Consider the following 43,825-nt stretch of genomic DNA (forward strand, 5'->3'; position numbering starts at 1 on the left):
GGCAGCCGGCCGCCGCGCCTGCTGCTGGGCAGCGGGCGCGGCGGCCGGCTGCCCGGTGGCGGGGGCGGGTGCCGGGGCGGACGCCGCGGGCTCGGTGGCCCGAGCGGCCGCTGCCCCCCGGTCGTCGCCCGCGGACACCGGGCTGCCCGGCCGGTAGTCGGCGAAGAACTCATGCCACGCCTGGTCCACGCTGGAGGGATCGGCGAGGTACTGCTGGTACATCTCCTCGACCAGCCACTCGTTGGTGCCGAATCCCGCCACCGCTGAGGAGTTGGGGGTGGAGGACGGCCGGGATGAGTTCACGCTTGACACGGGGTCGAGTGCCTTCTTCGTCGTCGGTGCGTCTCTGGACCGGGAACGGAGTCTACGCCCGCACCTGCAGGTGGGCCGGGTGCGAAACGGCCCCGTCCAAGGCACCGCCCCGAGCCGGCGAGGGGGTGGGGAGGACGAGGTCCTTGCTCACTCCGTGGCGCCGCGCGCGACGAGCAGGTCGGCCAGGGCGTCGTGCGCGGTCGCCTGACCTGCGTCGTCCCGGCGGCTGCGGGCCGCGGCGACCCGGCTGATGTCGAGGGCGCTGGCACCGTCGGCGGTGGTGGCGTTGACGTCGGCGCCGGCGTCCAGCAGCTCGCGGATCACCTCGGGCGCGTCGCGGTCCCCGCCGGCGGACACGGCGGCGTGCAGCGGGGATCGACCGGTGTCGGGGTCCCGCCGGTTGACGTCGGCGCCGGCGGCCAGCAGCAGGCGGACCAGCTCCAGCCGGGTGCTGCCCGCGGCGGCGTGCAGGGCGCCGCCGTCCGCGTCGGCGCCCCGGTCCAGCAGCGTGCGGGCGCTGCCGGCGGCACCACCGGCCGCGGCGAGGGCCAGCAGGTCCACCCCCGTCACCGGGTCGGTCAGCGCGGCGCCGCCGTCCAGCTCGGTGCGCAGCGCCTCGACGTCGTCGAGGTAGGCGGCGCTGGCGGCGTCCACCGGCGCGCCCAGCGCGCGCAGCAGCGGGACCAGCTCGGGCGCGGACTCCAGCGCGGTGTGCAGCGGGTCCCGGCCGTGCTCGGTCCGTGCGGAGAGGTCCGCGCCGGCCGCCACCAGCAGCCGGACGACGTCGACGCGGCCCTCGGCGACGGCCACGTGCAGCGGCGTCCAGCCACCCTGGCCGTCGCGCTCCACCGTGGCGGTCAGCAGCCGGGGCGTCTCCTGGGCGGCGGCGCGGACGGCCTCGACGTCGCCGTCGGCGATCAGCCGGGCCAGCCGCGGGGCGGTCATGCGAGTGGTCATGGGTGATCCCCGTTCCGGTCGGGAGGCGTCGTCGGGGTCTGTCGTGTCGACTCTTGCGGCGGCCCCGTCCCGGGTCCCGCCCTGAGCCTGCGAAGGGTGGGCAGGACGGGGCCCTTCCTCAGACGACGTCGCGGCGGACGGCGAGCAGGGTGCCCAGCAGTGCCGCCACCAGACCGTAGCCGAGCAGCAGCAGACCGCCCTGCCACGGTTCGAGGAGGTCCGGCCCCTGGAACGTCGCCGTCAGCGCTTCCAGTGCGCCGCCGGGCAGCCACTTGTAGGCGCCGGCGATCGCGCTGATCTGCCGGACGATCGACTCGACCACGAACAGGTACACGAGCCCGCCGACGATCGCGCCCACCTGGTTGCGCACCAGAGCGCCGAGGCCGACGCCGATGACGGTGTGGACGACCAGGGCCAGACCACTGCTGGCGAGGACCCTCAGGTTGTCGCCGGTCAGTGCCGGCACCGCACCGCGCGCGCCGGCGGCCACGACCGCCACGCCGTAGTTCACCGCCACCACGACCAGCGCGAAGGGCACCGCGACCAGTGCGTAGGCGGTCAGCTTGGCGACGACGACCCGGCCGCGCCGGGGCGTGGTGAGGAACGTCGGCGTGGCCGTGCTGTTCCTGATCCTGGGTCATCCCGATGATGCCCAGGATCAGGAACAGCACGGTGACGTTGGCGCCGATGGCCAGCACGAGTTGCTCGAACTGCTGCGTGCCGACGGGCGGGAGCCCGCCAGGGGGGCCGCCCTGGGTGCTGCCCGGTGTGCTGCCGGCGAACGAGGTGAAGAGCACCACGAAGCCGGCCACCAGCACACAGGCGCCCAGCAGCAGGCCGATCCAGACCCGGGTGGTGAACAGCTTGGTCTACTCGGCGCGGACGAGCGCGGTCATCGGACGGCTCCCTGGGACGCGGCGTACTGCTCCTGGCCGGCGGTGAGCCGGAAGTACAGCTCCTCCAGGCCACTGGTCTCCGCGCGCAGCTCGTGCAGCTCCAGGCCGGCCCGGAAGGCCTGCGCGCCCACGGCGGGCGGCGTCGTCCCGGTCACCGTCACCCGGCCGTCCTCGCCGGGCGCGACCGTGAACCCGGCGGCCCCGAGGACCTCGGTCAGCCGCCCGGCCTCCGGGCTGCGCACCAGCACCGCCCCGCTGCCCTGCGCGCCGGAGCGCAGCTCGGTCAGCGAGCCCTCGCGGACCAGCCGCCCGGCGCCGACGATCACCACGCGGTCGGCGGTCTGCTCCATCTCGGCGAGCAGGTGGCTGGAGACCAGCACGGTGCGCCCCTCGTCGTGCGCCAGGTGGCGCAGGAAGCCGCGCAGCCAGTGGATGCCCTCGGGGTCCAGCCCGTTGGCCGGCTCGTCGAGCACCAGCACCGCCGGGTCGCCGAGCAGTGCGGTCGCCAGCGCCAGCCGCTGGCGCATGCCCAGCGAGTAGCCGCCCGCGCGGCGCCGGCCGGCGTCGGCCAGGCCGACCTGGGCGAGCACCTCGTCGGCGCGCGTGACCGGCAGGCGCGCGGCCCGGCAGTACACCCGCAGGTGGTTGCGCCCGGACCGCGCCGGGTGGAACGCCGTCTCCAGCACCGCGCCGACCGTGCGCACGGGCGAGGGGAGGTCGGCGTAGGCGACGCCGTCGAAGGTCGCCGTCCCCGCGTCGGGGCGCTCCAGGCCCAGGACCATGCGCAGCGTGGTCGTCTTGCCGGCCCCGTTGGGGCCGAGGAAGCCGGTGACGGCGCCCGGCTCGACGGTGAAGCCGAGGCCGGAGACGGCGCGGACGGCGCCGAAGCTCTTGCTGAGGCCGCGGACCTCGACCCGCACGGGGTCGCGGCGGCGGCTGCTGCCGGGGTGGATGGCGCTCTCCTCGTGTCGGCCGGGCGACGGGTCCATCCAAGCGCACCGGGCGGCCGAAACGGCACCCTCCGGTCCGCTTCGCGCGTGTCACGACGTGACCCCGGGCACACCCCTGACCGGCCCGTTCGGTAGGTTGGCCGGTCGGGCGGGCGAGCCGGCTCCCCGGCACGCCAGAGATGCGCCGCCCGAGGCGGCCCCGGAACGCCAGCGAGGAGGGTCCGTGAGCACCTACCGCACGGTGGTCGTCGGGACCGACGGGTCGGAGTCCTCCCTGCGGGCGGTGCGCCGCGCCGGGGCCCTCGCCGGGGCGTGCGGCGCCTGGCTGGTGATCGTGTGCGCCTACCTGCCGCCGCGGGCCGACGAGCGCGAGGTGCGGCGCGCCCAGGACGTGCTGGGCGAGGACGCCTACCAGGTCGTCGGGTCCGCGCCCGCGGAGGACACCGTGCGGCACGCCGCGGAGGAGGCCCTGGCGGCCGGCGCCGGGGAGGTCGAGCAGATGGCCGTCGTGGGCTCGCCGGTCGAGACCCTGCTCGACGTCGTCGCCCGCGCCCGGGCCGACCTGCTGGTCGTCGGCAACCGTGGGCTCAACAGCCTCAAGGGCCGGCTGATGGGGTCGGTCCCGGCGGACGTGACCCGCCGCTCGGCGGTCGACGTCCTGGTCGTCCACACCACGGGCTGACGGCCCTGCCGTCCATCGGACCCGACGACCCCCCGGACGCACAGGACGCCCGGGAGGTCCTGGAGCGCCTGCTGCTCGGTGGCCCGCGGCGCTACACGCGGCTGCAGGTCGGCAGCATGGCCGGCATGCCGTCGGAGCGCACCCGGCGGCTGTGGCGGGCGCTCGGCTTCCCCGACGCCGCCGACGACGACCTGGTCTTCACCGACGCCGACGTCCAAGCGCTGGCCCTGCTCTCGGCGCTGATCGACACCGGCTTCGTCGACGAGGACTCCGAGGCCTCGATCGTCCGGGCGATGGCGCAGTCGCTGTCCCGCCTGGCCGACTGGCAGACCGACATGCTCGCCGACGTGCTCAGCCGGGGTGAGGAGACGGGGGCCGCACCGATCGACCCGGAGCGGGCGGTGGAGGGCACCCGCCGGCTGTTGCCGCTGCTGCGGGCGCTGCAGGACTACGTGTGGCGGCGCCACCTGGCCGCCAACGCCGGTCGACTGTCGGACAGCGTCGGCGGCGGGGACCGCCGGGAGCTCGCCGTGGGCTTCGCCGACCTGGTCGGCTACACCAGCCGCAGCCGGGGCATGGGTGGACGGGAGCTCGGCGAGATGGTCGAGGACTTCGAGAGCACCGCCAGCGAGGTCATCGCCCGCCACCACGGCCGGGTGGTCAAGACGGTGGGGGACGGCGTGCTCTACACCGCCGTCTCGGCGATCGACGCCGTGGAGATCGGGCTGGAGCTGCCCGAGGCCTGGCAGGCCGAGGACCGCCCGCCGCTGCGGGTGGGCGCCGCCTACGGCACCGTGCTGACCCACCTCGGCGACGTCTACTCCCCGGTGGTGAACCTGGCCAGCCGGCTCACCTCGCTCGCCCGGCCCGGCACCCTGCTGGTCGACCGGGACCTCGCCCGGCAGTTGCGCGGGCTGCCCCGCTATCGGGTGCGGCCGCTGCGCCGCGTGTCGGTGCGCGGCTACGACAACCTGCAGCCCTGGCTCGTGCAGCGCCGTCCGCCGGGGGAGGCCGACCTGGCGCTGGAGTCCATGCTCGACGAGATGGCCGACGACGTCCTGGAGGCGGACGACGAGTAGGAGGACCCCTGCCCCCCGCGCTCGGCCCCGTCCAGGGCACCGCCCTGAGCCGGCGAACGGCGGTGAGGACGGGGTCCTTCCACGAGCGGTGGGGAGGAGGGGGTCCTTCCACTGCAGGGGGCCGCCCGTCCTCCCCACACGTCGCACGCTCGGAGACGCCCTGGAGGTGGCCGGGAGGTCGGCGACCTCGCCCCGGTGGTGGGACCGATACCCGGTCGCGCCGTCCCGGCGCGGCTTGGCACCCTGGTGCCCCGTGAGTGCCACGCTCGTCGCCCGCGGCCTGGCCGCCGGCCACGGTGCCCGCGTCCTCTTCTCCGACCTCGACCTCGTCGTCGCCCCCGGCGACGTCGTGGGGCTGGTCGGGGTCAACGGCGCGGGCAAGTCCACCCTGCTGCGCACGCTGGCCGGTGAGCTGCCCGCCGAGTCGGGCAGCGTGACCGTCAGCCCGCCGACCGCGACGCTCGGGTACCTGCCGCAGGAGCACGAGCGCCGGCCGGGGGAGACGGTCCGGCAGGCGCTGGCCCGCCGGACCGGGGTCGCCGCCGCGCAGGCCGCGCTGGACGCCGCCACCGACGCGCTCACGACGGGGGCGGACGGCGCCGACGACGCCTACGCCGAGGCCCTGGAGCGCTGGCTGGCCCTCGGCGGGGCCGACCTCGACGAGCGCGCGGCGCAGGTCGTCGGCGAGGTGGCCTCCGGGGTGTCCCTCGACGCGACGACGACCGGGCTGTCCGGAGGGCAGGCCGCGCGGGTCGGGCTGGCCGGCCTGCTGCTCTCGCGCTACGACGTCCTGCTGCTCGACGAGCCGACCAACGACCTCGACCTGGCCGGGCTGGAGCAGCTGGAGCGCTTCGTCACCGGGGCGCGCAGCGGCATCGTCGTGGTCAGCCACGACCGGGAGTTCCTCGCCCGCACGGTGACCCGCGTGGTGGAGCTGGATCTGGCCCAGCAGCTGGTGCGGGTGCACGACGGCGGCTACGAGGCCTACCTGGTCGAGCGGGAGGTGGCCCGGCGGCACGCCCGCGAGGAGTACGAGGAGTACGCCGAGACGAAGGCGGACCTCGAGGCCCGGGCCCGCATGCAGCGCAACTGGCTGGCCAAGGGCGTGCGGGACGCGGTGAAGAAGCAGAAGGACCCGGACAAGTTCATCAAGGCCCACAACCGGGCGACGGCGGAGAAGCAGGGGGCCAAGGCCAAGCAGACCGAGCGGCGGATCGAGCGGCTGGAGGTGGTCGAGGAGCCGCGCAAGGAGTGGGAGTTGCGGATGGAGATCGCCGCCGCGCCGCGTGCCGGGGCGGTCGTCGCCACGCTGTCCGGCGCGGTCGTGCGCCGCGGGGACTTCACCCTCGGGCCGGTCGACCTGCAGGTGGACTGGGGAGACCGGGTGGTCGTCACCGGTCCCAACGGCAGCGGCAAGTCCACGCTGCTGGCCGCCCTGCTCGGCCGGGTGCCGCTGGACGGGGGCCGCGGCGGGCTGGGCCCGTCGGTGCGGATCGGTGAGATCGACCAGGCCCGCGGGGCCTTCCTGGGCGCCGAGCCGCTGCTGGAGGCCTTCGCCGCGGAGGTGCCCGACCGGCCGACCGCCGAAGTGCGCACCCTGCTGGCCAAGTTCGGGCTGACCGCCGAGCACGTACTGCGCCCGGCCGGCACCCTCTCGCCGGGGGAGCGGACCCGGGCCGGGCTGGCGCTGTTGCAGGCCCGCGGGGTCAACGTGCTGGTCCTCGACGAGCCGACCAACCACCTCGACCTGCCCGCCATCGAGCAGCTCGAGCAGGCGCTGGCCGGCTACCGCGGCACGCTGCTGCTGGTCACCCACGACCGGCGGATGCTGGCCGCCGTCGACACCCCCCGCCGGATCACCGTCGAGGACGGCCGGGTCACCGAGCGCTGAGCACCCGTTCCCCGAGGGCGGCGGCGACCGCCGTCGCGAGCTCCTCCGGCGTCGCGCCGGCCGGGGACAGCGCCGGCAGCAGGTGCACCTCGACGACGGCGCCCGGCGCGGCGGCCAGCCAGCGCATCGCCGCCACCGTCGAGCGGCCGGCCGGGGGTGGCGTCGCCGTCCCGCGCCAGCGGAGCGCGATCGGGCACACCGCGGCCCCGGCGTCCAGCGCCGCGGCGAGCAGGGCGGCGTCGGCGCGGCAGGTGCTCACCGGCGTCCCGGCGCGCAGCGCCGCGCCGACCCGTGCCGGGTCGGCCGGCAGGGCCGGCAGCGGGACGCCGGCGAGCCGGTCGGGAGCGCCGGCGAGGGCGGCCCCGGGGACGACGGTGAGCAGCGCCAGCGGGTCGAGTGCGGTGACGTCGTCGGACACCAGCAGCGGGCCGGTGCCGGTGCGCGGCCAGGCGGTCGCCGGGGCGCGGACCTCGACCCGCACGCCGAGGCCGGTCAGCACCCGGGCGGCGCCGCAGACGGTGCGGCTGCGGCGGCGGCCGACCGGCGGGCGGAGCCGGCCGGCGGCGACGGTGGCGCCCACGCGGAACCAGGTGGGGGTGGGTGCGGTCGGTGCGGTCACGGTGCCTCCCGGGACGCACGGCGGACCCGGGGTGGGCCCGCTCGCACCGTGAGCGTCGCGGGCGCAGGTGTCGGGCCGGTGACGTCCGGGAGACCCCGACGGGACGGTCGCGGGACGACCGGTCGCGGGGGGTCTCAGGGGGTGTCGAGCGCCTCGGTGAGGCCGACGGCGTCCATGCCGGCCCAGGTCTCTCCGACGTGGTGGGCCAGCACCATGAGGTCGCGCAGGGCCCCGTTCCGGTCGCGGATGTGGTCCACCAGCAGCGCCTCCCCGGTGAAGCCCAGACCGGCGAACAGCGCCAGGGCCGGCCCCTGGTCGGCGACGACCTCGACGACCAGCTTGGTCAGCCCGGCCTCGAGGGCGTGCACCACGGCGTGCCGGGCCAGCTGCCGGCCCAGCCCGGAGCCGCGGCCGGCGGGGGCGACCACCAGCCGCACCTCGCCGACGTGGTCGGACCAGCCGGGCAGCCGGAGGACGGCGACGTAGCCGAGCACCCGGCCGCCGTCGTCCACCGCCGCCCAGCGGTCCACGCCCGGCGAGCCGGCCGCCCAGCCGCGCACGACGTCGGGGTCGGTGACGTCCTCGCGGATGAAGGTCCGGCCGCCCTCGGGCAGGTCGGCGAAGAAGCGCAGCAGGGCCTCGCAGTGCGCCTCCGTCAGCGGGGTCACGGTGGTCACCGGGCGACCTCGCCGGTCGCCAGCGGCTCGCTGCGCCGCCGGAGGAAGTCCAGGATGGTCGGCACGGTGGTCCGGGCCGCCGTCCGGCCGACGACCAGGCCCATGTGCCCCGCGGGCAGCCGCAGGTCGTGCTTGTCCGGCGAGCCGACCAGGTCGATCAGGGGCGCGCTCGCCTCGGTGGGGACGATGTGGTCGCGATCGGCCCGCACGGCCAGGAAGGGCACCCGGATGTCGGACAGGTGCACCCGGTCACCGCCGACCGTCAGCCGGTCGGTGACCATCCCGTTGTCGCGCACGAGCATCCGCACCGTCTGCTCCGCGGCGGCCCCGGGGAAGGGCACGTGGTCGTCCGACCAGCCGGTCATGGCCTGGTAGCCGGCTACGTACTCGTCGTTCCAGAGGCGCTCCCACAGCGTCACGTAGCGGGTCACCTCGGCCGTCGGGGTCAGCGTCTTGAAGCCCTGCAGGACGACCCGGGGCGGCACGTTGCCGTCGGCGTCCAGCACGTCGGAGACCTCCAGCCCGCCGACCCGGAACAGGTCGGCCAGCGGGCCCATGTGGCGGAAGTCCACCGGGGTGGCCAGCACGGTGAGGCTGCGGATCGGCGCGTCCGGGTGGTGGGCGGCGTAGAGCAGGGCGAGGTCGCCGCCGAAGCAGTAGCCGAACAGGTTGACCTCGTCGGCCCCGGAGACCTCCAGCACCCGCTGGACGCCGGCCGGGATGTAGTCGTCGACGTAGTCCTCGAGGGTGTTGGCCGCGTCCCGCTCGTCCGGCTCGCCCCAGTCGAGCAGGTAGACGTCGAAGCCGGCGCCGAGCAGCTGCTCGACGAAGCTGTTGCCCGGCGCCAGGTCGAGGATGTAGCTGCGGCTGACCAGGCTGAACACGACGAGCAGGGGCGGGGAGTACCACACCCCGCCGTGGGTCTCCGGGTCGTTGCGGTAGTGCCACAGCTGGGTGCGGCCGCGCTGCCAGACGACGTCCTTGGGCGTCTGCCCGAGTCCGGCCGGGCGACGCCGCTGACCAGCCGGAGACCGTTACGGGCGCGCAGGGCGTTGCGTTCGACGTCGCGCCGGACGCGGTCGAGGACCGTCTGCGGGCTGGGCACCGTCGGCATCGGACTCCTCGGGGGTGGGGCGGCGCTCGGTGTGCCGTCGCGCGGCCTCGAGCTGCAGGGTGAGCCGGCGGACCTCGCGGTCGAGGGCGCCGACCTGGGCGCGCAGCCGGCTGACGTCGGTCGCGGCCGGCAGGTTCAGCAGGTGCCACGCGCGGGCGGTCAGGTCGCGGGCGGAGCCGCGCGCCAGGGTGACCGCCCGTCGCGTCAGGCGGCGCCGACGGTGAAGGCCTCGGTGCGGACGAGCTCCTCGGCCCGCGGGGTCACCCGTCGCTCGACGGCGTCGAAGGCCTGCCGCCACAGCGGCGGCTCGCTCATGCGCGCACCTCCGCGGGGACCTCGACGGCGCGGCGGAGGATCCTGCCGGTGGACCTCTCGGGCAGGGGCTCGACCAGCCAGCCGTGCCGCGGGTACTCGTAGGCGGCCCCCCGGTCCTCCACCCGGGCGCGCAGCTCGTCGGGGTCGGCCTGCTGCCCGGGCTCGAGGGCCACGCCGGCGGCGGCCTCGAGGAAGCCGGCGTAGGTCAGGACGGCGTCGTCCATGCGGAGCGCCGGCCGCTCGCCGTGCTCCGCCGCGGTGTCGAGCAGGTGCTGTGCCAGGTTGGCCACGAGGCCTCCCCCACCGGTCCGGGAACGGGTCCGGCCCTACCCGAGCTGTCTGTGGTCTACCCCACACCAGCGCGGATCGGGCATCGCGGGTGGCGGCGCGGCCGTCGGGGCGACAGGCTCAGGGCCCACCGACGACGACGGGAGTGCACGTGACGGACAGGACGGTCCTCGACATGTTCCGGCTGGACGGCCGGGTGGCGATCGTGACGGGGGCCTCCTCCGGCCTCGGTGCGGTGTTCGCCCGCGCCCTGGCCGAGGCCGGCGCCGACGTCGCGCTCGGCGCCCGCCGCGAGGACCGGCTGGGCGACACGCGGGCGGCTGTGGAGGCGGCCGGACGGCGGGCGATCACGGTGCGCACCGACGTGGCCCGGCCCGAGGACTGCCAGGGGCTGGTCGACGCCACCGTGGCCGAGTTCGGCAAGGTCGACGTCCTGGTCAACAACGCCGGCGTCGGCACCGCCGTGCCGGCCACCCGGGAGACCCCGGAGCAGTTCCGCTCGGTCATCGACGTGAACCTCAACGGCTGCTACTGGATGGCGCAGGCCTGCGCGCGGGTCATGCAGCCGGGCAGCTCGATCATCAACATCTCCAGCATCCTCGGGCTGACCACCGCCGGGCTGCCCCAGGCCGCCTACGCGGCCAGCAAGGCCGGCCTCATCGGGCTCACCCGCGACCTGGCGCAGCAGTGGACCGGCCGCAAGGGCATCCGGGTCAACGCGCTGGCCCCCGGCTTCTTCGAGTCGGAGATGACCGACCAGTACCCGGAGGGCTACATCGAGGGCCAGCTGGCCCGCGTGCTGGCCGGCCGCAAGGGCGACCCCATGGAGCTGGCGGCTGCGCTGGTCTTCCTGGTCAGCGACGCCGGCGGCTACGTCACCGGGACCACGCTGCCGGTCGAGGGCGGCCTGCTCACCAGCTGACCGGCATGGTTCCCGGCGGGTGCGTACCGCACTCCCGAGTGCCTGCTCTCCGCTGGGAAGTGACGCTCCATCAGGGCGGTTGTGTGGGGGCGGACCGCGGTCCGCCCCACACGCAGCCCTGGAGGAGCACCCACCATGTCGATCGTCGTCACCGGAGCCACCGGACACCTGGGCCGGCTGGCCGTCGAGGCCCTGCTGGAGCGTGGCGTCCCCGCCGCCGAGGTCGTCGCCACCGGACGCCGGACCGAGAGCCTGACCGACCTCGCCGACCGCGGCGTCGTCGTCCGTCGCGCGGACTACGACGACGAGGCGTCGTTGAAGGAGGCCTTCGCCGGAGCCGACCGGCTGCTGCTGGTCTCCGGCAGCGAGGTGGGGCAGCGGATGCGCCAGCACGGCAACGCGGTCGCCGCGGCGCGCGCCGCCGGCGTCGGGTTCCTCGCCTACACGAGCATCGCGCACGCCGACACCTCCACGCTGCTGCTGGCCGAGGAGCACCGGGCCACCGAGCAGCTGCTCGCCGAGGCCGGGGTGCCGCACGCGCTGCTGCGCAACAGCTGGTACATCGAGAACTACACCGCCCAGCTGCCGGTGTACCTCGAGCACGGGATCGCCGGTGCGGCCGGGGACGGCGCGGTCAGCGCGGCGACCCGCGCGGACTACGCGGCGGCCGCCGCCGCCGTCGTCGCCACCGACGGGCACGCCGGCGCGGTGTACGAGCTGGGCGGCGCGCCGTTCACGATGACGGAGCTGGCCGAGGTGGTCTCCGCCGCCACCGGCCGCACGGTCACCTACACCGACCTGCCGGTCGAGCAGTACCAGCAGGTCCTCGTGGCCGCGGGCCTGCCCGCACCGCTCGCGGCCGTGTTCGCCGACGGCGACCGCGGTGTCGCTGCGGGCGAGCTCCTCGTGGAGGGCGACGACCTGGCCCGGCTGCTCGGCCGGGCGCCGACGTCCCTGGCCGAGGCCGTGGCCGCCGCCGTGCCCGCCCTGCGCGTCTGACGCCGCACCCTGCGGGCAGCGCCGTGCGCCGCTGCCCGCAGGGGAGTGGCCGCCTGTCCGCCGGACCGACGAGGAGGTCGTCATGCCCACGGCGACGCCGCCACCCGACCCGTACACCGTGGACTGCCCCAGCCGGCAGACGCTCGACCGCATCGGCGACCGGTGGACGATCCTCGTCTTCGGTGCCCTCGCCGACGGCCCGCGCCGCTTCACCGAGCTCGCGCGCCGCATCGAGGGCGTCAGCCAGAAGATGCTCACCCAGACGCTGCGCGGGCTCGAGCGCGACGGCCTGGTGACCCGCACCGTGCACGCCTCCGTGCCGCCCCGGGTCGACTACGAACTGACCCCGCTGGGGCGGACGCTCAGCGGTCCGATCGCCGCGCTGGAGCAGTGGGCGCGCGACCACATGGGTGAGGTCCTCGCCGCCCGCGCGGCCTACGACGCCGAGCGCACCGGCAGCTGACGGGTCCCGGACCCACGACGGGCCCACCGCGGACGGCGGGGTCCCGGCCGGGCCGCTACCGTCCGGCCGCATGACCGACCTCTCCCGGACCGCCCGCCTCGACGTCCTCGTCGAGGGCTACGTCCGCCCACCCCACGTGGCCGGCACGGTGAGCCTTATCCGCGACGCGGACCGGGTCGTCGTCGTCGACCCGGGCATGGTCGCCGACCGGGAACTCATCCTCGGGCCGATGCACGAGCTCGGCGTCCGGCCGGAGGACGTCACGGACGTCGTGCTCAGCCACCACCACCTCGACCACAACGTCAACGTGGCGCTCTTCCCCGTGGTCCCGGTCCACGACTTCCAGTCGGTCATCGACGGCGACGTGTTCACCCGCCGGGACGCCGACGGCACCCGGCTCACGCCGGGCATCCGCCTCCTGGCCACTCCCGGGCACACCCCGCAGGACATCACGACCCTCGTGGGTACGGCCGACGACGTCGTCGCCCTCACCCACCTGTGGTGGACCGACGAGGGCCCGGCCGAGGACCCGTACGCCCCCGACCGCGAGCAGCTGCGCCGGCAGCGCGAGCGGGTGCTGGAGCTGGCGACGGTCATCGTGCCGGGTCACGGGGCGCCTTTCCGCCCGGGGACCTCGACCCCTCGCTGAACGGCGCGACGGCCCGCGCCCGGACGCACGAGAGGCCCCGCCGCGGACGGCGGGGCCTCTCGGTGCTGCTGGGTGCCCCCGGCAGGATTCGAACCTGCGCACCCGCCTCCGGAGGGCGGTGCTCTATCCCCTGAGCTACGGGGGCTCTGCGGTGGGGCGTCGTAGAACCTACCAGCCCTCCCACGGCGTCCGGACGGCGGTGCGTCAGGGCGCGGGGAGGGGGGTGCCACCGCGGGCGGCGAGCATCCGCTCCATGGTCGTGACTTCCGCCGTCTGGGTCTCGGCGATCGTGCCGGCCAGGTTCGCGACGGCCGTGACGTCGGCGTGCTCAGCGGCGTACTGCGCCATCTCGAAGCCGCCCTGGTGGTGCCGGATCATCAGCCGCAGGAACGCGACGTCGAACTCCGTGCCCGACAGGGACCGCAGCTCCGCCAGCTCCGACTCCGTGGCCATCCCCGGCATCAGGTCGCCGGGCGCGCCGGCCGTGTCGTGCCCGGCGTGCCCGCCGTCCGAGCCCATCCAGGCCATGGTGTCCCCGCCGGTCGGCGGCAGGCCCCACAGCGCCAGCCAGCCCTGCATCCGCCCGACCTGGTTCTGCTGGGTCTCGGCGATGTCGAACGCCAGCTGGCGGACCTCCGGGTCGGTGCTGCGCTCCGGCACCAGGTTCGCCATCTCCACGCCCTGCAGGTGGTGCCGGGACATGTCGCGGGCGAAGCCGGCCTCGACGGATCCCGAGCCCGGCACCGGCGCGCCGCGGCCGATGCCCAGGGCGACCGCGGCGCCCCCGCCGATCAGGACCAGCCCGACGGCGATGACCGCCAGCAGGAGGACCCGCAGCGGGCTGCGCGCGGCCGTCACGGAGCGCCGGTCTCGGCCCCGGACGTGGTCGGGGCGTCGGTCGTCATGGACGACGCGCCGCGGCTGCTGTCACCCACGGTCAGCGGGTCGCTGATGAACTGCGGGTTCTCGCAGCTGGCCCCGGGCTCGGGGAAGAACTCCTCGTTGTAGGTGAGGAAGTCGGCGAACTGCTCGATCCGCGGGTCGTCGGCCGAGTCGACCTTCAGCTGGTGGTTCCAGGACTGCAGGCTGACGGGGGAGTCCTGCCCGGGGTTGGGGGAGAGCATCCGGCCGGACTCGCCGGCCACGTCGGTGAGGGTCTGCAGCGCGTCGCCGGTGACCACCTCGGGGTCGTAGGTGATCCAGACCGCGCCGTGCTCGAGGGCGTGGACGGCGTTCTCCTGCCGGATCTGCACGTCGTAGACGGTGCCGGTGCAGTCGGCCCACTCGCCGTCGTGCGGCCCGCCCACCGGCGGGGACTGCTCGTAGGTGACCGGGGTGGTCACGTGCTCCTGGCCGGCGGCGTAGTCGAAGGTCTGCGCGCCCTCGATCTCGTCGACGGCGTCGACCCGGCCGGCCTCGGCCTCGTTGACCTGCAGGACGGCGTAGGTGAGGACGGCGGCGGCGAACACCAGGACGGCGACCGCGGCGGCGATCAGCCCCCACGGCCGCTGCGGGGCGACGACGTTGCTCACCGGCGGACGCGTGCGCCCGCCCTTCCCGCCTGCCGCGCCCGCCCGGCTGGCTCCGCCGCGCGTGCGGCCGGGCTCGGGCTTGCGGTCCTTGGCCAAGGCCTCTCCTCGGTGCTCGGTGTGTGACAGTGGTCTCCGGCCGCGGGCCCGCGTGGGCCGGCCGGGCAGCGCGGCGACTCCCGCGCGGCTGTCCAGCGGCCGAGTCTAGGTCCGCGAGGTGAACGGACCCTGGGAGCACGGGGTTCCTGGGGTGAGGAAGCCCGCATGGGACGCAGGAGGCCGGTCAGTACGCTCGTGCGGTGACACCCGAGCAGCTGCAGGCCGCCGTCCGCACCGCCGTGGGCGCGGTCGTCGAGCGAGGCGCGCTGTCCGTCGAGGTGCCCGCCGAGGTCGTCGTCGAGCGGCCGAAGAACCCCGAGCACGGCGACTACGCCACCAACGTGGCGCTGCGCCTGGCCAAGCCGGCCGGGCGGCCACCGCGCGAGGTGGCCGAGGTGCTCGCCGCGGAGCTGCGCGCCCAGCCCGGCATCGCCTCCGTCGACGTCGCGGGCCCCGGCTTCCTCAACATCACCCTGGCGCAGGGGGCGCTCGGCAGGATCGCCGTCGACGCGGTCACCGCCGGCTCCGCCTACGGGCACACCGACAGCCTGGCCGGGCAGAAGCTGAACCTGGAGTTCGTGTCGGCGAACCCGACCGGTCCGGTGCACATCGGCGGCACCCGGTGGGCCGCCGTCGGCGACGCCCTCGGCCGGCTGCTCGAGGCCAGCGGCGCCACGGTGACGCGGGAGTACTACTTCAACGACGCCGGCGCGCAGATCGACCGGTTCGCCCGCAGCCTGATGGCCGCCGCCGCCGGCCGGCCGGTGCCCGAGGACGGCTACGCCGGCGACTACATCGGCGAGATCGCCGCCCAGGTCGTCGACGCCGAGCCCGGCGTGCTGGAGCTGTCCGAGGAGCAGCAGCAGGAGCGCTTCCGCGAGCGCGGGGTCGAGCTGATGTTCGCCGAGATCAAGCGGACGCTGGCCGCGTTCGGCGTCGAGTTCGACGTCTACTTCAGCGAGCGCACGCTGCACGAGACCGGCGCGCTGGAGAAGGCCATTGCGCGGCTGCGCGAGAACGGCCACGTCTACGAGGCCGACGGCGCCACCTGGCTGCGGACGACCGACTTCGGTGACGACAAGGACCGGCCCCTGGTCAAGAGCGACGGCGACCCGACCTACTTCGCCGCCGACTGCGCCTACTACCTGGACAAGCGCGACCGCGGCTTCGACAAGGTCGTGATCATGCTGGGCGCCGACCACGCCGGCTACGTCGGCCGGTACAAGGCGCTGGTGGCCGCGGTCGGCGACGACCCCGAGGTCAACCTGGAGATCCTGCTCGGCCAGCTGGTCAACCTGGTCCGCGACGGCCGGCCGGTGCGGATGAGCAAGCGGGCCGGCACCGTCGTCCTGCTCGAGGACCTCGTCGAGGCCGTCGGCAAGGACGCCGCCCGCTACGCCCTGGCGCGGGCCTCGGTCGACCAGCAGATCGACCTGGACCTCGACCTGTGGAGCCGGCAGACCAACGACAACCCGGTCTTCTACGTCCAGTACGCGCACGCCCGGATCTCCTCCGTGCTGCGCAACGCCGCCGACCTCGGGGTGGTGCTGGGCGAGCCGGGGGACGTCGACGTCGCACAGCTGACCCACGATCGGGAGAACGACCTGCTGCGGGCGCTCGGCGAGTTCCCGCGGGTGCTGACGTCGGCCGCCGAGCTGCGCGCCCCGCACCGGGTGGCCCGCTACCTCGAGGAGCTGGCCGGCACCTACCACCGCTTCTACGACTCCTGCCGCGTGCTGCCGCGCGGCGACGAGGAGGCGACCCCGCTGACCACCGCCCGGCTGTGGCTGTGCGCGGCCACCGCCGTGGTGCTGCGCAACGGCCTCGGCGTGCTCGGCGTCGACGCCCCGGAGCGGATGTGAGGGCGCACCCGGCGGGCCCGCTGCACGGGAGCATCTCCCCGCCGCCGTCGGTCGGCCTCCCGCCGGCCGACCTCGGCCTGCTCGACCCGCAGGTGTGGCCACGCTCGGCGCGACGGGTCGACGGCGAGCTGCACCTGGGCGGCCGGCCGGTCACCGACCTGGCGCGGGCGCACGGCACCCCGCTGTTCGTCCTCGACGAGGCCGACTTCCGCGGCCGGGCCGCGGACTTCGCCACCGCCTTCGCGGACGCCGACGTGCACTACGCGTCCAAGGCGTTCCTCTGCGGACAGGTCGCCCGCTGGATCGCCGACGACGGCCTGCACCTGGACGCCTGCTCGGGCAACGAGCTGGCGCTGGCGCTGGCCGCCGGCTTCCCGGCCGAGCGGATCGCGCTGCACGGCAACAACAAGTCGCTCGTCGAGCTGCGGCTGGCCGTCGACTCCGGCATCGGCCACGTCGTCCTGGACTCCTTCGACGAGATCGACCGGTTGGTCCCGCTGGCCGCCGCCCGGGTCGCCGACGGCGGCACGCCGGTGCCGGTCCTCATCCGGACGACGGTCGGCATCGAGGCGCACACCCACGAGTTCATCGCCACCGCCCACGAGGACCAGAAGTTCGGGTTCTCGCTGGCCACCGGAGACGCGCTGACCGCCGCGGTCCGGGTCATCCGCGAGCCGGCGCTGCGGCTGACCGGCCTGCACAGCCACATCGGCTCGCAGATCTTCGACACCGCCGGGTTCGAGGCGGCCGCGCACCGGGTGGTGGGCCTGCTCGGGCAGGTCCAGCAGGCCACCGGCGAGGTGCTCGGCGAGCTCAACCTCGGTGGCGGCTTCGGCATCGCCTACCTGCCCGAGGACGACCCGGTCGGCCCCGACGACGTCGCCCGGCGGCTGCGCGCCGTCGTGGCCGCCGAGTGCGACGCGCTCGGGCTGCCGGTGCCGCGGCTGGCCGTGGAGCCCGGCCGGGCCATCGCCGGCCCCGGCACGGTGACGCTGTACGAGATCGGCACCATCAAGCCGGTGCGCCTCGGCAGCGGCGGGCACGGCGCCCCGCAGGTGCGCAACTACGTGTCGGTCGACGGTGGGATGAGCGACAACATCCGCACCGCCCTCTACGACGCCTCCTACACCTGCGTGCTGGCCAACCGGACCTCCGATGCCCCGCCGGCGCTGTGCCGGGTCGTCGGCAAGCACTGCGAGAGCGGCGACGTCCTGGTCCGCGACCTGTGGCTGCCCGCCGACGTGCAGCCCGGCGACCTGCTCGCGGTCGCCGCGACCGGCGCCTACTGCTGGTCGATGGCGAGCAACTACAACTACCTGCTCAAGCCGCCGGTGGTGGCCGTGCGGGACGGCGTCGCCACCGAGGTGGTCCGGCGTCAGACACTGTCGGACGTGTTCGCCCTCGACGCCGTCCTCGCCGACGTCCCCCCACCCGCGACCGCGCCGTCCCAGCCGGCACCCGAGCACCCGGCAGGAGCCCGTTCGTGACTGATCCCCTGAAGGTCGCGCTGCTGGGCCGCGGCACCGTGGGCAGCGCGGTGCTGCGGCTGCTGGACGAGCAGGCGGGCGACCTCGCCGCCCGCATCGGCCGGCCGGTCGAGGTCGCCGGCGTCGCGGTCCGCCGTCCCGACCGGCACCCCGACGTCCCGGCGCACCTGCTCACCACCGACGCGCGCGGGCTGGTGACCCGGGACGACGTCGACCTCGTCGTCGAGGTCATCGGCGGCATCGAGCCGGTGCGCTCGCTGCTGCTGGCCGCCTTCGAGGCCGGCAAGTCGGTGGTGAGCGCGAACAAGGCGCTGCTGGCCGACGACGGCGTCGAGCTGCACGCGGCCGCGGCCAAGGCCGGCGTCGACCTCTACTACGAGGCCGCCGTCGCCGGGGCGATCCCGCTGCTGCGCCCGCTGCGCGAGTCGCTGGCCGGCGACCAGCTGCGCCGGGTGGTCGGCATCGTCAACGGCACGACCAACTACATCCTGTCCCGGATGGCCGAGACCGGGCACGGCTTCACCGAGGCCCTGGCCGAGGCGACCGAGCTGGGCTACGCCGAGGCCGACCCGACCGCCGACGTCGACGGCTTCGACGCCGCCGCCAAGGCCGCCATCCTCGCCTCGCTGGCCTTCCACACCTCGGTCTCGGCCGCGGACGTGTACCGCGAGGGCATCTCCGCGGTCACCGCGATCGACGTCGCCCGCGCCGCGGAGATCGGCTGCACCGTCAAGCTGCTGGCCATCTGCGAGCGCGTGGCGGGGGAGGACGGGGACTCCGTCGCCGTCCGCGTGCACCCGGCGATGATCCCGACGACGCACCCGCTGGCCTCGGTCGGCGGGGCGTTCAACGCCGTCTTCGTCGAGGCCGAGGCCGCCGGGCAGCTGATGTTCTACGGCCAGGGCGCCGGTGGGGACGCGACCGCCAGCGCCGTCCTCGGCGACCTGGTCGCCGTCGCGCGCAACCGGGTCACCGGGGTCGCCGGTCCCGGCGTCACCACCTACGCGGGGCTGCCCGCCCGGCCGATCGCCGAGACGCCCACGCGGTACCACGTCAGCCTCGACGTGGCCGACAAGCCGGGTGTGCTCGCGACGGTGGCGCAGGAGTTCGCCCGCCACGGGGTCAGCATCGCCACCGTGCGCCAGGACGGGCACGGGGACGCCGCGACCCTGGTCATCGTGACGCACAGCGCCCCGGACGCCGCCCTGTCGGCGACGGTGACCGCGCTCCGGGAGATGCCCGCCGTCCGCGGCGTCACCAGCATCCTGCGTGTGGAAGGACTGTCATGACGACGCAGCTGCCCGTCCGGGGCACCGTCTCCCCGCTGTGGCCCGGGCTCATCGAGGCCTACCGATCGCGGCTGCCGGTCAGCGACACCACCCCCGTGGTCACCCTCCAGGAGGGCGCGACCCCGCTGGTGCCGGCGCAGGAGCTCTCCCGCCGCACCGGCTGCGACGTCTACCTCAAGGTCGAGGGCGCCAACCCGACCGGGTCGTTCAAGGACCGCGGGATGACCATGGCCATCACCAAGGCCAAGGAGGAGGGCGCGCAGGCGGTCATCTGCGCCTCCACCGGCAACACCAGCGCCAGCGCCGCGGCCTACGCCGCGCGGGCCGGGTTGGTCTGCGCCGTCCTCGTGCCGCAGGGCAAGATCGCCACCGGCAAGCTCGCCCAGGCGCTGGTGCACGGCGCGAAGCTGCTCCAGGTCCAGGGCAACTTCGACGACTGCCTGGCGCTGGCCAGCAAGCTGGCGATCGACTACCCGGTGAGCCTGGTCAACAGCGTCAACCAGTACCGGATCGAGGGGCAGAAGACCGCCTCGTTCGAGATCGTCGACGTCCTCGGCGACGCCCCGGACATCCACTGCCTCCCGGTCGGCAACGCCGGCAACATCACCGCGTACTGGCAGGGCTACCGCGAGTACGCCGCCGACGGCACGGCCAGCCGCACGCCGCGGATGTGGGGCTTCCAGGCCGCCGGCGCCGCCCCGATCGTCACCGGGCACGTCGTCGAGCAGCCGCAGACCATCGCCACGGCCATCCGCATCGGCAACCCGGCGTCCTGGACCAAGGCCCTGGCCGCCCGCGACGAGTCCGGCGGGCGCATCGACGCCGTCACCGACCGGGCCATCCTCGCCGCCTACCGGCTGCTGGCCCGCACCGAGGCCGTCTTCGTCGAGCCGGCGTCGGCCGCCTCCGTCGCCGGGCTGCTGCAGGTTGCCGAGGCCGGCGGGCTCGAGCCCGGCCAGCGGGTCGTCTGCACGGTGACCGGCAACGGGCTCAAGGACCCGGATTGGGCCATCTCCGGCGCCCCCGCGCCGGTGACCGTGCCGGTCGACGCCGCGGCCGCCGCCGCACAGCTGGGGCTGTAGGTGGCGCACCTGGACCCGGACCGGGTGCGTGTCCGGGTCCCCGCCACCAGCGCCAACCTGGGGCCGGCCTTCGACAGCGCCGGGCTGGCGCTGACCTGCCACGACGTCGTCGGGTTCGACGTCGTCGCCTCCGGCCTGGAGGTCGAGGTCTCCGGCGCGGGTGCCGGGGAGCTGCCCACGGACGAGTCGCACCTGGTGGTGCGCGCTTTCCGGGCCGCGTGCGACGAGCTCGGCTGGTCGCCGTCCGGCCTGCGCGTCGTCGCCGAGAACGGCATCCCGCAGGGCCGGGGGATGGGCTCGTCCGCGGCGGCCGTGGTCGCCGGCGTCCTCGGCGCCTGGGCGCTGTGTCCCGAGGTCGACGCCGTCGACCTCGACGCGGTGCTCCGCCTCACCACCGACCTGGAGGGGCACCCGGACAACGTCGCCCCGTGCCTGCTCGGCGGCGCGACGCTGTCGTGGATGACCGACGGGGCCGCCCGCGCCGACACCGTCCCCGTCCACGACGACGTGCGGCCCGTGGTGCTCGTCCCCGACGCGACGTTGTCCACGCACGTCGCCCGCGGCCTGCTGCCCGACGCCGTCCCGCACGCCGACGCGGCCTTCAACGCCGGGCGGGCCGCGCTGCTGGTGCACGCCCTGGTCAGCGAGCCGACCCTGCTGTTCGAGGCGACCGAGGACCGGCTGCACCAGCGGCAGCGCGCGGCCGCGATGCCGGACTCCGCACGGCTGCTGGAGCGGCTGCGCGCTGCCGGGCACGCCGCCGTCGTCTCCGGCGCCGGCCCGAGCCTGCTGGTCCTCACGCGGCGGCACCCCGAGGACCCGGCGGACGACCCGGCCGCCGCCGTACGCGTGCGCGACGTGTCCGATCTCACTCCGGAGGGGTGGTCGGTGCTACCCCTGGGGGTCGATGTCCACGGGGCGCGTGTCCACCGCCCTGTCCAGCAGGTATCGTCTCGATAACGAGGAACACACCGGTACGGCACGGTGTTGTCGTGTCCGTGAGCCGCAACTAGGCTCACGGCGTAGCCGCCCAGTCGGGCGAGCCTCGCGCGGGGCGTTGCAGACGATCTGATGTCCGTCGCCGCAGAACCGCTCCGCACCCACTGGATCCCGCGCTTCTTGCTGTCCGCTCGAACATCGAGCGGGAGGTGCCGGATCACCTCCTGCGCTGGTAGGCGCAGGTCTCCGCAGGGAAGGACCTGTTCGTGAGCGAGACCACCGACCTCGTCACCGCGCCGCAGGGCGCAGGCCCCGACGAGGCACCTGCCGCTTCTGGGACGACGGGCCGCACCCGTCGCCGCGGCAGCGGGCTCTCCGGCATGCTGCTGCCCGAGCTGCAGCGACTGGCCGCCGAGCTCGGCATCTCCGGCACCGGCCGGATGCGCAAGGGCGACCTGGTCGCCGCCATCTCCGCCCGTCAGGTGGGCGAGGGCTCGACCCCGCCCGCCAACGGCACCTCCGCCATCCCGGCGGCCCGCGAGGCCGAGGCCCCGCGTCCGGCCGCCGCCACGGCCCAGCCGGTCGAGGCCCCCGTCAGCGGGGGCGCGAACGGCGGGCCGGTCACCGCGCCGGCCGAGGCCGGCAGCGACGCCGCACCCCGGCGCCGCCGCGGGGCCAGCCGCCCCGCCGGGTCGCCGTCCGCCGAGGGTGCCGCCCCCGCCGGTGAGGCCGCCACCTCGGCGCCCGAGCCGCGGGTCGAGACCCCGACCGTCGACGGCGCCGCCACCGACACCTCCGCCCCGGCCCGCGAGGGCACCGAGGGCGGCACCGACGGCGAGCGCGCCGAGGGCGACCGTCCGCAGCGCAACCGCGACCGCAACCGCAACCGCGGCGAGCGGGACGCCGGTGAGCGTGGCAACCGGGACAACGGCCGCGACGGCGGCGACCGGGCCGAGCGCGGCAACCGCAACGACCGCGACGCCAACCGGCCCGAGCGGGACGGCAACCGTGGTCCCGACCGCACCGAGCGCGGCGGCCGGCCGGAGAACCGCAACGACAACCGGAACGACCGCCCCACCGACCGCGGCAACGACCGCAGCGACGAGGACGACGACGACTTCGAGGGTGGTCGCGGCCGCCGGGGCCGCCGTTACCGGGATCGCAACCGCCGCGGCAACAACCGCGCAGAGCGGTTCGACCAGAACGAGCCGACCGTCAGCGAGGACGACGTCCTGCTGCCGGTCGCCGGGATCCTCGACGTGCTCGACAACTACGCGTTCGTCCGCACCTCCGGGTACCTGACCGGCCCGAACGACGTCTACGTGTCGCTGTCGCAGGTGCGCCGCTACGGCCTGCGTCGCGGCGACGCCATCACCGGCGCCGTCCGCCAGCCCCGCGAGGGCGAGCGCAAGGACAAGTACAACGCGCTGGTCCGGCTGGACACGGTCAACGGCCTGGAGCCCGAGCAGGCCCGGCAGCGCCCGGAGTTCACCAAGCTGACCCCGCTCTACCCGCAGGAGCGCCTGCGGCTGGAGACCGAGCCGCACCAGCTGACCACCCGGGTCATCGACCTGGTCATGCCGATCGGCAAGGGCCAGCGTGCGCTCATCGTGTCGCCGCCCAAGGCCGGCAAGACGATGGTGCTGCAGTCGATCGCCAACGCGATCACGACCAACAACCCCGAGTGCCACCTCATGGTCGTCCTCGTCGACGAGCGACCCGAGGAGGTCACCGACATGCAGCGCTCGGTGAAGGGCGAGGTCATCGCCTCGACCTTCGACCGGCCGCCGTCGGACCACACCACGGTCGCCGAGCTGTCCATCGAGCGGGCCAAGCGGCTGGTCGAGATGGGCCACGACGTCGTCGTCCTGCTGGACTCGATCACCCGCCTGGGCCGCGCCTACAACCTGGCGGCCCCCGCCAGCGGGCGCATCCTCTCCGGTGGTGTCGACTCCACGGCGCTCTACCCGCCCAAGCGCTTCCTCGGCGCCGCCCGCAACATCGAGAACGGCGGCTCGCTCACGATCATCGCCTCGGCGCTGGTCGAGACCGGTTCCACGATGGACACGGTCATCTTCGAGGAGTTCAAGGGCACCGGTAACGCGGAGATCAAGCTGGACCGCCGCCTGGCGGACAAGCGGGTCTTCCCGGCCGTCGACGTCAACGCGTCGGGTACGCGCAAGGAGGAGATCCTCATGTCGCCCGACGAGCTGGCCATCGTCATCAAGCTGCGCCGGGTGCTCGCCGCGCTCGAGCCGCAGCAGGCGCTGGAGCTGCTGCTCGACAAGCTGCGCAAGACGCGCAACAACATCGAGTTCCTCATGCAGATCCAGAAGACGACCCTGGGCCCCGGCAACGACTGAGGACCCTCCTGCCCCCCGACCCTCGCTGGCGCTCGGGCCGGGACCCTGCAGGAGGGCCGTTCCAGCCCCTCACCGTCGGCCGGGCTCGCGCGTCAGGGATACTGAGCGACTGAGCCCCGCTGCGCGACCGGAATGACCGGCCGGCCGCCGGCGTTCGACCACCTGAACGGCACAGACCACCGGAAGAGGCGACATGAAGCCCGGCATCCACCCCGACTACCACACCACCACGGTGACCTGTGGTTGCGGGAACACCTTCACCACCCGCAGCACGGCGCCCGGCGGTCAGCTGACCGTCGAGACCTGCTCCGCCTGCCACCCCTTCTACACGGGCAAGCAGCGGATCCTGGACACCGGCGGCCGCGTGGCCCGCTTCGAGAAGCGGTTCGGCAAGCGCAACGCCAACGCCGGCCAGTAGTCCCCCCGACGGCGCCCGTCCCACCTCGTGTGGGGCGGGCGCCGTCGTCGTGTCCAGCCCCGTCCTCCGGCGGTTTCCGCGGAAATCGCCGCCCCCCTCCCGGAGTGACCCCCCATGAGCAGCGCCGATGCCGCGCCCGACCGGCTGAGCGGGCTGCTGGCCGAGCACGCCGCGCTGGAGACCGAGCTGGCCGACCCCGCCGTCCACGCCGATCCCTCCCGTGCCCGCCGGCTGGGCCGCCGCTACGCGCAGCTGGCCCCGCTGGTGGAGACCAAGCGCGCCCTGGACGCCGTCCGCGACGACCTCGCCGCCGCGCGGGAGCTCGCCGGCGAGGACGCCTCCTTCGCCGCCGAGGCCGTGGCGCTCGAGCAGCGGGTGCCCGAGCTCGAGGAGCGGCTGCGCGAGCTGCTGCTGCCCAAGGACCCCGACGACGACAAGGACGTCATCCTCGAGATCAAGGCGGGGGAGGGCGGCGCGGAGTCGGCGCTGTTCGCCGGCGACCTGCTGCGCATGTACCTGCGCTACGCCGAGCGGCGCGGCTGGGCCACCGAGGTGCTCGACGCCGTCCCGGCCGAGCTCGGGGGCTACAAGGACGTCTCGATCGCGGTGAAGTCCCGCACCGACGAGGGCATCTGGTCGCGGCTGAAGTTCGAGGGCGGTGTGCACCGGGTGCAGCGGGTGCCGGTCACCGAGTCGCAGGGCCGCATCCACACCTCCGCCGTCGGCGTCCTGGTGCTGCCCGAGGCCGAGGAGGTCGACGTCACCGTCGACCCCAATGACCTGCGCATCGACGTCTTCCGCTCGTCGGGCCCCGGCGGGCAGAGCGTGAACACGACCGACTCCGCCGTCCGGATCACCCACCTGCCCACCGGCATCGTCGTCAGCTCGCAGAACGAGAAGAGCCAGCTGCAGAACCGCGAGTCCGCGCTGCGGGTGCTGCGCTCCCGGCTGCTGGCCGCCGCCCGCGAGGAGGCCGCCGCCGCCGCCAGCGACCAGCGCCGCAGCCAGGTCCGCACCGTCGACCGCAGCGAGCGGGTGCGCACCTACAACTTCCCGGAGAGCCGGATCTCCGACCACCGGGTCGGCTTCAAGGCGCACAACCTCGACCAGGTCCTCGACGGCGAGCTCGACCCGGTCATCGACGCCCTCACCCGCGCGCACACCGCCGAGCTGCTGGCGGCCGGGTCCTGAACGCCCGTCTCCTGCTGACCGGCGCGGCACGGCGGCTCGCCGACGCCGGCGTCGAGTCGCCACGGGTGGACGCCGAGCTGCTGCTCGCCCACGTCCTCGGCGTTCCGCGCACCGGCCTGCTCACCCTCGGCGAGGTGCCGGACGACGCCGTCGCCCGCTTCGAGGCCCTCGCCGGGCAGCGCGCCGACCGGGTGCCGCTGCAGCACCTCACCGGCCGTGCTCCGTTCCGTCACCTGGAGCTGGCGGTCGGCCCCGGTGTCTTCGTGCCGCGACCGGAGACCGAGCAGCTCGTCGAGTGGGCGCTGGCGCGGCTGGCCGGGGTCGCCGAGCCGGTCGTCGTCGACCTCGGCAGCGGTTCGGGCGCCATCGCGCTGTCGATCGCCCACGAGCACCCCGGCCCGCGGGTCACCGCCGTCGAGCACGACCCGGTCGCGATCGAGTGGACGAGGGCAAACGCCGCTGCGCGGGCCGCCGCGGGGGACCGGCCGGTCGAGGTCCTGGCCGGCGACATGACCGACCCCGGCCTGCTCCGGGAGCTCGACGGCGCGGTGGACCTCGTCGTCTCCAACCCGCCGTACGTCCCCGACGGCGCGACGGTGCCGCGCGAGGTGGCCGACCACGACCCGCCGCTGGCGCTGTGGGGCGGCCCCGACGGCCTCGACGTCGTCCGCGGGCTGCTGCGCACCGCCGCCCGGCTGCTGCGGCCCGGCGGCGGGCTCGGCATCGAGCACGCCGACCAGCAGGGGAGTGCGTTGCCGGCGCTGGTGCGCGCCTCCGGCGGCTGGACCGGCGTCGAGGACCACCCCGACCTGGCCGGCCGGCCGCGGTACACGACCGCGCACCGAGCCGGGGGATGACAGACTCGCCGCTCGTGGCCGACGTCTACGACTGCTCCGACCCCGACGCCCGCGCCGCCGGGCTGGACGCCGCCGCGGCGGCGATCGGCCGGGGCGAGCTGGTGCTGATGCCCACCGACACCGTCTACGGCGTCGCCGCCGACGCCTTCACCCCGCCGGCGGTCGCCGCGCTCCTGGCGGCGAAGAACCGCGGCCGCACGATGCCGGTCCCGGTGCTCATCGGCGAGGCCTCCACCCTCGTCGGGCTGGTCACCGTCGTCCCGCCGGTGGCGACGACGCTGGCCGAGGCGTTCTGGCCCGGGGGGCTGACCCTCGTCCTCGAGCACGCGGCGTCCCTGGCCTGGGACCTGGGGGACGCCGAGGGCACCGTCGCGGTCCGGCTGCCGGACGACGAGGTCGCCCGCGACCTGCTGCGGCGCACCGGCCCGCTCGCCGTCTCCAGCGCCAACCGCTCGGGCCGACCGGCCGCGACCACCGCCGAGGAGGCCGTCGCCCAGCTCGGCACTCACGCCGCCGTCGTCCTGGACGGCGGACCGCGCGCCGGGAGCGCGGCGAGCACGATCGTCGACTGCACGGTGCCGGCCCCGCGGGTGCTGCGGGTCGGCGCGATCCAGGTCGACCGGCTGCGCGAGGTCGTCCCCGAGATCGTCGACTGAAAGAGGACCCCCTGCCGCTCGCGAGCTCGCGGCGGGACCCTGCAGGGGGCGGCCGCCACCCATGTTGCGCAGGCTCAGGGCGGGACCCTGCAGGGTGGCCGTTCCCGTACGTCACCAGGCGCGCGGCGGGACCCTGCAGGGGGCCGCGGTCTCCCACTCCCCGCAGGCTCAGGACGGGGTCGGGCGCCGCCGATCCCGGTGGGCCGGGGGTCGGAGCGATACCGTGGGACCACAGTCCGTCGTCGATCCCGGGAGATCCGCTGCGATGAGCACCCTCTCCTGGGGCACCGTCACCGGCCCCGCCTGAGCCATGCGCGAGTACGTCGTCGTCCTGCTCACCGCCGGGCTGGTCACCTACCTGTCCACCCCGGTGGTGCGGCTGGCGGCGGTCCGGCTGCGCATGATGGCCGCGCCGCGCGAGCGGGACGTGCACGTCATCCCCACCCCGCGCGGCGGCGGCGTGGCGATGTACCTCGGCGTCGCCGCCGCGGTCCTGGTGGCGACCCGGCTGCCGGCCCTGCAACGCACCTTCGACGACTCGCAGACCGCCGCGGTCCTCATCGCCGGTGGGCTGATCTGCGCGCTCGGCGTGCTCGACGACAAGTTCGGCCTGGACGCGCTCACCAAGCTCACCGGGCAGATCGCCGCCGCCGGCGTGATGGTGCTGCTCGGCGTCCAGCTGCTGTACGTCTTCCTGCCGGTCGCCGACATCGGGACCCTCTCGCTGGGACCCGACATCGGCGTCCCGCTGACGCTGCTGCTGACGGTGCTCACCGTCAACGCGCTCAACTTCATCGACGGCCTCGACGGGCTGGCGGCGGGCGTCTCGGCGATCGCCGCCCTGGCCTTCTTCGCCTACAGCTACAACCTGCGCGTCGAGGGCTACGACGACATCGCCAGCGCCCCCACGCTGATCACCGCGGTCCTGGCCGGCGCGTGCCTGGGCTTCCTGCCACACAACTTCAGCCCGGCCCGCATCTTCATGGGCGACTCCGGCTCGATGCTCGTCGGCCTGATGCTCTCGGCGGCCGCCGTCTCGGCCACCGGGCAGGCCGACCCGCAGACGTTCGACTCCGCCGCCACCCTGCTGCCGCTGGCGCTGCCGCTGCTGGTGCCGATCGCGGTGCTCTCCATCCCGTTCATCGACCTCGTGATGGCGGTCGTCCGCCGCAGCCTGCGCGGTCGCTCGCCGTTCTCCCCGGACAAGATGCACCTGCACCACCGGCTGCTGGCGATCGGGCACTCGCACCGGCGCGCGGTGCTGGTCATGTACTTCTGGGCCGCGCTGCTCTCCTTCGGGGCGGTGGGCCTGTCCATCACCGGCGGCCGGGTGGAGCTGCTCGTCGGCATCGCGGTGCTGCTCGCCCTCGGCGTCGTCGTCGTCCTCGGCCCGCGCGCCCGCCGGGCCGCCCGTGAGGCCCGCGCGGCCGAGCTCGAGGCCCAGCGGCAGCGCAGCCGCGCCGACCACCCCACGGCGCGGGCGCTGCGCACCACCACCCCCTCCGTCCAGGGCCGGCCGGCCGACCCGGCCGGCAAGCCGTCGCCCCAGGGAGTCCGATGACCGTCACCGGGACCGAGCAGCAGCAGGTCCCGTGGGACCTCTCCTTCCTCCGCGTGGGGACGGCGGTGACCGCGGCGCTCACCGCCGTCGCCGCACCGGTCGCCGGTCTGCTCGCCGGGTCGGACGCCGCCGTGGCCGTGCTGCTCGGCGCCGCCGTCGTCACGTTCTTCTTCGCCCTCTCCGGCCTGGTCATCGCCTGGGCCGGGTGGCACGGCGACGCCTTCACCCTGCCCGCGGCGCTCGGGTCGTTCTTCGTGAAGATCCTGGTCCTGGCCGCCGTGCTGCAGTCGCTGCCGGCCGACGGGTGGGTGGACCGGCGCGCGCTGGCGTGGACGGTGGTCGTGGGCGCGCTGGTCTGGAGCGTCGTCCAGCAGCGCTGGGTCTGGACCCGCCGGCTCTACTACGTCCAGCCTCCCGCGCCGCCCCGTGCGGACCGGCCCGACCGGCCCTCGACCGGGGGATCCCCGCTGCCGCCGGGAGGCCCCGCGACACGCGGCTGATAGTGTCCCGGCCGATGGCCGAGGACAGCTCCTCCAACGGGGGTTCTCGACCTCGACCTGCACCGTCCACCGCGCGTCAGCCCAGTGGGGCCGACATCGGGTGGAGCATCACCGGGACCATGCTCTCGGGGATCGTCGTGTGGGGCGGGGTCGGGCTGGCGCTCGACCGCTGGTGGGGCACGCGCTTCGTCGCCCTGATCGGCGTGCTCCTCGGCCTGACAGTGGCTATCTACCTGGTGGTCGTCAAGTACGGCGCCCCGCCCCCGACCGAGGGGACCGGGCGCACCGGCTCCACCCGGGGCGGGCGTCGCAGCCCGACCAGGACGCAGAAGGGACAACGGTGACCTCCAGCGCCCACGCGCTCGCCGACGTGCTCGCCGCCGAAGGCGGCGGAGGGGAAGGCGGCTTCCAGTCTCCGACCATCGCCGAGTTCTACCCGCCGGCGGTCGCCGAGTTCTCGCTCCTGGGCGTCGACTTCGAGATCACCCGGATCACGATCATCATGTGGATCGCGACCGCCGCGATCCTGGCGCTGCTGGTGCTGGCCGCCCGCAAGGCGTCGGTCGTGCCGGGCAAGCTGCAGTACCTCGGCGAGAGCGGCTACTCGCTCGTCCGTGACGGCATGGCCCGCGACGTCATCGGCCCCAAGGGGCTGCCGTTCGCGCCCTTCCTGGCCTCGCTGTTTTTCTTCATCCTCGCGAACAACTTCATGAGCATCTTCCCGTTCGCGCAGATCTCCCCGAACTCCAGGTTCGCCATCCCGCTGCTGCTCGCGGTGATCGTCTGGGTGCTCTACAACTACGTCGGCATCCGCGAGCAGGGCGCGAAGCGCTACTTCAAGGACGCCGCCATCCCGCCGGGCGTGCCGATCGGGGCGCTCATCCTGGTGACGCCGATCGAGCTGCTGCAGGTCTTCGTGATCCGGCCGTTCACCCTCGCCGTCCGGCTCTTCGCCAACATGTTCGCCGGCCACATGCTGCTCGTCGTGTTCTCGCTCGGCGCCGTCTACCTGCTGGGCGCCGGCGGGATCATGCCGGTCTTCGGTGCGGCCTCCTTCCTCATGGCGCTGGTCATGACCTTCTTCGAACTGCTGGTCATCGTCCTGCAGGCTTACGTCTTCGTCGTCCTCACGGCGACCTACCTGAACGGCGCCGTCGAGCCCGCTCACTGACCGCACCACCCCCAGCCAGCCGCCCGGGGAACCCCCCGGGCGACCGACACAGGAGGAACCACCCCGCATGGACGTCATGGCAGAGCTCGTCGGCAGCATCGGATCGGTCGGCTACGGCCTCGCCGCCATCGGCCCGGGCATCGGCGTCGGCATCGTCTGGGCCGCCTACATCCAGGCGACCGCCCGGCAGCCCGAGTCGGCCGGCCTGACCCGTACCTACGCCTTCCTCGGCGCCGCGCTCTCCGAGGCGCTGGCCCTCATCGGCCTGGTCGTCCCCTTCATCTTCGGGCCGGGCAACGCCGGCTGACCTGAGTCCCGTCCAGGCTCCTCTGACGTAGGGACGTGCAGAGCATGAACATCCAGGCTGCGGAGTCGGCCAACCCGCTGCTCCCCCCGGTGGGGGAGATCATCATCGGGACGATCACCTTCGCGATCGCCTTCTTCGTGCTGGCCAAGTTCGTCTGGCCGCGCTTCGAGCAGGTCTTCCGGGCCCGCCGCGAGGCGATCGAGGGTGGCATCGAGCGGGCCGAGTCGATGCAGGCCGAGGCCAAGGCAGCGCTGGAGCAGTACCGCGCCCAGCTGGCCGAGGCCCGTACCGAGGCCGCGCAGATCCGTGACCAGGCCCGCGCCGAGGGCCAGCAGATCCTCGAGGAGCTGCGGGCCCAGGCGCAGGAGGAGTCGACGCGGATCATCGCCCGCGGCGAGGAGCAGCTGGCGGCCTCGCGGCAGCAGGTCGTCAACCAGCTGCGTGGCGAGATCGGCGCGCTCGCGGTCGACCTGGCCGGCCGCGTGGTCGGCGAGTCCCTCGAGGACCAGGCGCGCCGCAGCGGCACCGTCGACCGGTTCCTCGACCAGCTCGACGGCATGGCCGCCGGCGCCTCGCCGGACGGCCGGGGCGGTGCCACCGGCAGCTCGGTGTACGTGCCGCAGGGCGACCGCTGATGGATGCCTCCAGCCGCGCGGCGCTCGCCGTCGTCCGGGAGCGCCTCGAGGAGCTCACCCGGCCGACCTCCGGCCTGCTGGAGCGGGCGCGCGACCGGCTGACCGGCCAGGAGCGGGCCGCGACCGACGAGGAGCTCGTGGCCCTCGCCGACGAGCTGTTCGCCGTCGCACGCCTGCTCGACGGGCAGGTGGCGCTCCGGCGGGCGCTGTCTGACCCCTCGGCCTCCCCGGCCGACCGGGCCGGCGTCGCGCGGCGGCTGCTGTCCGGCCGGGTCTCCGGAGCCACGCTCGACCTGGTCGAGACCGCGGCCCGGCAGCGCTGGTCGCGGCCGCTGGACCTGGTGGAGGCGACCGAGGCCCTGGCCACGGACGCCGCGCTGGACGCCGCGGAGGCCCGCGGTGAGCTCGACGGCGTCGAGGACGAGCTCTTCCGGTTCGGGCGTATCGTCGGCGGGGATGCGGAACTGTCCCGGATCCTCAGCGACCGCACCGCGCCGTCCGCCGGCAAGGCCGCGCTGCTGGACCGGCTGCTCACCGGCCGGGTCAGCCCGATCACCGCGATGCTGCTGCGCAACCACCTCACCGGGCGGGCGATCGGCAACGCCGAGAACGTCGTCGAGCGGCTCTCCGACGCGGCCTCCGTCCGTCGCGGCCGGTCGGTGGCGCGCGTGACGACCGCCGTGCCGCTGACCGACGCGCAGGAGCGCCGGCTCACCGAGCTGCTGACCCGCCTCTACCACCGGCCGGTCGGCCTGCAGGTGACCGTCGACCCGAGCGTGCTCGGTGGCCTGGTCATCCGCGTCGGTGACGAGGTCATCGACGGCAGCATCGCCCACCGTCTCGAGACCGCCGGCCGACGGCTCGTCGGCTGACCCGGCTCCCACTCAGACACCACCCAGCAGGGAAGAGGACACCACGCCATGGCCGAGCTGACGATCTCCGCTGACGAGATCCGCAGTGCCATCCAGAACTACGTCACCGAGTACTCGCCCGACGTGTCGCGGGAAGAGGTCGGGGTCGTCACCGAGGCCGGCGACGGCATCGCCCGGGTCGAGGGCCTGCCCTCGGTCATGACCAACGAGCTGCTCGAGTTCGAGAGCGGCGTCCGCGGCCTGGCGCTGAACCTCGACGTCCGCGAGGTCGGCGTCGTCGTCCTCGGCGACTACGCCGGGATCGAAGAGGGCCAGCAGGTCCGCCGGACCGGCGAGGTCCTCTCCGTGCCGGTCGGCGACGGCTACCTCGGCCGCGTGGTCGACCCGCTGGGCAACCCGATCGACGGCGCCGGCCCGATCGCCACCACCGGCCGCCGCGCGCTGGAGCTGCAGGCGCCGACCGTCGTCCAGCGGCAGTCGGTGCACGAGCCCATGCAGACCGGCATCAAGGCCATCGACGCCATGACGCCGATCGGGCGCGGTCAGCGTCAGCTGGTCATCGGTGACCGGCAGACCGGCAAGACCGCGATCGTCACCGACACGATCATCAACCAGAAGCAGGCCTGGGCCACCGGCGACCCCGCCCAGCAGGTCCGCTGCATCTACGTCGCGGTCGGCCAGAAGGGCTCGACGATCGCGGCCATCCGCGCCTCCCTCGAGGAGGCCGGCGCGATGGAGTACACGACCATCGTCGCCGCCCCCGCCTCCGAGGCCGCGGGCTTCAAGTACATCGCCCCCTACACCGGCTCGGCCATCGGCCAGCACTGGATGTACGAGGGCAAGCACGTCCTGATCGTCTTCGACGACCTGTCCAAGCAGGCCGAGGCCTACCGGGCGGTCTCCCTGCTGCTGCGCCGTCCGCCGGGCCGCGAGGCCTACCCGGGCGACGTCTTCTACTTGCACTCCCGGCTGCTGGAGCGCTGCGCGAAGCTCTCCGACGAGCTGGGCGCCGGCTCGATGACCGGGCTGCCGCTCATCGAGACCAAGGGCAACGACGTGTCGGCCTACATCCCGACCAACGTCATCTCGATCACCGACGGGCAGATCTTCCTCGAGACGGGTCTGTTCAACTCCGGTGTCCGCCCGGCCATCAACGTCGGCATCTCGGTCTCCCGCGTGGGTGGCTCGGCGCAGATCAAGGCGATGAAGTCGGTCGCCGGCCGGCTGCGGCTGGACCTGGCCCAGTACCGCGAGCTGGAGGCCTTCGCCTCGTTCTCCTCCGACCTCGACGCCTCCAGCCGCGCGACGCTGGAGCGCGGTCAGCGCCTGGTCGAGCTGCTCAAGCAGGGCCAGTACCAGCCCTACCCCGTGGAGCGCGAGGTCGCCTCCATCTGGCTGGGCACCACCGGCAAGCTGGACAAGGTGCCGGTGTCGGAGGTCCGCCGCTTCGAGGCCGAGTTCCTCGACCACGTCGCCCGCAACCACGGTGGCGTCTTCGACGGGATCCGGCAGACCAAGGCGCTCGGGGACGACGCCGTCCAGGGGCTGGAGCGGGCCGTCGAGGAGTTCTACGGCCAGTTCCAGACCTCCGACGGCGGCACGCTGCGGGTCCACGAGGACGAGGCCGAGGCGATGGACGCGTCCGAGCGCGGCCAGGAGCGCGTCCAGGTCAAGCGGAGCGCCTGACCGTGGCCGCCAACCTCCGCGCGCTGCGGCGCCGCATCCGCTCCACGCGGTCGACGAAGAAGATCTTCTCGGCGCAGGAGCTGATCGCGGGCGCCCGCATCGTGCGCGCCCAGGCCCGGGTGCAGGCCTCCAAGCCCTATGCCCGGGAGATCACCCGGGTGCTGTCGGCCCTGGCGTCGTCGGCGTCGCTGGACCACCCGCTGCTGACCGAGCGGCAGGACGCGCGCCGGGCCGGGGTGCTCGTCATCACCTCCGACCGTGGCTTCGCCGGCTCGTACAACGTGAACGTGCTGCGCCGCACGGAGGAACTGCTGTCGCTGCTCCGTCAGGAGGGCAAGGAGCCGGTCCTCTACGTGGTGGGCCGCAAGGGGGAGACCTACTACTCCTTCCGCAACCGCGCGGTCGCGGAGACCTTCACGGGCTTCTCCGAGCAGCCGAGCTACCCCGACGCCCAGCGCGTGGGGGAGCAGCTCATCGCCGCCTTCACCGCCGGTGAGGACGACGACGAGGGCGGCGCCGGTGCCGACGGCATCCTCGGCGTGGACGAGCTGCACATCGTCTACACCGAGTTCCGGTCGCTGCTCGCGCAGATCCCGGTCGCCAAGCGGATGGCCCCGCTGGAGGTCGAGGAGGTCGAGGAGTTCGACTACGAGCGGGAGGACCGGGAGACCGGCGCGGGCGCCGGAACCGGGGACTCCGGGGTCCCCACCTCCTACGAGTTCGAGCCCTCGCCCGACGCGCTCCTGGACGCGCTGCTGCCGAAGTACGTCACGACGCGGATCTTCGCGGCGATGCTGGAGTCGGCGGCGTCGGAGTCGGCGTCCCGGCGGCGGGCCATGAAGTCGGCCTCGGACAACGCCGAGGAGCTGGCGAAGAACCTCTCGCGGCAGGCGAACCAGGCCCGCCAGGCCGAGATCACCCAGGAGATCAGTGAGATCGTCGGCGGTGCGGACGCGCTGGTGTCCGCGGGCGCCGACGACTGACCCCACCCCCGGCCGCTCCCGCGGCGGGGACACCGAAGACGCGGATCCACCGAGCCCGAGGGCAGGAGAGCAGTACAGATGACCGTCACCGAGGACCGTCCGACCACCCAGACGACCGGCCGCGTCGTCCGGGTCACCGGGCCGGTCGTCGACGTCGAGTTCCCGCGCGACGCGATGCCCGACCTGTTCAACGCCCTGGAGGTGGAGGTCACCCTCGCCGACCTGGGCAAGACGCTGACTCTCGAGGTCGCTCAGCACCTGGGTGACAACGTGGTCCGCACCATCTCGATGCAGCCGACCGACGGTCTGGTCCGCGGCGCCGACGTCCGGGACACCGGCTCCGCGATCTCCGTGCCCGTCGGCGACGTCACCACCGGTCACGTGTGGAACGCCCTCGGCCAGTGCCTGGACACCCCCGGCTACGGACTGGACGCCCCGCGCTGGACGATCCACCGGCACGCGCCGCGGTTCGACCAGCTCGAGGGCCGTACCGAGATGCTCGAGACCGGCATCAAGGTCATCGACCTGCTGACGCCCTACGTGGCCGGCGGGAAGATCGGCCTGTTCGGGGGCGCCGGTGTGGGCAAGACGGTGCTCATCCAGGAGATGATCCGCCGCGTCGCCCAGGAGTTCGGTGGTGTCTCGGTGTTCGCCGGCGTCGGCGAGCGCACCCGTGAGGGCAACGACCTCATCACCGAGATGACCGAGTCCGGCGTGATCGAGTCCACCGCGCTGGTCTTCGGGCAGATGGACGAGCCGCCGGGCACCCGGCTGCGGGTGGCGCTGTCCGCGCTGACGATGGCGGAGTACTTCCGCGACGAGCAGAACCAGGACGTGCTGCTCTTCATCGACAACATCTTCCGGTTCACCCAGGCCGGGTCCGAGGTCTCCACGCTGCTGGGCCGCATGCCCTCCGCCGTGGGTTACCAGCCGACCCTGGCCGACGAGATGGGCGAGCTGCAGGAGCGGATCACCTCGACCCGGGGTCACTCGATCACCTCGCTGCAGGCGATCTACGTGCCCGCCGACGACATCACCGACCCGGCGCCGCACACCACGTTCGCCCACCTCGACGCGACGACGGTGCTCAGCCGGCCGATCTCGGAGAAGGGCATCTACCCGGCCGTGGACCCGCTGGACTCCACCAGCCGGATCCTCGACCCGCAGTACGTCGGGCAGGAGCACTACGCGATCGCCCAGACGGTGAAGCAGGTGCTGCAGCGCTACCAGGAGCTGCAGGACATCATCGCCATCCTCGGCATCGACGAGCTCTCCGAGGAGGACAAGGTCACCGTCCAGCGGGCGCGGCGCGTGGAGCGCTTCCTCTCGCAGAACATGTTCGTGGCCGAGGCCTTCACCGGTCAGCCCGGCTCGTTCGTGCCGCGTTCGGAGACGCTGCAGGCGTTCAAGGCCATCACCGACGGCGAGTACGACAACGTGCCCGAGCAGGCCTTCTTCATGTGCGGTGGCCTCGAGGACCTCGAGCGCAACGCCGAGAAGCTCAAGCGCGGCTGAAGGAGGACCACCCTTCCCCCCATGCCTCGTCGAAGGACCCCGTCCTCCCCACCCCTCGCAAGCTCAGGGCGGGACCCGGGACGGGGCCAGCGGGGCCCTGGAGGGTGGCCGTTCCAGGACGTCACCTGGCTCAGCGCGGGCCCCTGCAGCGGGGCCGTTTCAGCACCGCCGAGAACGGCCGGGTCCCCAACGGGACCCGGCCGTTCCGTGTTTCCGGCCCGTGCGGCGGGTAGCCCCGCCGCGGTGGCCCGGACGGGTGTTCGTGGTGCGGGTCGCCTCAAGGGCTCCTCGCCCCGTGCCGATCTGGTGCGAGGACGCCCGGACCAGCTGGGCGACGATCGGGAGCGACGACGTGGACGGCAGCACCGGGACCCGGGTGGACGGCGCTGACTGGAGCTGGCCGCCGTCGGCGGCCGTGCCCTACGTCGGGGGCCGGCAGTTCCACACCGAGGACTGGGCGCCGGCCTCGACCGTGCGCCGTCCCTGGGTCCGCGTGGGCCGCTGGACCCTGCTGTACCGCCGCTGCGCCTGAAGAACGATCCCTCCTCCCCACCCTTCGCGAGCTCGGGACGGTGCCCGGCAGGGGGCTGGGCGGGGATCGGGCGGGTGCGCCACTAGAGTGGAGGTGACCCGTCGCCGTGTCCACCCCGGACGTGGCGACCCGTACCGCCGGTCGGTGGACCCCGAGGAGTGTCGTGGCGACCCTGCATGTCGAGTTGGTGGCCGTCGAGCGGATGATCTGGTCCGGCGAGGCCAGCATGGTCGTGGCCCGCACGACCGAGGGTGAGCTCGGCGTCCTGCCCGGCCACGCGCCGCTGCTGGGCCAGCTCGCCGATGGCGGCGTGGTCACCGTCCGCACCGTCGAGGGCGAGGACATGGTCGTGGCGGCCCACGGCGGCTTCCTGTCGGTCACCGACCGCGGCGTCTCGATCCTCGCCGAGACCGCGGAGATCTCCTCCGAGATCGACGTCGAGCGGGCCCGCGAGGCCCTGCGCCGGGCGGAGGACGCCGGGGACGACCCCGACGCCCTCGCCGCCGCCAAGCGCGCCCAGTCGCGGCTGCGCGCCGCGGGTCAGGACGCCTGAGCCGCCGACGTCCCGCCTGGCCGCCCGGTGCCCCCGATGACGACCGAACTGCTCCTCCTGGTCGCCGTGGGGGTCCTCGTCGGGCTGGTCGTGGCCTTCCTGCTGCGCCGCCGTTTCCTGCTCTCCGGGCTCGGCGCGGTCACCATGTGGCTGCGCCCGTCCGGCTCGCCGCGCTGGTCGGTGGGTGTGGCCTGGTACGGCGGCGACTCGCTGCTCTGGTACCGCGCGCTGTCGCTGTCGGTGCGCCCGCAGCAGCGGCTGTGCCGTGCGGAGGTCCAGGTGCAGGGACGGCGCCGCGCGGGGGCGTCGGACGTCGCCCTGCCCGACGACGTCGTCGTCGTCTCCTGTGCCACCGCGGCCGGCCCCCGCGAGCTGGCCATGGACTCCTCCACGGTGACGGGTTTCCTCTCCTGGGTGGAGTCCGCGCCGCCGGTGCGGTGAAAGAGACCCCGTCCTCCTCACCGCTCGCAAGCTCGCGGCGAGCCTCTGGACGGGGCCAGCCCGGGACGCGGGCGCGGTGGGACCCTGTAGCGGCCGCCTCAGTCCTCGCGGGCCGCGCGCTGGGCGTGGGCGCCGCTGTGCGCGCCGGGCTCCCAGAGCACGTCACCGCCGGGGTTGGCCACCCGGGCGAGGATGAACAGCAGGTCCGAGAGCCGGTTGAGGTAGCGCGCGGTCTCGGCGTTGGTGCGCTCGCCGTCGGCCTCCAGCAGCGCCCACACGCTGCGCTCGGCCCGTCTCGTGACGACGCGGGCCTGGTGCAGCAGCGCGGCCAGCGGCGTGCCCCCGGGCAGGATGAAGCTGGTCAGCTTGGGCAGCTCGGCGTTGTACGTGTCGCAGGCCGCCTCGAGCCGCTCGGTGTAGGCGGCGGTGACCCGCAGCGGCGGGTACTGCGGGTCCGGGGTGACCGGCGTGGAGAGGTCGGCGCCGACGTCGAACAGGTCGTTCTGCACGCTGCGCAGCAACTCGGTGAGCTCCGGGCTCGGCGACCCGAGGGCCAGCGCCACACCGAGCACGCTGTTGGCCTCGTCGACGTCGGCGTACGCCGCCAGGCGCGGGTCGGTCTTCGCCACCCGGCTCATGTCCCCGAGGTGCGTCTGGCCGGCGTCGCCGGTCTTGGTGTAGATGCGGGTCAGCCGGACGGTCATGCCCGGAGCCTAGGTGGTCCGGCGGCCGGGGCAGGGCGCCACCGTAGGGTGGACCGGTGGAGTGCTTCGACGTCACCGGCGGTTCGGCCCTGACCGGGCGGGTGCGGGTGACCGGCGCCAAGAACAGCGCCCTCAAGCTCATGGCGGCCGCGCTGCTGGCCGCCGGGCGGACCACCATCGACGAGGTCCCCGACATCCTCGACGTGGCGATCATGAGCGAGGTGCTGCGCCGGCTCGGCTGCGAGGTCACCTACGAGCGGCACCCGCAGGGCGGTGGCGGCCGGCTCGTCGTCGACGTGCCCGACGAGCCCTCCACGGAGACCGACTACGACCTGGTCCGCCGGATGCGCGCCTCGATCAGCGTGCTCGGCCCGCTCGTCGCCCGGTGCGGCTCGGCCAAGGTGGCGCTGCCGGGCGGCGACGCGATCGGCTCGCGCGGCCTGGACATGCACATCTCCGGCCTGGAGCGGCTCGGCGCCACCATCAAGAGCGAGCACGGCTTCCTGGTGGCCACCGCGCCGCGGCTGGAGGGCACCAGCATCTGGCTGGACTTCCCGTCGGTCGGAGCGACCGAGAACCTGGTCATGGCCGCGGTGCTCGCCGAGGGGACGACGGTCATCGACAACGCCGCGCGCGAGCCGGAGATCGCCGACCTCTGCGCGATGCTCACCGCGATGGGCGCGCAGATCGACGGCGCGGGCACCTCGACCATCATCGTCGACGGGGTGCCGGCGCTGCATCCGGTCACCTGCACGACCGTGCCGGACCGGATCGTGGCCGGCACCTGGGCCATCGGCGCGGTGATGACCCGCGGGGACGTCGTCATCGAGCGGGCGGTCGCCGACCACCTCACCGTGGCGCTGGCCAAGCTCAGCGACGCCGGGGCGCACGTCGAGCCGCTGCCCGACGGGCTGCGGGTGGCGATGGACGGCCGCCCGCGCTGCGTGGACGTCGTCACGCTGCCCTACCCCGGCTTCCCGACCGACCTCCAGCCGATGGCGGTCGCGCTGGCCGCGGTCTCCACCGGCACGGCGCTGATCACCGAGAACGTGTTCGAGGGTCGGTTCATGTTCGTCAACGAGCTGGTCCGGCTGGGGGCCTCGGTGCGCACCGACGGCCACCACGCCGTCGTCCGGGGCCGCGAGCGGCTCTCCAGCGCGCCGGTGCTGGCCACCGACATCCGCGCCGGCGCCGGGCTGGTGCTGGCCGGGCTGGTCTCCGACGGCGTCACCCAGGTGCAGGACGTGCACCACGTCGACCGCGGCTACCCCGACTTCGTCGAGCAACTGCGCGGCCTGGGCGCGCAGATCGAGCGGGTGCAGCGACCCGACTGAACGGCCCTCGTGCAGGGGCTCGAGCCGAGCGGTCGAAGGACCCCGTCCTCCTCACCCCTCGCACGCTCGGGGCGAGCCTCGGGACGGGGCCGGCTTCAGCCGGAGGGAAAGGCGGCGGCGACCGCCCGCGCCCGGTCGGCGTCCTCGGGGAAGACGAGCACCTCCGCGCGGTGGGGGCCGGTGGAGCGCACGGTCGAGCGGATCCCCGCGTCGGAGAGCACCGCGCGCAGCGCCAGCGCCGACTCGCGCCGGGACAGCGTGGCGACGCGGGTCAGCAGCCCGTCGTCCGCCGGGGGACGACGGCGGGGGTCGCTCCGGAAGGCCCACCGCAGGAAGAGGGTGAGCCCGGCCACGACGGCGAAGGCGATCACCGGTCCCGCCAGGTAGTGCGTGCCGGCCACCGGCGTCATCCCAGTCCTCCCCTCGGCGCCTGCGAGTGTGCCACCGGGGGGACACCCGGAGGGGACACCCGGAGGGGGCCTCGCTACTGACCGGTAGCGCCCTTAGACTCCGCGTCCATGCCGTTCCCTTCAACGCCGAAGGACCGCGACCGCCCCTGGGTCATGCGCACCTACGCGGGTCACTCGTCGCCGGCCGAGTCCAACGCGCTGTACCGGCGCAACCTCGCCAAGGGGCAGACCGGCCTCTCGGTCGCCTTCGACCTGCCCACGCAGACGGGCTACGACCCCGACGACGAGCTCTCCATCGGTGAGGTCGGCAAGGTCGGTGTGCCGGTCACGCACCTCGGCGACATGCGTGCGCTCTTCGACGGCATCCCGCTCGACGAGATGAACACGTCGATGACGATCAACGCCACCGCGATGTGGCTGCTGGCCCTCTACCAGGCGGTGGCCGAGGAACACGGTCACGACGTGTCGAAGCTCGCCGGGACGACGCAGAACGACATCATCAAGGAGTACCTGTCGCGCGGGACGTACGTCTTCCCGCCCGGGCCCTCGATGCGGCTGATCACCGACATGGTCGCCTACACCGTGTCGGCGATGCCGAAGTGGAACCCGACCAACATCTGCAGCTACCACCTGCAGGAGGCCGGGGCGACGCCGGTGCAGGAGATCGCCTACGCGATGAGCACCGCGATCGCCGTCCTGGACTCGGTGCGTGACTCCGGCCAGGTGCCGCAGGAGCGCTTCGGCGAGGTCGTCGCGCGCATCTCGTTCTTCGTCAACGCGGGCGTCCGCTTCGTCGAGGAGCTGTGCAAGATGCGGGCGTTCACCCAGCTCTGGGACGAGCTGACCCGGGAGCGCTACGGCGTCGAGGACCCCAAGCACCGCCGCTTCCGCTACGGCGTGCAGGTCAACTCGCTGGGACTGACCGAGGCGCAGCCGGAGAACAACGTCCAGCGGATCGTCCTGGAGATGCTCGCGGTCACCCTGTCCAGGGACGCCCGCGCCCGCGCCGTGCAGCTGCCGGCCTGGAACGAGGCGCTGGGGCTGCCCCGGCCCTGGGACCAGCAGTGGTCGCTGCGGCTGCAGCAGGTGCTGGCCTTCGAGACCGACCTGCTCGAGTACGAGGACCTGTTCACCGGCTCGGTCGTCGTCGAGAAGAAGGTCGCCGAGCTCGTCGAGGGCGCCCGCGCGGAGATCGCCCGGGTGCAGGAGATGGGCGGCGCGGTGGCCGCCGTCGAGTCCGGCTACATGAAGGGCCAGCTGGTGGCCTCGCTGGCCGAGCGGCGCCGGCGCATGGAGAGCGGTGAGGACGTCGTCGTCGGCGTCAACAAGTTCGACACCACCGAACCCAACCCGCTGACCGCCGATCTCGACACCGCGATCATGACGGTCGACCCCGCGGTCGAGGCGGCCGCGTGCGAGTCGGTCAAGAAGTGGCGTGCCGCGCGCGACCCGGAGCCGGTCGAGCGGGCGCTCGCGTGGCTGCGCGAGGTCGCCGGCACCGACGAGAACCTGATGGCCGCCACCCTGGAGTGCGCCCGCGCGGGCGTGACGACGGGGGAGTGGGCCGGCGTGCTGCGCGAGGTGTTCGGCGAGTACCGAGCCCCCACCGGCGTCGCCGCGGCCGCCGGTGGCGGGGAGGCCGACGCGAGGCTGGCCGACGTCCGGGAGCGGGTGCGCGCCACGGGCGAGGAGTTCGGCGGGCGGCTGCGGTTCCTGGTCGGCAAGCCCGGCCTCGACGGGCACAGCAACGGCGCCGAGCAGATCGCCGTCCGTGCCCGCGATGCCGGCTTCGAGGTCGTCTACCAGGGCATCCGGCTCACGCCCGCGCAGATCGTGAGCGCCGCGGTCGAGGAGGACGTGCACGTCGTCGGCCTGTCGGTGCTCTCCGGCTCGCACCTGCAGGTGGTGCCGGCCGTGCTCCAGGGGCTGCGGGACGCCGGCCTCGAGGACGTCCCCGTGGTCGTCGGGGGGATCGTCCCCGACAGCGACGCCCGCCGGCTGCGCGAGCTGGGCGTGGCCCGGGTCTTCACGCCGAAGGACTTCGGGCTGACCGACATCATGGGCCGGATCGTCGACGTGGTCCGCGAGGCCAACGGCCTCGACCAGGAGATCCCGGCGAACGCCTGAGACCGGGTCGCATCGACTCGAGCGATGTGCACGCACGGCCCGCTCCCCAGGCCGCGTGCCGTGCGTGCACATCGCCGGTGCTGCGGAGCTCCAGGTCTCGGTGAGCTCTCTCCGACGGTTCAGAGTGGAACGACGACGCCCTCGGTGGCGCTGCGGCGGGCGGCGTCCAGCACCGTGGCGGTGACGACGGCGTCCCGCGGGTCGACCGGCACCGGTCCCTGCCCGCGGACGGCGGCGGCGAAGGCCGGGTAGAAGGTGTCCCAGCGGCCGCGCTCGGTGGGCACCACGACGCCCTCGTCGCCGCGGCGCAGCCGACCCCAGCGCTCCTGCGGCTCGGCGCCCCAGCGCTCGCCCAGCGTCGCCGGGGTCTGCCCGGCCAGCAGCGCGGCCTCCTGCCCGTCCATCGGCCCGCCGACGACGTAGCCGCCCTCGGTGCCGCTCACCCGGAAGCGGTCCCCGGGCGCGCTCTGGCTCCAGCTGCCCCACAGGTGCGAGCGGCCGCCCGCGGCGTGGGTGAGCGCGACGAAGACGTCGTCGTCCAGACCCGACTCCCGCACCCGCCACTCGGCGTAGACGCTCGTCACCGGGCCGAGCAGCACCAGTGCCTGGTCGACCAGGTGGCTGCCGAAGTCCAGCAGCGTGCCGCCGCCCGCGGCCGGCGGGCCCGGGTCGGGCTCGAACCGCTCGAAGCGCGACTCGAAGCGGGTCACCGTGCCCAGCCGGCCGGCGTCCACCAGCGCCCGGACGGTGCGGAAGTCGGAGTCCCAGCGGCGGTTCTGGTACGGCGCCAGCGGCAGCCGGCGGGCCGCGGCCAGCCGCACCGCCCCCTCCGCGGCCGGCGCGTCCAGCGCGAACGGCTTGTCGCAGACCACGGCGAGGTCCAGGCCGAGCGCCTGCTCGGTCAGCGGGGTGTGCGTGTCGGCCGGGGTGGAGACCGCCACCGCCTCGGCACCGGCGTTGGCCAGCTCCTCGAGCGAGCCGAAGGTGCGCAGGCCGGGGTGTTCGGCGGCGACCTGCGCACGCCGCTCGGCCGACGTCGTCACCACGCCCAGGAGGTCGACCTCCGGCGCAGCCGCCAGCAGGGGTGCGTGGAAGTACCGGCCGCCGAAGCCGTAGCCCACCAGTCCGAAGCGCACGGGGTCCATGCCGCGATCATGCACTCCGGTGCCTCAGCGCAGGCGGGGGCCGAAGCGGACGTCCACGCCAGGGGAGAACAGCACGCTGTCGGGAGCCCCCTCGACCGGCGGCAGCCCGGCCGCGGCCACCAGGTCCTCCTCGCAGGCGACCAGCTCGGCGGTGTGCAGCGGCCAGGCCGGGTGCTCGTTCGGCCAGTACGCCGGCCGGCCGGCCGCCGACTGGTGCAGCCCCCACCGGCCGGTGAGGAACCCGGCCAGGGAGCCGGGGTCCGCCAGCCGGGCCCCCACCCGGACGACGATCCGTCCGCCGGCCCCGCGCGGGCCCGGCCAGCGCCGGCGGGAGGTGTAGGTGACCAGGTCGCCGTCGCGCCGCACCCGCATCCGCGCCCAGCAGTAGGGCAGTCCGGCGACCCAGCGGGCGGCGAGCACGGGCAGCAGCCGGTCGGCGTCCAGCGACCGGAACACCACGCCGCGCCGGCCCCGGTCGTCGACGGAGTAGAGCCGGACGTTGGTCTCGGCGAAGGACCCCGCCCACGGCAGGCCCGGTGCGCCGAGCAGGCCGATCCGGCGCATCCGGAAGGGGATCAGCCCGACGTACGTGGCGCCGTCGAGCACGTCGGGCCGGGCGCCCGCGGGGAGCAGCGGGGCGACCAGCGCCGGGTCCACCGCCCAGTGCAGGAAGGTGACATCACGCCAGCCCTGCGTGAACACGGTGCGCCCGGCCGGCCGGGCGCACCGTGTTCACGCAGGGCTGGCGTGATGTCACCTTCCTG

General features: G+C 74.4%; 46 protein-coding genes and 1 tRNA gene. 32 read left to right on the top strand and 15 right to left on the bottom strand.

From position 1 onward, the window contains the following. The 4 genes from CNO22_RS04995 to CNO22_RS05015 form a co-directional block, all read right to left on the bottom strand. A partial coding sequence (locus CNO22_RS04995) for a 2-oxoglutarate dehydrogenase E1 subunit family protein (protein ID WP_232806802.1) occupies window positions 1-303 on the bottom strand: 303 nt, incomplete at its 3' end. A 156-nt stretch (window positions 304-459) separates the two neighbouring features. Next, window positions 460-1,269: an ankyrin repeat domain-containing protein gene (locus CNO22_RS05005; protein ID WP_100498246.1), complete on the bottom strand. Its 810-nt coding sequence runs from the start codon at window positions 1,267-1,269 to the stop codon at window positions 460-462. Between the two features lie 118 nt (window positions 1,270-1,387). Continuing rightward, window positions 1,388-1,807 (bottom strand): hypothetical protein, encoded by a 420-nt coding sequence (locus CNO22_RS28845; RefSeq protein ID WP_232806803.1) that lies wholly within the window; start codon window positions 1,805-1,807, stop codon window positions 1,388-1,390. Window positions 1,808-2,161: 354 nt separating this feature from the next. After that, on the bottom strand, window positions 2,162-3,154 hold the full coding sequence (locus CNO22_RS05015) for an ABC transporter ATP-binding protein (protein ID WP_100498247.1): 993 nt from the start codon (window positions 3,152-3,154) through the stop codon (window positions 2,162-2,164). Window positions 3,155-3,338: 184 nt separating this feature from the next. On the opposite strand from CNO22_RS05015, the gene CNO22_RS05020 reads away from it, so the two are divergent. From CNO22_RS05020 to CNO22_RS05030, 3 genes are all read left to right on the top strand, one after another. Then, complete coding sequence (locus CNO22_RS05020) at window positions 3,339-3,797, top strand: universal stress protein (RefSeq protein WP_100498248.1); 459 nt, start codon at window positions 3,339-3,341, stop codon at window positions 3,795-3,797. 125 nt (window positions 3,798-3,922) lie between these two features. Then, on the top strand, window positions 3,923-4,876 hold the full coding sequence (locus CNO22_RS05025) for an adenylate/guanylate cyclase domain-containing protein (RefSeq protein ID WP_232806804.1): 954 nt from the start codon (window positions 3,923-3,925) through the stop codon (window positions 4,874-4,876). 253 nt (window positions 4,877-5,129) lie between these two features. Next, window positions 5,130-6,767 (top strand): ABC-F family ATP-binding cassette domain-containing protein, encoded by a 1,638-nt coding sequence (locus CNO22_RS05030; RefSeq protein WP_100498249.1) that lies wholly within the window; start codon window positions 5,130-5,132, stop codon window positions 6,765-6,767. Here the strand turns inward: CNO22_RS05030 and CNO22_RS05035 are convergent. The 4 genes from CNO22_RS05035 to CNO22_RS05055 all read right to left on the bottom strand — a co-directional run bounded on the left by CNO22_RS05035 (window position 6,754) and on the right by CNO22_RS05055 (window position 9,782). Then, complete coding sequence (locus CNO22_RS05035; protein WP_100498250.1) at window positions 6,754-7,386, bottom strand: hypothetical protein; 633 nt, start codon at window positions 7,384-7,386, stop codon at window positions 6,754-6,756. The genes CNO22_RS05030 and CNO22_RS05035 overlap by 14 nt on opposite strands. A 134-nt stretch (window positions 7,387-7,520) precedes the next feature. Continuing rightward, window positions 7,521-8,063, bottom strand: a complete 543-nt coding sequence (locus tag CNO22_RS05040) for a GNAT family N-acetyltransferase (protein WP_100498251.1) — start codon at window positions 8,061-8,063, stop codon at window positions 7,521-7,523. Next, on the bottom strand, window positions 8,060-8,974 hold the full coding sequence (locus tag CNO22_RS05045) for an alpha/beta fold hydrolase (RefSeq protein WP_232806805.1): 915 nt from the start codon (window positions 8,972-8,974) through the stop codon (window positions 8,060-8,062). The genes CNO22_RS05040 and CNO22_RS05045 overlap by 4 nt, the downstream gene beginning before the upstream one ends. Before the next feature lie 514 nt (window positions 8,975-9,488). After that, on the bottom strand, window positions 9,489-9,782 hold the full coding sequence (locus tag CNO22_RS05055) for a hypothetical protein (RefSeq protein WP_198588113.1): 294 nt from the start codon (window positions 9,780-9,782) through the stop codon (window positions 9,489-9,491). Between the two features lie 149 nt (window positions 9,783-9,931). Between CNO22_RS05055 and CNO22_RS05060 the strand changes: the two genes are divergently transcribed. The 4 genes from CNO22_RS05060 (at window position 9,932) to CNO22_RS05075 (ending at window position 12,813) form a co-directional block, all read left to right on the top strand. Continuing rightward, on the top strand, window positions 9,932-10,702 hold the full coding sequence (locus CNO22_RS05060) for an SDR family NAD(P)-dependent oxidoreductase (RefSeq protein WP_198588114.1): 771 nt from the start codon (window positions 9,932-9,934) through the stop codon (window positions 10,700-10,702). 135 nt (window positions 10,703-10,837) lie between these two features. Continuing rightward, window positions 10,838-11,701: an NmrA family NAD(P)-binding protein gene (locus CNO22_RS05065; protein WP_100498252.1), complete on the top strand. Its 864-nt coding sequence runs from the start codon at window positions 10,838-10,840 to the stop codon at window positions 11,699-11,701. Window positions 11,702-11,783: 82 nt separating this feature from the next. Continuing rightward, window positions 11,784-12,164: a winged helix-turn-helix transcriptional regulator gene (locus CNO22_RS05070; protein ID WP_100498253.1), complete on the top strand. Its 381-nt coding sequence runs from the start codon at window positions 11,784-11,786 to the stop codon at window positions 12,162-12,164. 70 nt (window positions 12,165-12,234) lie between these two features. Further along, the gene (locus CNO22_RS05075; protein ID WP_100498254.1) at window positions 12,235-12,813 is read left to right on the top strand and encodes an MBL fold metallo-hydrolase; all 579 of its coding nucleotides are present in this window, start codon (window positions 12,235-12,237) and stop codon (window positions 12,811-12,813) included. A 73-nt stretch (window positions 12,814-12,886) separates the two neighbouring features. Here CNO22_RS05075 and CNO22_RS05080 read toward each other — a convergent pair. The 3 genes from CNO22_RS05080 to CNO22_RS05090 form a co-directional block, all read right to left on the bottom strand. Continuing rightward, window positions 12,887-12,958: transfer RNA gene (locus tag CNO22_RS05080), tRNA-Arg, on the bottom strand. 59 nt (window positions 12,959-13,017) lie between these two features. Continuing rightward, window positions 13,018-13,671, bottom strand: a complete 654-nt coding sequence (locus CNO22_RS05085) for a DUF305 domain-containing protein (RefSeq protein ID WP_100498255.1) — start codon at window positions 13,669-13,671, stop codon at window positions 13,018-13,020. After that, entirely contained in the window at window positions 13,668-14,441 is a 774-nt protein-coding gene (locus CNO22_RS05090; RefSeq protein WP_100498256.1) for a DUF3105 domain-containing protein, read from the bottom strand. The genes CNO22_RS05085 and CNO22_RS05090 overlap by 4 nt, the downstream gene beginning before the upstream one ends. 200 nt (window positions 14,442-14,641) lie before the next feature. Between CNO22_RS05090 and argS the strand changes: the two genes are divergently transcribed. The 23 genes from argS (at window position 14,642) to CNO22_RS05205 (ending at window position 37,341) form a co-directional block, all read left to right on the top strand. Continuing rightward, window positions 14,642-16,303 carry an arginine--tRNA ligase gene (gene argS, locus CNO22_RS05095; protein WP_100498257.1) on the top strand — a complete coding sequence of 554 codons (1,662 nt, stop codon included), beginning with the start codon at window positions 14,642-14,644 and terminating at the stop codon, window positions 16,301-16,303. Next, window positions 16,300-17,790, top strand: coding sequence for a diaminopimelate decarboxylase (gene lysA / locus CNO22_RS05100; protein ID WP_100498258.1), 1,491 nt, complete (start codon window positions 16,300-16,302; stop codon window positions 17,788-17,790). The genes argS and lysA overlap by 4 nt, the downstream gene beginning before the upstream one ends. After that, complete coding sequence (locus CNO22_RS05105; RefSeq protein ID WP_100498259.1) at window positions 17,787-19,079, top strand: homoserine dehydrogenase; 1,293 nt, start codon at window positions 17,787-17,789, stop codon at window positions 19,077-19,079. The genes lysA and CNO22_RS05105 overlap by 4 nt, the downstream gene beginning before the upstream one ends. After that, window positions 19,076-20,161: a threonine synthase gene (thrC, locus tag CNO22_RS05110; protein ID WP_100498260.1), complete on the top strand. Its 1,086-nt coding sequence runs from the start codon at window positions 19,076-19,078 to the stop codon at window positions 20,159-20,161. Before CNO22_RS05105 ends, thrC begins: the two co-directional genes overlap by 4 nt. Continuing rightward, window positions 20,162-21,121, top strand: a complete 960-nt coding sequence (gene thrB, locus CNO22_RS05115; protein WP_100498261.1) for a homoserine kinase — start codon at window positions 20,162-20,164, stop codon at window positions 21,119-21,121. It abuts the gene before it with no gap. Between the two features lie 245 nt (window positions 21,122-21,366). Beyond that, window positions 21,367-23,463 (top strand): transcription termination factor Rho, encoded by a 2,097-nt coding sequence (rho, locus tag CNO22_RS05120; RefSeq protein WP_100498262.1) that lies wholly within the window; start codon window positions 21,367-21,369, stop codon window positions 23,461-23,463. A 193-nt stretch (window positions 23,464-23,656) separates the two neighbouring features. Further along, complete coding sequence (gene rpmE, locus CNO22_RS05125) at window positions 23,657-23,881, top strand: 50S ribosomal protein L31 (RefSeq protein ID WP_100498263.1); 225 nt, start codon at window positions 23,657-23,659, stop codon at window positions 23,879-23,881. A 114-nt stretch (window positions 23,882-23,995) separates the two neighbouring features. Then, the gene (prfA, locus tag CNO22_RS05130) at window positions 23,996-25,072 is read left to right on the top strand and encodes a peptide chain release factor 1 (protein WP_100498264.1); all 1,077 of its coding nucleotides are present in this window, start codon (window positions 23,996-23,998) and stop codon (window positions 25,070-25,072) included. Window positions 25,073-25,086: 14 nt separating this feature from the next. After that, complete coding sequence (gene prmC / locus CNO22_RS05135) at window positions 25,087-25,929, top strand: peptide chain release factor N(5)-glutamine methyltransferase (RefSeq protein ID WP_269799570.1); 843 nt, start codon at window positions 25,087-25,089, stop codon at window positions 25,927-25,929. Next, window positions 25,926-26,585, top strand: a complete 660-nt coding sequence (locus CNO22_RS05140) for an L-threonylcarbamoyladenylate synthase (RefSeq protein ID WP_100498266.1) — start codon at window positions 25,926-25,928, stop codon at window positions 26,583-26,585. Before prmC ends, CNO22_RS05140 begins: the two co-directional genes overlap by 4 nt. Before the next feature lie 310 nt (window positions 26,586-26,895). Further along, the gene (locus tag CNO22_RS05145) at window positions 26,896-28,146 is read left to right on the top strand and encodes a glycosyltransferase family 4 protein (protein ID WP_100498267.1); all 1,251 of its coding nucleotides are present in this window, start codon (window positions 26,896-26,898) and stop codon (window positions 28,144-28,146) included. Beyond that, window positions 28,143-28,646 (top strand): hypothetical protein, encoded by a 504-nt coding sequence (locus tag CNO22_RS05150; protein WP_100498268.1) that lies wholly within the window; start codon window positions 28,143-28,145, stop codon window positions 28,644-28,646. Before CNO22_RS05145 ends, CNO22_RS05150 begins: the two co-directional genes overlap by 4 nt. Window positions 28,647-28,765: 119 nt before the next feature. Continuing rightward, window positions 28,766-28,990 (top strand): AtpZ/AtpI family protein, encoded by a 225-nt coding sequence (locus tag CNO22_RS05155; RefSeq protein ID WP_232806807.1) that lies wholly within the window; start codon window positions 28,766-28,768, stop codon window positions 28,988-28,990. Next, on the top strand, window positions 28,987-29,817 hold the full coding sequence (gene atpB / locus CNO22_RS05160; protein ID WP_100498269.1) for a F0F1 ATP synthase subunit A: 831 nt from the start codon (window positions 28,987-28,989) through the stop codon (window positions 29,815-29,817). Before CNO22_RS05155 ends, atpB begins: the two co-directional genes overlap by 4 nt. Window positions 29,818-29,884: 67 nt before the next feature. Then, window positions 29,885-30,124 (top strand): ATP synthase F0 subunit C, encoded by a 240-nt coding sequence (gene atpE, locus CNO22_RS05165; RefSeq protein ID WP_100498270.1) that lies wholly within the window; start codon window positions 29,885-29,887, stop codon window positions 30,122-30,124. Between the two features lie 44 nt (window positions 30,125-30,168). Beyond that, on the top strand, window positions 30,169-30,759 hold the full coding sequence (locus tag CNO22_RS05170; protein WP_100498271.1) for a F0F1 ATP synthase subunit B: 591 nt from the start codon (window positions 30,169-30,171) through the stop codon (window positions 30,757-30,759). Continuing rightward, on the top strand, window positions 30,759-31,631 hold the full coding sequence (locus CNO22_RS05175; RefSeq protein WP_100498272.1) for a F0F1 ATP synthase subunit delta: 873 nt from the start codon (window positions 30,759-30,761) through the stop codon (window positions 31,629-31,631). The genes CNO22_RS05170 and CNO22_RS05175 overlap by 1 nt, the downstream gene beginning before the upstream one ends. A gap of 48 nt (window positions 31,632-31,679) precedes the next feature. Next, window positions 31,680-33,317: a F0F1 ATP synthase subunit alpha gene (gene atpA, locus CNO22_RS05180; protein WP_100498273.1), complete on the top strand. Its 1,638-nt coding sequence runs from the start codon at window positions 31,680-31,682 to the stop codon at window positions 33,315-33,317. A 2-nt stretch (window positions 33,318-33,319) separates the two neighbouring features. Continuing rightward, window positions 33,320-34,300 carry a F0F1 ATP synthase subunit gamma gene (locus tag CNO22_RS05185; protein WP_100498274.1) on the top strand — a complete coding sequence of 327 codons (981 nt, stop codon included), beginning with the start codon at window positions 33,320-33,322 and terminating at the stop codon, window positions 34,298-34,300. Between the two features lie 78 nt (window positions 34,301-34,378). Continuing rightward, window positions 34,379-35,815, top strand: a complete 1,437-nt coding sequence (atpD, locus tag CNO22_RS05190; RefSeq protein WP_100498275.1) for a F0F1 ATP synthase subunit beta — start codon at window positions 34,379-34,381, stop codon at window positions 35,813-35,815. A gap of 295 nt (window positions 35,816-36,110) precedes the next feature. Continuing rightward, a complete protein-coding gene (locus tag CNO22_RS05195) occupies window positions 36,111-36,347 on the top strand; it encodes a hypothetical protein (RefSeq protein ID WP_100498276.1) in 237 nt (78 codons plus the stop codon). A 163-nt stretch (window positions 36,348-36,510) separates the two neighbouring features. Next, on the top strand, window positions 36,511-36,900 hold the full coding sequence (locus CNO22_RS05200) for a F0F1 ATP synthase subunit epsilon (RefSeq protein WP_100498277.1): 390 nt from the start codon (window positions 36,511-36,513) through the stop codon (window positions 36,898-36,900). A gap of 36 nt (window positions 36,901-36,936) precedes the next feature. Beyond that, entirely contained in the window at window positions 36,937-37,341 is a 405-nt protein-coding gene (locus tag CNO22_RS05205) for a DUF2550 domain-containing protein (protein WP_100498287.1), read from the top strand. Between the two features lie 98 nt (window positions 37,342-37,439). Here CNO22_RS05205 and CNO22_RS05210 read toward each other — a convergent pair whose 3' ends face one another. Further along, the gene (locus CNO22_RS05210) at window positions 37,440-38,045 is read right to left on the bottom strand and encodes a cob(I)yrinic acid a,c-diamide adenosyltransferase (RefSeq protein WP_100498278.1); all 606 of its coding nucleotides are present in this window, start codon (window positions 38,043-38,045) and stop codon (window positions 37,440-37,442) included. A gap of 56 nt (window positions 38,046-38,101) precedes the next feature. Here CNO22_RS05210 and murA point away from each other — a divergent pair, with 56 nt between their 5' ends. Beyond that, on the top strand, window positions 38,102-39,379 hold the full coding sequence (gene murA / locus CNO22_RS05215) for a UDP-N-acetylglucosamine 1-carboxyvinyltransferase (protein ID WP_100498279.1): 1,278 nt from the start codon (window positions 38,102-38,104) through the stop codon (window positions 39,377-39,379). 95 nt (window positions 39,380-39,474) lie between these two features. Here the strand turns inward: murA and CNO22_RS05220 are convergent, their stop codons facing one another. After that, window positions 39,475-39,789, bottom strand: a complete 315-nt coding sequence (locus CNO22_RS05220) for a hypothetical protein (protein WP_100498280.1) — start codon at window positions 39,787-39,789, stop codon at window positions 39,475-39,477. Window positions 39,790-39,897: 108 nt separating this feature from the next. Between CNO22_RS05220 and CNO22_RS05225 the strand changes: the two genes are divergently transcribed. After that, window positions 39,898-41,916 carry a protein meaA gene (locus tag CNO22_RS05225; RefSeq protein ID WP_100498281.1) on the top strand — a complete coding sequence of 673 codons (2,019 nt, stop codon included), beginning with the start codon at window positions 39,898-39,900 and terminating at the stop codon, window positions 41,914-41,916. A gap of 119 nt (window positions 41,917-42,035) precedes the next feature. Here the strand turns inward: CNO22_RS05225 and CNO22_RS05230 are convergent, their stop codons facing one another. Both CNO22_RS05230 and CNO22_RS05235 read right to left on the bottom strand, forming a co-directional pair. Further along, a complete protein-coding gene (locus CNO22_RS05230) occupies window positions 42,036-43,061 on the bottom strand; it encodes a Gfo/Idh/MocA family protein (protein WP_100498282.1) in 1,026 nt (341 codons plus the stop codon). 24 nt (window positions 43,062-43,085) lie between these two features. Next, on the bottom strand, window positions 43,086-43,763 hold the full coding sequence (locus tag CNO22_RS05235) for a YqjF family protein (RefSeq protein WP_100498283.1): 678 nt from the start codon (window positions 43,761-43,763) through the stop codon (window positions 43,086-43,088). Window positions 43,764-43,825 lie beyond the last annotated feature (62 nt).

This window comes from Geodermatophilus chilensis, assembly GCF_002802985.1.
In the GTDB taxonomy this organism is placed as follows: domain Bacteria; phylum Actinomycetota; class Actinomycetes; order Mycobacteriales; family Geodermatophilaceae; genus Geodermatophilus; species Geodermatophilus chilensis.

What these genes read in the sequence shown, in the direction of transcription:
- CNO22_RS05005 (WP_100498246.1), bottom strand. Translation starts at nt 1,269, where the DNA reads ATGACCACTCGCATGACCGCCCCGCGGCTGGCCCGGCTGATCGCCGAC.
- CNO22_RS05015 (WP_100498247.1), bottom strand. Translation starts at nt 3,154, where the DNA reads ATGGACCCGTCGCCCGGCCGACACGAGGAGAGCGCCATCCACCCCGGC.
- CNO22_RS05025 (WP_232806804.1), top strand. Translation starts at nt 3,923, where the DNA reads ATGCCGTCGGAGCGCACCCGGCGGCTGTGGCGGGCGCTCGGCTTCCCC.
- CNO22_RS05065 (WP_100498252.1), top strand. Translation starts at nt 10,838, where the DNA reads ATGTCGATCGTCGTCACCGGAGCCACCGGACACCTGGGCCGGCTGGCC.
- CNO22_RS05070 (WP_100498253.1), top strand. Translation starts at nt 11,784, where the DNA reads ATGCCCACGGCGACGCCGCCACCCGACCCGTACACCGTGGACTGCCCC.
- CNO22_RS05075 (WP_100498254.1), top strand. Translation starts at nt 12,235, where the DNA reads ATGACCGACCTCTCCCGGACCGCCCGCCTCGACGTCCTCGTCGAGGGC.
- thrC (WP_100498260.1), top strand. Translation starts at nt 19,076, where the DNA reads ATGACGACGCAGCTGCCCGTCCGGGGCACCGTCTCCCCGCTGTGGCCC.
- rpmE (WP_100498263.1), top strand. Translation starts at nt 23,657, where the DNA reads ATGAAGCCCGGCATCCACCCCGACTACCACACCACCACGGTGACCTGT.
- prfA (WP_100498264.1), top strand. Translation starts at nt 23,996, where the DNA reads ATGAGCAGCGCCGATGCCGCGCCCGACCGGCTGAGCGGGCTGCTGGCC.
- CNO22_RS05140 (WP_100498266.1), top strand. Translation starts at nt 25,926, where the DNA reads ATGACAGACTCGCCGCTCGTGGCCGACGTCTACGACTGCTCCGACCCC.
- CNO22_RS05145 (WP_100498267.1), top strand. Translation starts at nt 26,896, where the DNA reads ATGCGCGAGTACGTCGTCGTCCTGCTCACCGCCGGGCTGGTCACCTAC.
- CNO22_RS05150 (WP_100498268.1), top strand. Translation starts at nt 28,143, where the DNA reads ATGACCGTCACCGGGACCGAGCAGCAGCAGGTCCCGTGGGACCTCTCC.
- CNO22_RS05155 (WP_232806807.1), top strand. Translation starts at nt 28,766, where the DNA reads ATGCTCTCGGGGATCGTCGTGTGGGGCGGGGTCGGGCTGGCGCTCGAC.
- atpE (WP_100498270.1), top strand. Translation starts at nt 29,885, where the DNA reads ATGGACGTCATGGCAGAGCTCGTCGGCAGCATCGGATCGGTCGGCTAC.
- CNO22_RS05170 (WP_100498271.1), top strand. Translation starts at nt 30,169, where the DNA reads ATGAACATCCAGGCTGCGGAGTCGGCCAACCCGCTGCTCCCCCCGGTG.
- CNO22_RS05175 (WP_100498272.1), top strand. Translation starts at nt 30,759, where the DNA reads ATGGATGCCTCCAGCCGCGCGGCGCTCGCCGTCGTCCGGGAGCGCCTC.
- atpA (WP_100498273.1), top strand. Translation starts at nt 31,680, where the DNA reads ATGGCCGAGCTGACGATCTCCGCTGACGAGATCCGCAGTGCCATCCAG.
- atpD (WP_100498275.1), top strand. Translation starts at nt 34,379, where the DNA reads ATGACCGTCACCGAGGACCGTCCGACCACCCAGACGACCGGCCGCGTC.
- CNO22_RS05205 (WP_100498287.1), top strand. Translation starts at nt 36,937, where the DNA reads ATGACGACCGAACTGCTCCTCCTGGTCGCCGTGGGGGTCCTCGTCGGG.
- CNO22_RS05210 (WP_100498278.1), bottom strand. Translation starts at nt 38,045, where the DNA reads ATGACCGTCCGGCTGACCCGCATCTACACCAAGACCGGCGACGCCGGC.
- CNO22_RS05220 (WP_100498280.1), bottom strand. Translation starts at nt 39,789, where the DNA reads ATGACGCCGGTGGCCGGCACGCACTACCTGGCGGGACCGGTGATCGCC.
- CNO22_RS05225 (WP_100498281.1), top strand. Translation starts at nt 39,898, where the DNA reads ATGCCGTTCCCTTCAACGCCGAAGGACCGCGACCGCCCCTGGGTCATG.
- CNO22_RS05230 (WP_100498282.1), bottom strand. Translation starts at nt 43,061, where the DNA reads ATGGACCCCGTGCGCTTCGGACTGGTGGGCTACGGCTTCGGCGGCCGG.